Source organism: Pukyongiella litopenaei (assembly GCF_003008555.2).
In the GTDB taxonomy this organism is placed as follows: Bacteria; Pseudomonadota; Alphaproteobacteria; order Rhodobacterales; family Rhodobacteraceae; genus Pukyongiella; species Pukyongiella litopenaei.
The window spans coordinates 3192383-3248622 of record NZ_CP027665.1 but is presented as its reverse complement, the minus strand read 5'-3'; the positions used below and the strand labels follow the sequence as shown (position 1 = coordinate 3248622).

The window sequence follows — 56240 nt, the reverse complement described above, 5'->3', positions numbered from 1 at the left end:
ACAGACCAACAGGGAGTCCTACATGAAACCAATCAAGATTCTGGCGGGCGCCGCGATGGCGTTCGGGCTCGCAACCACGGCGATCGCCGAGGACAAGACCAAGGTCGGTTTTGTTTATGTCGGACCGGTCGGCGATGGCGGCTGGACCTACGAACACGACCAGGCCCGCAAGGCGGTCGAGGCCGAGTTCGGCGACAAGGTGGAAACCGTCTATGTCGAAAGCGTCGCCGAAGGGCCGGACGCGGAACGGGTGATCACCGACATGGCGCTGAAAGGGGCCGACCTGATCTTTACCACCTCGTTCGGCTACATGGATCAGACCATCAACGTGGCCAAGAAATTCCCCGACGTGAAATTCGAACACGCCACCGGCTACAAGACCGCTGAGAACGTGTCGGTCTATTCCGCCCGCTTCTACGAAGGCCGCGCGGTCCAGGGCACCATCGCCGGCCGCATGACCAAATCGAACATCGTCGGCTATATCGGGTCCTACCCGATCCCCGAGGTGATCCGGGGCATGAACAGCGCCTATATCCACGCCAGGAAGGTCAACCCGGATGTCCAGTTCAAGATCGTCTGGGCCTTTACCTGGTTCGACCCGGCCAAGGAGGCGGACGCCGCCAAGGTCCTGATCGAACAGGGCGCGGATGTCATCCTGCAGCACACCGATTCGACCGCGCCGCAGGCCGCCGCCCAGGCCGCCGGTGACGTGATCACCTTTGGCCAGGCATCGGACATGGCGGAATATGCCCCGAAACCGCGGGTCAGCTCGATCATCGACAACTGGGCGCCCTACTACATCGAACGCACCCGCGCGGTGATGGATGGCAGCTGGGCAAGCTCCAACCGCTGGGACGGCATCGGTGCCGGCATGGTCGGCATCGGCGAGATCTCCGACGCCGTTCCGGCCGAGATCAAGGACGAAGCGCTGGCGCTGAAAGCCGCGATCGCCGATGGCAGCTATCATCCGTTCACCGGTCCGCTGAAAAAGCAGGACGGGTCGGACTGGCTGGCCGAGGGCGAAACCGCCGATGACGGGACCCTGGCGGGGATGAACTTCTTTGTCGAAGGCATCGAAGGCGACATCCCGCAGTAACCTGCCGGGACTGCGAATCAGAAGGCCCCGCCATGTGGCGGGGCCTTTTTTTGTTTCTCGCCTTGGCCCGGGCAGCGCGTCCCGACCGCGTCCCCGCCTGTCGGCCTAGCGGCCCTCGAACCTGGCCGGACGCTTTTCGAGAAAGGCCAGCACGCCTTCCTGGAAATCGCGGCTGCTGCCCAGCCCGCCCTGCAGATGCGCCTCGACATCCAGCTGCTCGGGCAGCGTCTTGCCGAAACTGCCGCGGATCGCCTGTTTCACCGCCTGATAGGCCCGGGTCGGCCCGTTGGCCAGCTGGGCCGCGCGCTTGCGCCAATGATCGGCAAACGCGTCATCGGCCACCGCTTCCCAGATCAGCCCCCAGTCATCGGCCTGCCGGGCGGGGATCCTGTCGGCGAACAGGGCCATGCCCATCGCCTTGGCCTGCCCCATCTTGTGCGGCATGAACCAGGTGCCGCCCGCGTCCGGCATCAGGCCGATCCGGGTAAAGGCCTGCAGGAAATAGGCGCTTTCGGTCGCGATCACCACATCCGCCGCCAGCGCCAGGTTGGCCCCGGCCCCGGCCGCGGGTCCGTTCACCGCCGAGATCGTCGGCACGCTGCAATCGCAGATCGCCTGCAGCATCGGGTTATATTCGTCGCGCAGGCTGCGCTCCATGTCGATGCCGCCTTCGCCGCCGCCGGTATCGCTGAGGTCCTGCCCGGTGCAGAAGGCCCCGCCCGCCCCGGTCAGCACGATCACCCGCGCCTGTTTTTCCGCGACGCCGAACGCGTGCGGTATCTCGGCGCGCATCTGGGTTGTGAGCGCGTTCATCTTTTCCGGCCGGTTCAGCGTCAGAACCGCAACGCCATCGGCAATCTCAAGTGTAATCGTCTGATAGTCCATGCGGCCTTCTCCCCGTGTGCGACATCCGGCACACTGCCGCAGGCGGCGCGGAGGGGAAAGCGGAACGATGCGTCAATCGTCGAGAATGTCGCGCAAACGGGCCTGTTCCTCGTCGCTCAGCGCGGTTTCGCTGCGCGGTGCGGCCTGCGCCCGATTGCGCAGATACCCCCACGCCGAGCCCACAGCCAGAATCAGCATCAACGGCCCCGCCGCCCAGAGCAGCCAGTTCGACCCCGTGGTGGTGGGGTTCAACAGCACATATTCGCCATAGCGATCGACCACATAATCGACGACCTGTTCGTTGCTGTCGCCGGCAACCAGCCGGTCCCGCACCAGCAACCGCAGGTCGCGGGCCAGGTCCGCATTGCTTTCGTCGATGCTCTCGTTGCGGCAGACGAGACAGCGCAGATCCTGGCTGATGTCGCGGGCCCGCGCCTCGAGCGCGGGATCGTCGAGTATCTCGTCGGGCTGCACCGCCATCACCGGCCCCGCCAACAGACACAGCACTAGCGCCAGCGACACCCGGCGCCGCAGCGGCAGGCACGTGGCCGTCATTCCGCGGGCACCCCGGCGGGGGTTACCTTGCGCGCACCCGCGGCGACCCGGAACCGGCGGTCGGTCAGGCTCAGCAATCCGCCCAGCGCCATCAGGATCGCGCCGCCCCAGATCCAGTTCGCGAACGGTTTGATATAGGTGCGCATCGTCCACGAGCCGTCATTCTGAATGTCACCCAGGACGACATAGACATCGCGCAGGAACCGGTAATCGATCGCCGCCTCGGTGGTCGGCATCCGCGCCACGGGATAGTCGCGTTTTTCCGGGTGCAGCATCGCGACCGGCCGCCCGTCCCGTTCCAGCCGCACCATGCCCATGGTCGAGACATAGTTCGGCCCCTGCACCTGCTTCACGCCGTCCAGCGTCAGCGTGTAGACGCCGACATCGTAGCTCTCTCCGATCCGCACCACGCGGATATCCTCGGTTTCCCAGGCCATCAGGCCGGCGATGGCAAAGATCGTCACCCCCAGCCCCATATGCGCAACCGCCTTGCCCCAATCGGCACGCGGCAGGCGGCGCAACCGGCCGATGCGATCGCCGACACGGCCCGTGCGCACCCACAGGTCCGTCAGCGCACCGAATACCACCCAGGCCCCGATCAGCAGGCCCACCGCCCCCAGGGCGCTGCGCCCGGTCTGCATCGCCCAGGCCAGCGCCGCCAGCGCCACCGCCAGCGCGGCGGCCGGACGCAGCTGCCGCGCCACCCGGCCCAGCTTGCCACGTTTCCACGGCAGCATCGCCCCCAGCGGCAGGATCAGCCCGATCAGCACCATGAACGGGGTAAAGGCGGTCTCGAAGAACGGCGGCCCCACGCTCAGCTTCCTGCCAAAGGCCATCTCGGCGATCACCGGCCAGAGCGTGCCGATGAAGACCACGAAACACCCCACCGCCAGCAGCACGTTGTTGGCCAGAATCGCGCTTTCCCGGCTGACCATCGCAAACACCCCGCGGGCCTCCAGCGCCGATGCCCGCATCGCGAACAGGGTGAGCGCGCCGCCCACGAAGACCGCCAGGATGATCAGGATGAACAACCCGCGCTCGGGATCGTTGGCAAAGGCATGCACCGAGGTCAGCAACCCGGACCGCACGATGAATGTGCCGATCAGCGAAAACCCGAACGCCAGGATCGCCAGCAACATGGTCCAGCTTTTCAGGCTCTCGCGCTTTTCCACCACGATGGCCGAATGCAGCAGCGCGGCGGCCAGCAGCCACGGCATGAACGACGCGTTCTCGACCGGGTCCCAGAACCAGAACCCGCCCCAGCCCAGTTCGTAATAAGCCCACCACGACCCCAGCGCGATGCCGACGGTCAGGAACATCCATGCCGCCAGCGTCCACGGCCGGACCCAACGTCCCCAGGCCGCGTCGACGCGGCCTTCGATCAGGGCGGCCACGGCAAAGGAAAACGCCATGCTCAGCCCGACATAGCCGAGGTAGAGAAACGGGGGATGGAACGCGAGTCCCGGATCCTGGAGCAGCGGGTTCAGGTCATTGCCGTCGAACGGGGGCACCGCCAGCCGCAGGAACGGGTTCGAGGTGAACAGTATGAAGGCAAAGAACGCCACCGCGATCGCCGCCTGCACCGCCAGCACGCGGGCCTTCAGCGTCGGTGGCAGGCCGCCCCCGAACCACGCCGCCAGCGCCCCGAACAGGGCCACGATCAGCACCCACAGCAACATGGAGCCTTCGTGATTCCCCCATGTGCCTGTGATCTTGTAGAGCATCGGCTTGGCCGAATGGCTGTTCATCGCCACCAGCTGCAGCGAGAAATCCGAGGTGACGAAGGCCCAGGTCAGCGCCCCGAAGGCAAAGGCGGTCAGCAGAAACTGCATGCCGGCTGCCGGTTCCGCCACGGCCATCCAGCCCGACCAGCGCCGGTGCGCACCGACGAGCGGCACCACCATCTGCACGATAGCAGTCAGAAAGGCGAGGATCAGGGCAAAGTGGCCAAGTTCGGTAATCATGCCGCCCTGTATAAAACCATGGCGGGCGGCGTCCAATCACAAACGTCGCCCCGCCCGGTTCACATTGTCGCGCCATCGTTCAGGCGCGGGTGCGCAGCGCCTTCCAGTCGTCGAGGGGGCGGTTGGCATCGGGATCGGTCGCCGCCCCCTCGCGTCCCTTGGCAATCACCGCGCCATTGCCGCCGGTTTCCGGCTCCGGTTCGGCGGCCACCGCATCGACAGGCTCAGGCTCCCCGTCGCGCTCGTCCCCCCCGGACCTGCGCAGCGTGCCAAGCTCCCGCATCCTGTCGGCAACCTCCGGAGCCCGTGCCGCGACCGCCGCCAGTTCGCGCCGGAACGCCTGCGACTTGATCTGGTGACGGGCACCGAAATAGAACGACACGATCACCCCCAGCAGCCACCACAGCGGTTCGGGCACCAGCGCGATCCCCTGCATGCGCGACGCGAACCAGACCGGATCGACCATCGCCGCCACGAACAGCGCCAGCGTGCCCAGCGCCAGCGCCGGGCGCGGCAGCCGGTTCAACCCATCCACGAAACGATCGAATGCCCCCGGCCCGGGGCGGTCGAACTCCGCCGCAAACTGCGACACGGCCTGCGCATGTGCCGCTACGGCGCGTTGTGCGCCGGCCTCGGCATTCTCGCGGAACACCTCCGCGGTTTCGCGCACGATGTTGCGACCGCCCCCGAACAGCATCCCGATCACGCCGCCTATCATCCCCATGTCACCACCCGTTGGCTGAACTCCGGTCCGGTCATGTGATAGCGCGGCGACAGGAATTCCTCGGCGCGGCGGATCCAGCCGCCCTTGCCGCCCGCACGCGTGCGGGCGTATTTCCGCGACGCCGGTCGCGCATCCGCCAGCTTGAAGTAATAGTTGCGCCGCGCCACCCCATAGGCATCCCGCAGCAACAGCGGATCGGGCCGGGCCGCATCCCCGGCCGCGGCGATGGTCTGCGGCCCGATCGCACCGTCCACCGCAACGGCATAGCCCATCGCGCCCAGCAGGCGCTGCAGGATCTTCACCGCGTTCGCCCCGGCATTGACATACATGTCGAACAGGCTGGGCTGCAGCGCATCCGGCATCTCCGAGATCCGCGGCCGCTCATAGTAATGCGCCAGGAAGATCTCGACCGCGCGGGCGCGATCCAGCGCCTTGACATCCGCGGCCCCCACCTTGCCATCGCCGTCCAGATCCAGGCCGAGCCGGCGCATCGTGTGGACCGTCACGCCATGTTTCGTCGCCCCGCCGGGATCGTCGGGATCGTTCACATAGCCGCCTTCCCGGTCGACGATCCCTTCGGCGATCTGGCGAATATCCTGCATCGAACCTGCCTCCTGCTATTCGCGCAGCAGGCTGCCGTTTCGATCCTAATCCCATGACAACGGGGCGTGCGCATGACGCGCAACGCCCCCACTTCATCTTGCCAGATAAACTCCCGCCGGAGGCAGCCCCGAAGGGGCTTCAGCCTTCGCCCGGCTCCTGGTAAACGCCCTGCTCCTTGAGCGCGTCCAGCACTTCGCGCGGCATATAGGTCTCGTCGTGTTTCGCCAGTATTTCAGAGGCTTCAAAGACACCGTTCACATAGGTTCCGGTGCCGATCATACCCTGGTTCTCGGCAAACAGGTCGGGCAGAACCCCGGTAAAGACAACCGGCACCGAGGCACCGCCATCGGTGACCCTGAACTTCACCGCTTCACCCTGCCCGCGTTGCAGTGTGCCTTCCTCGACCAGCCCGCCGATGCGGAACACCTCCGTGGCTCCGGGCGGTTCTGCTATCACCTCGCTGGGCGAACGGAAGAAATTGATGCCATCGCGCATCGCATAGCCGATCAGCCCCGTCGCCACCGCCAGCGCCAGCGCGGCGACCACGATGACCTGGATACGGCGGCGTTTCTTCAGGCTTTTCATGGCATCCTCGCGGCGGATCTGGTGTCAGGGAAACAGCGGGGCCAGCATCAGCCCGGCGGTTTCCTCTTCACCTAGCATCAGGTTCGCATTCTGCAAGGCCTGGCCGCTGCTACCTTTTGTCAGGTTGTCCAGCGCCGCCACCACGATCGCCCGCCCGGCGATCCGATCGCCGGTCACCCCGATATGGCAGAAATTGGACCCGCGCACATGATGCGTGCTGGGCGTCTGGCCAAAAGGCAGCACCTGCAGGAACGGCTCATCCGCATAGGCCGCCGCCAGCGTCTCATGGACGGCCCGCGCCTCGCCCGACAGGTAGACCGTGGCCAGAATGCCCCGGTTCGCCGGCAACAGGTGCGGCGTGAACTGCACCTTCACCGGGCGCCCCGCGATGGCGCTGAACTCCTGGTCGAACTCACCCAGATGCCGGTGGGTCCCCCCCACCGCATAGGCGTTGTAGCCCTCGGACAGTTCCGCATGCAGCAGGTTTTCCTTCAGCGACCGGCCGGCGCCCGAAACCGCGCATTTCATGTCGATCACGATATCGTCCAACCCGATCACGCCCGCCGCGATCAGCGGGCGCAGCGCGAACTGTCCGGTCGCCGCATTGCAGCCGGTGCCGGCCACCAGCCGCGCGGCGGCGATCTCGTCGCGGTAGAATTCGGTCAGCCCATAGACCGCCTCGCCCTGGATCCCGACCGCCGCATGAGGGTTGCCATACCATTTCTCGTAGTCATCGGGGTCACGCAGACGGAAATCCGCCGACAGGTCCACGATCTTCAGATCGCGGGGCAGCGCGCGAATGACCTCCTGGCTGGTCTTGTGCGGCAGCGCACAGAAACACAGGTCGACAGCGGAAAAGTCGATCTCGGAGATCCGGACCAGCCCGGGCAGGTCGAGATGGGCGAGATGCGGGAACACGTCCCGCATCTGCATCCCGGCCTTGCGCTCGGCCGCCAGCGCGGCGATTTCCATGTTGGGGTGGGTTGCGATCAGCCGGACGAGTTCGGCGCCGGTGTAGCCGGATGCGCCCAGAATGGCGATTTTACGAGTCATGTCACGACCCCTTCAGAAACTGGATTGATGCATTACGAAAGAACGGCCCGCGGCGCAATTCACGCCGCCTGGAACTCGAGCCGTCGTCGCAGGAACCGGGTCGCGTTGTCACTGACCCGGCCCGGATCGCCGGTGGTCAGGTATTGATTGGCCTTGCCCGACCCGGTCATGCCGGGATAACGGGCGAGATAATCGGCCAGGCTCTCGGCCACGATCCCGGCCTGCGAATACACCCGCACATCCGGCCCCAGCGCGGCCTGAAAGACATCCTGCATCAGCGGGTAATGCGTGCATCCCAGCACCGCCGCCTGCGGGTGCGGCATCTTGCGCCTCAACGCCTCGACATGCGACCGCACCAGCGCCTCGGCCAGGATCATGTCGCCCTCCTCGATCGCATCCACCAGGCCGCCGCAGGCCTGCGCCTCGACATCGACGCCGATGGCGCGGAACGCCAGTTCGCGCTGGAACGCGCGGCTGGCCACGGTGGCCGGCGTGGCAAACAGGGCCACATGCTGGACCGCCACTTCGCGCGGCGGGGAATTGTCACCCCATTGCCGCTCGGTCAGCGCCTCGATCAGCGGCACGAACACGCCCAGCACCCGCTTGCCGGTGGGCACACCGGCCTCCTGCATCCGTCGCAGGGCGGCGGCGCTGGCGGTGTTGCAGGCCAGGACGACGAGATCGCAGCCGCGCGACCACATGTCGTGCACGGCCGCCTCGGTCAGGTGAAAGATGTCGTTGGCATCCCGCACGCCGTAAGGCGCATGCGCGTGATCGGCGTAATAGAGAAACGCCTGATCCGGCAGCCGCCCGGCCACCCCGTCCAGCACCGTCAGCCCGCCAAGGCCCGAATCGAAAATGCCAATTGCCATTCAACTGCCCCGTAACGCGCCGTCAGGCGCGGTGTTGTTCCTCGAATTCGTAACCGTAGCCATAGGACTTCAACGGTTTCGGGGACAGCTCATAGGTGACTTTGCGCAGGAAATCCATCATCGCCCTGGACTCGCCGGCCAGCGGCTCCAGGCGGTCGCGCCCGATCGGCTCGCCGATCACGACACGGACAGGCGCATCGACGCGTTTCCTGAACTCCTTGATCAGCAATCCCATGCGCAGCGTATAATGCAGGTGGCTGGCGATCTGGAACAGGCGCGACGTGTGCCCGTCGAAAAAGACCGGCACCACCGTGGCGTCGGACCTGGCCACCATGCGCGCGGTAAAGCCGCGCCAGCCGGGATCCATCGGCTGCGAAAACGGCGTGGCGGCGGTGCTCACCGTGCCGCCGGGGAAGACCCCGATCGCGCCGCCCCGGTCCAGATAGCCCAGCGCTGTCTTGCGGGTGTCGATGTTCAGGCGCACCGCCTCTTTTGTCTGGTCAAAGGAAATCGGCAGGATGACCCGGTTCAGATCCTCGGCCTTGCGAAACACCTGATGGGCGAGAATACGGAAATCGCCACGCGTGCGTGACAGGATATGCCCCATCATCAACCCGTCGAGAATGCCATAGGGATGATTGGCGATCAGGACCAGCGGCCCGGTCGCGGGGATGCTGGACAGGCTGCCCCCTACCACGTCGAGGCTGAGCCCGTAACGGTCGACCAGCACCGACCAGAAATCGCGGCCGTTTGCAACCTCGCTCTCATACCCGTCGGCACGCCGGATCAGCCGCAACCGTCCGGTGGTGTTTTCCATCAGCCGGATCATCGCGCGCCCACCCCGGGTTTCGGCAGAATGGGCATAGCTGATGTCGCGGACGACATGGCGGCGGGAGATCAACGGGCGGTCCTTTCCTCGCGGTCGCGCAAGACGTTCCACGACCCTACCACGGCGTCACGACAGGATCATGACAGCCTATTCCGCCGCCTGTGCCGTGCCCGCGCCCCCCGAACGGATCACCGACAACAACTCCTCGCGCCGCTTGGCCGCCCGGGCCTCGCTTGCCTGCTTGACCGGACCAAAGCCGCGGATCTCCAGCGGCAGCGCCGCGAGCGCGATCACCGCGTCTCTCGTGTCGGGCGTGACCTGCGCCAGCACCGTGCTCATGTCGCGTTCATACTGCCTGATCAGCGCCCGTTCCATACGGCGCTCGGCGGAATAGCCGAAGATGTCCAGCGGGGTGCCGCGCAGCCCTTTCATATGCGCCAACAGGCGCAGCGGGCCAGTCATCCACTGGCCGAATTCGCGCTTTTTCGGGCGCCCGTCCGGATCCTTGCCGCCCAGGATCGGCGGCGCGAGATGGTAGGTCATGCGAAACGCGCCGTCGAACTCCGCCGCCGCCTTTTCGCGGCTCGACAGCAGCAGCCGGGCCACCTCGTATTCGTCCTTGTAGGCCAGCAGCTTGTGATATCCTTTCGCCACCGCTTCCTTCAGTCCCGCATCGTCGATCCCGTCAACGAGCTTGCGATAGCGTTTCGCCAGCCGCCTGCCCTGATAGGCCACCAGCTGTTCGGCGCGGAAGTCGATCTTCTGATCCAGGGATTTCGGTTTCTCGACCACGGTCGACGGCGCCGACAGTTTTCCGGCCTCTTCCGGATGCAGCACCGCCCAGCGGCCGATTTCGAAGGCGCGCAGGTTGCGTTCGACCGCCGCGCCGTTCAGTTCGATGGCCTTCGCGAGCGAGGCGTGGCTCAGCGGGATCAGGCCGCGCTGCCAGGCCGCGCCGAACACCATCATGTTCGAGAATATCGAATCCCCCATGGTGACGCGGGCCAGTTCGGTGGCGTCGAACAGGTCCAGCCGGTCCCGCAGGCGCGCCTGCAACGCCACCTCCAGCCGGTCGGTGGGCAGCGCAAACTCGGTATTGCGGGTGAAATCACCGGTGATGATCTCGTGGCTGTTGACCACCCCGCCGGTGCGCCCGGTGCTGGTCAGGCCCAGCGTCTTGGCCCCGGCGCTGACCACGAGGTCGCCGCCGATCAGCGCATGTGCCTCGCCGGTTGCCACGCGGATGGCGCTGATATCCCCGGGTTTCTCGGCCAGGCGACAATGGATATGCACCGCGCCGCCCTTCTGGGCCAGCCCCGCCATTTCCATCATTCCGGCGCCCTTGCCGTCGATCTGGGCCGCCTGCGCCAGCACCGCGCCGATGGTCACGACACCGGTACCGCCGACCCCGGTGATCACCACGTTGTGGGTGCCGTCGATGGCGGGCAGTTCGGGCATGGGCAGATGCGGCAGGTCGAGCTCGGCCGTCGCGTTCTTGCGGATCTTCGCGCCCTCAAGCGTCACGAAGGACGGGCAGAACCCTTTCAGGCACGAGAAATCCTTGTTGCAGGACGATTGGTCGATGGCGCGCTTGCGGCCAAGCTCGGTTTCGCTGGGCACGATCGACACGCAGTTCGACTGGACCCCGCAATCGCCGCAGCCCTCGCAGACATCGGTGTTGATGAACACCCGCTTGTCCGGGTCCGGAAACAGACCGCGCTTGCGGCGGCGGCGCTTCTCGGCGGCACAGGTCTGGATGTAGACGATGGCGGATACGCCCTGTTTCTGTGCGAAATCCTTCTGCACCTGCATCAGCTCGGCGCGTTCATGCATCCGTACGCCCGACGGAAAGGCGGATTTGTCGACATCCTCCTTGGCGTCATAGACCACGGCGATTTCTCTGACCCCCATCGCCTTGATCTCGGCCACGATGCGGGGCGCGCTCAGATCGCCTTCGTTCGGCTGGCCGCCGGTCATCGCCACGGCGTCATTGTAGAGGATCTTGTAGGTGATGTTGGTGCCAGCGGCCAGGGCGGCGCGGATCGCCTGCACGCCCGAATGGTTGTAGGTGCCGTCGCCCAGGTTCTGGAACACATGCGCCCGGTTGGAGAACGGAGCCTCGCCGATCCAGTTCGCGCCCTCGCCCCCCATATGGGTGAACCCGGTGGTGTCCCGGTCCATCCACTGCACCATGTAGTGACAGCCGATCCCGGCATAGGCGCGGCTGCCTTCGGGCAGGCGGGTCGACGAGTTATGCGGGCAACCGGAACAGAAATAGGGCAGCCGGGCGGCGATATCCTCGGCATTGTCGGCCCGCCGCGCCTCGTCGAGCGCGGCCAGACCGGCGCGGATCCCATCGGTCTCGCGGCCCTCCTCGATCAGGATTTCGCCCAGTTTCTGCGCGATCCAGATCGGGTCCAGCGCACCGCGCGTCGGGAACAGCTCATCGCGGTGCATACCGCCGGCGCCGCCCTTGTACCAGCCATAGACGCGCCGGCCGCGCCGGTCGTCAAAGATCGCCTCCTTGACCTGCACCTCGATCAGCTTGCGCTTTTCCTCGACGATCACGACCAGGTCCAGCCCCTCGGCCCAGGCATGGAACCCCTTCATGTCCAGGGGAAAGGTCTGCCCGACCTTGTAGGTGGTGATCCCCAACCGCTCGGCCTCGGCCGCGTCGATATTGAGCAGGCTCAGGGCGTGAACCAGGTCCAGCCAGTTCTTGCCCGCGGCGACGAACCCGATCTTTGCGCCCGGCTTGCCCCAGACCCGCTTGTCCATCCTGTTGACATGCGAAAACGCTTCCGCGGCGAAACGCTTGTAGTCGATCATCCGCGCTTCCTGCGCGGTCGGCGTATCCACCAGCCGGATATTCAGCCCGCCCTCGGGCATGTCGAAATCCGGCGCGGTGAGCTGCATGCGGTCGGGCCGGCCATCGACGACCGCGGTGGCCTCGATCGTGTCCTTCATCGTCTTCAGCCCGACCCAGAGCCCGGAAAACCGGCTCAGCGCCCAGCCGTAGATGCCGTAATCGAGGATCTCCTGCACGCCCGCCGGGCTGACCACCGGCATGTAGGCATCGACCAATGCCCATTCCGACTGGTGCAGCACGGTCGAGCTTTCGCCCGTGTGATCGTCGCCCATCGCCATCAGCACGCCGCCATGGGGTGCGGTGCCGGCCATGTTGGCATGGCGCATCGGGTCGCCGCTGCGATCGACCCCCGGACCCTTTCCGTACCACAGGCCGAACACGCCATCGAACTTGCCTTCGCCGCGCAGTTCGGCCTGCTGGCTGCCCCATAGCGCGGTGGCCGCGAGGTCTTCGTTCAGCCCGTTCTGGAAGGTGATGTCATTGCCGGTCAGCAATCCGGCCGCCCGCGTCATCTGCAGATCGACCGCGCCCAGCGGCGAACCGCGATACCCGGTGACCAGCCCCGCCGTGTTCAGCCCCGCCGCGCGGTCGCGCGCCTTCTGCATCAGCATCAGGCGCACCAGCGCCTGGGTGCCGTTGAGAAGCACCGGACTCCTGGTCAGGTCGAATTTGTCGCTCAGCGAAATATCCTGAATTGTCATCTGGCTCCTCCCCGGACGTGACAGAACGCAGCTGGATACCCGCATAATAGGTCATAAACGCTGACCTGCATAGGAAAATATCCGCGGCCTTGCGTGCTATTCGGCTATTGCATAGCTACTCTGCAGATCTTTCATATAGGATCGCTGCGACAAACCGAAAGTTATCTCCATGGATTGGGACAAGCTCAGAATCTTTCACGCGGTGGCCGATGCGGGCAGCCTGACCCATGCGGGCGACCGGCTGAATCTCTCGCAATCGGCGGTCAGCCGCCAGATCCGTGCGCTCGAGGAATCGCTGAACAGCACCCTGTTTCACCGCCATGCACGCGGGCTGATTCTCACCGAGCAGGGTGAATTGCTGTTCGACGCCACGAAATCGATGGCCAAGCGGCTCGAAGCCGCCGCCGCGCGCATCCGCGACAGCGAGGAAGAGGTGTTTGGCGAGCTGCGCGTGACCACGACCTTCGGCTTCGGCACGCTCTGGCTGGCGCCCCGTCTGGCCAAGCTTTTCGAGAAATACCCCAATCTCAAGATCGACCTGATGCTGGAGGAACGCGTGCTCGACCTGCCCATGCGCGAGGCCGACGTGGCCATCCGCATGAAGGAACCCAGCCAGGCCGACCTGATCCGCAAGAAACTGATGTCGGTGCAGATGCTGCTGTATGCGTCGCGCAGCTATCTCGACAGCACCGGAATGCCGCAGACGCTCGAGGATATCTCGCAACACCGGCTGATCTGCCAGAACACCCGGTCGGATCAGGTCAGCGCGGGCGCGGCGCTGGTCCAGAAACTGATGGGCCACAACCCGCATTCCATGCTCATGGTGAACAATTATTTCGGCGTCCTGCAGGGCGTTTCGAACGGGCTGGGAATCGGCGTTCTGCCCGACTACATCACCCAGGATTTCCCCCAGCTCGTACATATTCTGCCCGAAATCCAGTCCGCCGACGTGCCGGTGTTCCTCGCCTATCCCGAGGAATTGCGCCATTCGAAGCGGATCGCCGTTTTCCGTGACTTCGTCCAGGACGAGATCATCTCGCACCGGAAAAAGCAGCGATTACAGGGCACTGCACAAGCCATGCACTGAGCGCATAGCGGGTTTTCACGCGACCGGGCGACTCAAGTCTTGATCGGGACACGCGGCGAACCTAATTGCATTCATGAAGACGATGATTTCATCATCTTCATACCTCCCTGTTGGACTTCGGCCGAGCTTAGTGCTCGGCCTTTTTTTTGCGCTGTTCCGATCTCACCATCGACGCCCGCGGCCATTCCGGTCAGGCGATCCGCGACGCGACTGGTTTGATCGCAGCCTCACCGATGATGGCCGGCAATGCCAGCAACAGCCGTGTTCGTCCTGCCGCATATCCCGGTATTGCCGCGCAAATAGCCGTGCATTTCCCATCCGCGCCGCTATCCTGTGCAGAAAACAAAGAACAAACAACACGGGAGCATCGCCATGTTTCGCGCAATCCTTCTCTGGCTCGTTCTGGCCGCCGGCCTGACCCTGACCGGGGGTGTCGTCCACGCACAGGGCGAAACGGCGACCGCCACCACCGAACTGCCCGACCCGCTGACCAGGGAGGCCGTGCATGAACTGGTCGCGCGCATGTCCGACGACCAAGTGCGCCAGTTGCTTCTCGAACGTCTCGACGCGGTGGCCGAGGCCGAAGGGGCCGGGGCCGACCCGTCGCCACCCGCCACCCTGTTCTCGGTCGGCCGCGATACGGTCCTTGCGCTCGGCAGTTCCTGGCTGAGCGTGATCACCAACGTGCCGACGCTGCTGTCGTCCCAGGCCGAGGTGTTTCGTACCTTCGCGGCCCGGTTTGCGCCCGGTGGCCTGCTGACACTGGCGGGGTTCATCCTCGTTGCACTGGCGGCAGGCTATGCGGCCGAACGGGGCGCGCTGGCGCTGCTGCGCCGTTGGTGGAGCGGCCGGGCCACGACCCAGGGCGGCGACCTGTGGGGCACGGTGCGGTTCCTGTTCCGGCGCTTCCGCCACGAATTGCTGGGGCTTGCCGTCTTCTATGTGGTCACGCGCATGGTCGGTCGGGCGCTGATCGACACCGAGATGCTGCAATTCGCGGCACCCTTCATGTTCTACCTGGTCTGGATCCCCCGGCTGGGGGCGGCCGTATCCCGGTTCGTGCTGGCGCCGGACCAGCCGAAACTCCGGCTCGTGAACGCAAACGATCGCTGGGCACGCTACCTGCACCGCAACCTGATCGGGCTGTTCCTGCTGACCGGGTTCACCATCTTCATCGTGCGCTTCAACGTGCTGAACGGCATGGTGCCCGACGACACCCGGTTCGGGTTCTGGCTGAACACGGCCGTGCATATCTACATCATGCTGATCGCCTGGACCGCCCGCAGCGGGCTGGTCGACATCATGCGCGGACCCGAGCCCGACCTGACCCGGTTCGAGGAAAACGTGGCGCGCCGGTTTCCCCATTACGTCGTCGGCGTATCTGTGGTGATGTGGCTCGTGTTCGAGATCATCGTCGCGCGCGGCACGGCGCAGCAGATGGCCCTGCTGGGTCAGGGCGCGCATTACTCCACCATGTTCTGGCTCATCCTGGCGCCGCTGCTGGATACGCTCGTGCGCGGCGTGGTGCAGCATGTCCAGCCGCCGATTATCGGATCGGGCCCGACCGCGCAGGCGGCCTATCGCTCGGCTCGCCTCAGCTATGTCCGTGTCGGCCGCGTGATCGTCTGGGCCTTTGCCCTGCTGATGGTCGCCGCCGCCTGGAACATCAACCTGCGCGCGCTTGCGTCGCAGCACGTGGGCGAATCCCTTGGCGGCAACCTGATCGAGTTCGCGCTGATCGCGGCGGTCGGCTACATCGTCTTTGAACTGGTGTCTCTCTACATAAACCGCCGGCTGGCGCGCGAGCAGACCTCGTCGGTTTCCGAGGACGTGGCCGAAGCCGGCGGCGAAGGCGGCGGCGCGGGCGGGTCGCGGCTCGCCACGGTGCTGCCGCTGCTGCTGGTTTCCGCGCAGACGGCCATCGCGGTCATCTTCGGGCTGCTGGCAATCGGTGCGCTGGGGATCGACATCACGCCGCTGCTGGCCGGTGCCGGCATCCTGGGGCTCGCGATCGGGTTCGGCGCGCAGAAACTGGTCACCGATGTGGTGTCGGGCATCTTCTTCCTGATCGACGATGCCTTTCGCGTCGGGGAATACGTGGATGTGGACGGCAGCACCCGCGGCACGGTCGAGAAGATTTCGATCCGGTCGATGCAGCTGCGCCATCACCGCGGGCTGGTCCACACCATCCCCTATGGCGAGATACCGAAGCTCACCAATTACAGCCGCGACTGGGTGATCATGAAGCTGATGTTCACCGTCACCTTCGACACCGATCCCAACAAGGTAAAGAAGATCTTCAAGAAGATCGGCGCGGAGATGATGGAGGATCCGCTCTACAAGGACGATTTCCTCGAACCGTTCAAATCGCAGGGCGTGTTCCAGTTCGATGACGTGGGCATCGTCATGCGCGGCAAGTTCATGGCCAAGCCCGGCACCCAGTTCACGCTGCGCAAGGAGATCTACAACCGCGTGCGGCGCGAGTTCGCCGAAAACGGGATCGAGTTCGCCCGGCGCGAGGTTCGCGTCGCGATACCGGGGCTTGAAGATCACCACGAATTGTCCGACGAACAGAAGACCGCCGTCGGCGCGGCGGCCGCCGGGGCCGTTCAGTCGGCGGTGGAAGAAGCACAGGAACAGCAGGGCAAGACCTGACCCGCACCCGGATGACGAAAGCAAAACCCCGAGCGAGGACAGGCTGGCGCGCGGCGGCAGGACTGGCGCTGATGCTGCTGGCCCCCCTGCCCGTTTCGGCGGGGTCGGGGATCGTCGACGGGCAGGCCGCCACTATGGAACATGCGGCGGGCACGCCCGAATACGGGGTCCGCGACGGTTCGCTCGTGGTGGCCCCGATCCCCTTTTCCAACCCCACCATCGGGTCGGGCCTGGTGCTGGGCGCGGGGTATCTGTTCAATCTCGATCCCGCCTCCAAGCCCTCGATGGTGGGCATCGGCGGATTGTGGTCGGACAATGGCAGCCGCGGCTATGGCGTCAACATCAGCCTGGCGTTCGCGAACAATCGCTGGCAGGTCCATGGCTTTCACGGCAAGGCGGGGCTCAACTACGATCTCTACACGCCGCTGGGCATCCTGCCGATCCGGCAGGACGGGCGGCTGTCGAAACTGGGCCTGTCCTATGGGGTCAATCACGACCTTTCCTTCGGGCTGACCCTGCGCCATCTCGATACCAGCATCGAACAGAAGCTGATCCCTCTGCCCCCGCCTTTCGACCGGGACATCGATCTTGAACTGCTGAACATCGGTGCGGTGGTCGACTGGGACACCCGCGACGACACCATCTATCCCCGATCCGGCCACCGCCTCTATGCAGAGGCGTCGCATGGCGAACCGCTGCACCAGACGCGCGGTCGCGACTATCGCAAGGGCTATGTCAATTTCGACCTCTTCCGGCCGGTGGGGGATCATGGCGTTTTCGCGGCGCGGTTCTCGGCCTGCGCCGCCGATGACGAAGCCCCGTTCTTCGACAAATGCGCGCTGGGTCTCAACGACGGTTTCCGCGGCTTTTCGGTCACCCAGTTTCTCGACAACCGGTCGGCCTCGTTGCAGGTCGCATACCGCCACCGGTTCGGTGACAGACTCGGCGCGGTGGCCTTTGCCGGCACGGGCGATGTCGGCCCCCATTACGAAACCTTCGGCGAAGGCGGGTTGCACAGCGCCGGCGGTGTCGGCCTGCGCTACCGCGTGTCGCGGAAATTCCCGGTGGATTTCGCCGTGGATGGCAGCCGCAACAACCTGGGGGAAAACACGCTCTATATCTATGTGGGCCAGCGGTTCTGAATCGGGCCCGGGCCACCGCCCGGCAAGGCAATCGGTGGCTGCCGGTTTGTCCGCCATGGGCACCATTTCGGCAACCCGATCCGCGCTTTCCACCGCATTGCGCATTGCATTGATACGGAATTTCGGTCCAATTGTCGTCTGACACGCACAAAAGCCGGAACCGCGACATTGACGATCGACAAACCTTCCTTCCACGCCGAGGAAACCCCGGTGCTCCAGATCCGCGATCTGCACAAGGCCTATGGGGAACTCGAGGTGATCAAGGGGGTCGACATCGTCGCCCATCGCGGCGAGGTGGTGTCGCTGATCGGATCGTCGGGTTCGGGCAAGTCCACGATCCTGCGCTGCGCCAACCTGCTCGAAGACAGCCAGCAGGGCGACATCCTGTTCAAGGGCGAACCGGTGCGGTGGAAAGGCGGTGGTCATGGCCGCATGCCGGGCGACCCGAAACAGGTGCTGCGTATCCGCACGAACCTGTCGATGGTGTTCCAGCAGTTCAACCTGTGGGCGCATATGACCATCCTGCAGAACGTGATGGAGGCGCCGTTGACGGTGCTTGGCCGCGACCGGGCCGAGGTCGAGGCGAGCGCCCGCAAATATCTCGACAAGGTCGGGATCGGCGACAAATGCGATGCCTACCCGGCGCAACTCTCGGGTGGGCAGCAGCAGCGCGCCGCGATCGCCCGCGCCCTGTGCATGGAGCCCGAGGCGCTCTTGTTCGACGAACCCACATCGGCGCTCGACCCCGAGCTTGAACAGGAGGTTGTCCGGGTGATCAAGGATCTCGCCGCCGAGGGCCGCACCATGCTGATCGTCACGCATGACATGAAGATGGCCGCCGATGTATCGGACCATGTGGTGTTCCTGCACCAGGGTCTGATTGAAGAACAGGGGGCGCCGGACCGGCTGTTCGGCGCGCCCAATTCCGAACGCCTGCGCGGGTTCCTTTCCGCGACCCAGGCCGCCTAAACTGATGACCACCCAAAACCAACAGGGAGAAAACACATGAAAAACCTGATCATGGGCACCGCAGCTCTTGCACTCAGCGCGGGACTGGCCTGGGCCGACACCGTGCGCATGGGCACCGAGGGCGCCTACCCGCCCTACAACTTCATCAACGACGCCGGCGAGGTGGACGGGTTCGAGCGCGAACTGGGCGACGAGCTGTGCAAGCGTGCCGAACTGACCTGCGAATGGGTCAAGAACGACTGGGATTCGATCATCCCCAACCTGACCTCGGGCAATTACGACACCATCATCGCGGGCATGTCGATCACCGCCGAGCGTGACGAGGTGATCGATTTCACCCAGGACTATTACCCGCCCACCGTGTCGTCCTATGTCGCGGCTTCGGACGGCGTTGACGTGACCGGCGGCGTGGTCGCGGCGCAGGCCACCACCATCCAGGCCGCGCATGTGGCCGAATCGGGCGCCACGCTGGTCGAGTTCGCCACCCCCGAGGAGACCATTGCCGCGGTGCGCAACGGCGAAGCCGACGCGGTGCTGGCCGACAGGGACTACCTGGTGCCGATCGTCGAGGAATCGGGCGGTGACCTGGTCTTTGTCGGCGACGTGCCGCTGGGCAGCGGCATCGGCATCGGCCTGCGCGAAAGCGACACCCAACTGCGCGGGAAATTCGACGCGGCGATCACCTCGATGAAAGAGGACGGGTCGCTGAACGAACTGCTCAAGAAGTGGTTCGGCGAAGACACCACCACCTACTGATCGAAACCGGACGGGCCCGCCACGCGCGGGCCCGTGACGATCCGGGGGCCCGATGTTCTCGTTCTGCGCCGATCCCAGCACGCTCGACACGTTCCGATGGTTTTCCTGCTACCTGACCAACGGCGTGCACATGTCCTTCTATACTGCCTTCCTAAAGGTGCTGCTGCTGCTGGCGGTCACCGCGCCGGTGGCGTTGGGTTTCGGTTTTCTCGGCGCCATGGCCGCGCGGTCGCATTTCGCGCCGGTGTCGTGGCTGGGCAAGTTCTACATCGCCATCGTGCGCGGTGTCCCCGACATAGCGTTCTTCCTGTTCTTCGTGATCGCGCTCGACCAGCTGTTCGAATGGCTGCGGCACGAATGGAAATGCCCCGACTGGCAAGACCCGATCCGCCAGGGATCGGATTTCATCGTCTGTTCCGCGGCCAAGCTGCCGCTGTCCACGGCGCCGGAATGGATGCATGAAACCTATGGCTTCATCCTCGCGGTGATCACCTTCTCCATCGTGTTCGGCGCCTTCGCCGCCAACGTGCTCTATGGCGGGATGCGTGCCGTGCCCAGGGCGCAGCTCGAAACCGCCGCCGCCTATGGCATGAACCGGCGGCAGACATTCTGGCGCATCCTGGTGCCGCAGATGTGGGTCTATGCCCTGCCCGGCCTGTCGAACCTCTGGATGGTGCTGATCAAGGCGACCCCGCTGCTGTTCCTGCTGGGGATCGAGGATATCGTCTATTGGGCGCGCGAACTGGGCGGCACCAAGACATCGCGCTTTACCGCCTACCCACATGGCGACTGGCGGATGTGGTATTTCCTGTTTCTGCTGGTCTTCTATCTCGCCTTCACCCGGCTGTCGGAGATCGTGCTCGAACGGATCATGCAGCGGCTGACGCTGGGCCAGGCAACGGCCGGCGGCGAAGCGCAACGGAAGGCGGCGGCATGAGTTGCTGGCAGACAATCCAGGATTACGGCCTGCGGTCGATCGGCATCGGCGAACGGCTGTTGCCGCGCGAGGATTTCACGCTGTGCGAACATTTCACCCTGATCGGTTCGGGGATGATCTGGAACGTCTATTTCGGGGTGATGGCGCTGATCACCGGGTTCTTTCTGGCCACCGCCGTGGCTGTGGCCAAGAGCTCGAGCCGGCGCATTCTCCGCAAGCCGGCCGAGTGGTTCGTCCTGCTGTTTCGCGGATCGCCGCTCTTCATCCAGTTCTTCTTTGCCTATTTCCTGTTTCTCAGCCTCAAGAGCGTCAACCCGTTCTTCGACCCGTTCACCGCCGCCTGGCTGGGCGCGCTGATCGTGCTGTTCCTGAACACGGCCGCCTATTCGGCCGAGATCTTCCACGGCGCGCTGCGGTCGATCCCCAAGGGCGATATCGAGGCGGCCGATGCCTATGGCATGTCCGGCTGGCCGCGATTCCGACGTATCATGTGGCCGACCATGCTGCGGCTGGCCTGGCCTGCCTATACCAACGAGGCGATCTTTCTGTTCCACGCCACCACGCTGGTCTATTTTTCGGGCTTCCCGGCCTGGCAGCAACGCGGAGATGCGCTCTATTACGCGAGCTATTTCGCCGACAAGACCTTCAACCCGTTCGTCCCCTACCCGATCCTCGCGGGCTATTTCATCCTGCTGACACTGGTGATCGTCGGGGTGTTCGGGCTGATCAACACGCGGCTCAACCGCCACCTGCCGACGGAACGGCGGGCCCGGATGCGGGTGCGCCCCAACCTGATACGCTAGCCGGGCTGCCCCCGGGCGATGGGGCAAAAAGGCTGGCGATCAGCCGCCCTGGCCGTTGCCCGCGCAGAGCCGGTCCTTGACCATCGGGCCAACCTTGCCGAAATCCATCTGCCCGGAATAGCGGCCCTTCAGAGCCGCCATGACCCGCCCCATGTCGCGAATTGATCCGGCGCCGGTTTCCTCGACGACCTTGGCGATCGCCGCGGCCACCTCGTCGGAATCGAGCTGCCGGGGCAGGAACTCTTCGATGATCTCGATTTCCTGGCGTTCACGCTCGGCCAGATCCAGCCGCCCGCCCTCTTCGTAGGCGCGGGCGCTCTCATGTCGCTGCTTGGCCATCTTGCCCAGGATCGCCAAAACGTCCGGGTCCCCGATCGCCTCTTCCTTGCCGGCGCCCCGACCGGCGATCTCCTGATCCTTGATCGCGGCACAGACCAGCCGCAGGGTCGAAAGCCGCACGGTTTCCTTATCTTTCATCGCCTGTTTCAACGCAGCATTGATGCGCGCCCGGATCTCCATCTGACTTTTCTCGCCTCATCAGGTTTCGAAGGCTTCGACATTAATCAATCGCTCACGCTGTTTCAACCGGACCGAAAACAGCTAACCCATTGATTTATAATGAACTGCATAAAAACATCCTGTCTCTTGACCGTCGCGTCCCCGGGGCATAGACATCCACCGATTTGCCCTGCCGGAGAAACGCCATGGCCACGACCGCCCAAGCCAAACCCACCGCCGCGCTGGCGCTTGCAGATGGCACGGTGTTTTACGGACGCGGGTTCGGCGCGACCGGCCAGGTCGTCGCGGAATTGTGCTTCAACACCGCGATGACCGGCTACCAGGAGATCATGACCGATCCCTCCTATGCCGGGCAGGTGGTGACCTTCACCTTCCCCCATATCGGCAATGTCGGGGTAAATCCCGAAGACGACGAAACCTCGGACCCGGTGGCCGAGGGCATGGTGGTGAAATGGGACCCGACCGAACCGTCCAACTGGCGCAGCGCCGGTGGCCTGTCGGACTGGCTGGCCCGGCGCGGACGCATCGCCATCGGCGGTATCGACACGCGCCGTCTGACCCGCGCGATCCGCCAGCAGGGCGCGCCCCATGTGGCGCTGGCCCATGACCCGGAGGGCAATTTCGACACCGCAGCCCTGGTTGACGCGGCCCGCGGCTTTGCCGGTCTGGAAGGCATGGATCTCGCCCGCGAGGTCACCTGCGCACAGAGTTACCGCTGGGACGAGATGCGCTGGGCCTGGCCCCAGGGTTACCCCCGGCAGACCGCGCCCAGCCACAAGGTGGTGGCGCTGGACTATGGCGCGAAACGCAATATCCTGCGCTGCCTCGCGCAGGCGGGTTGTGACGTGACCGTCCTGCCGGCCACCGCCACCGCCGCCGAGGTGCTGGCGCATGAACCCGACGGGGTGTTTCTGTCCAACGGCCCCGGCGACCCGGCGGCGACCGGCGAATACGCGGTGCCGATGATCCGTGAGATCCTGGACGACACCGACCTGCCGATGTTCGGCATCTGCCTCGGGCACCAGATGCTGGCGCTGGCGCTGGGGGCGCAGACGGTCAAGATGAACCACGGCCATCACGGCGCCAACCACCCGGTCAAGGATATCGACACCGGCAAGGTCGAGATCACCTCGATGAACCACGGGTTTGCCGTCGACGCCCAGACCCTGCCCGACGGCGTCGTGGAAACGCATCGTTCGCTCTTTGACGGGTCCAACTGCGGTATCCGCGTGACCGACCGCCCGGTCTGGTCAGTTCAGCACCACCCCGAGGCCAGCCCCGGCCCGCAGGACAGCTATTACCTGTTCGAACGTTTCGCCGAGGCTATGGCCACGCGCAAGACCTCCAAGGCACCGGCCTGACCGCCCCACGGCGCGACACGGCAAAATCGATTCGGTTCCGCCAGAGTTAACCGCGGATTAACCTTGGCCCCCCAGTCTGGCGCGGTTTGAACCCGTGCGCCGGGGCTATCCGCATGAACCTCGCCGATCTCAGACTGTCTGACCCGCGTCCGGCGGCGCGCCCGGACCCCGCCCGGCGCAAGCCGCTGGGCCGGCATCTGGTCGATGCCGGCGCCATCCGGCCCTCGCAGCTGGTCCAGGCGCTGGATCTGCAGGCCCGCCTCGATGCCCCCCTGGGGGAAATCCTCGTTGCCGAAGGCTGGGTCGGGGCGGATGACGTGCAGCGCGCGCTGGCGGAACAGCACGGGATCGGCCATGCCGATTTCAGCGCCCGCCCGCCCGATCCGCGGCTATGCGCCCGCATGGACCGGCGTTTCTGGATCCGGCACCGGGCGATTCCGTGGTTCTCGATGGGCGGAACGGTTTTGATCGCCACCAGCCGGCCCGACCGGTTCACATCGCTGCAGGCCGACCTGACCGGTGCGTTTCCGACCGCGTTGCCCGTGCTGGCAACCGCCATCGACATCGACGCGGCCATAGCGCGACACTACGCCCGGGACCTGGCCCGCGATGCCGGCACGCGGGTCGAACCCCGGTTCAGCTGCCGAAACCGGGACCGGGGCAGCAGGCTGATCCTGCCCGCCAGCCTCGCCACGATCATCGCCGCCGCGATCCTTGCCCCGGTCGGAACGCTCACCGGGGCTACGGTGATCGCGACGATCACGCTGCTAATGTTCGCCGCGCTCAAGGCGTTGGGGTTTCTCTGCCACCTGACGGGACAGTCCCACCTGACCGCACCGCAAACGCCGCCCCGCACTTTGCCCCGCGCATTACCCGGCCGGATGCCAAAGATTTCGGTTCTCGTTCCGCTCTTCCGCGAACGCGAGATCGCCGGCGCGCTGGTGCGCCGGCTGGCCCGGCTGAGTTACCCCAAGGCGCTGCTCGATGTCATCCTCGTGCTCGAAGAGAAGGACACCGTGACGCGCGAAACGCTGGCCCAGACCGCCCTACCCCCGTGGATGCGGGTGATCGAGGTTCCGGCCCACGGCCCGCTGACGACGAAACCGCGGGCGATGAACTATGCGCTGGATTTCTGCCGTGGCGACATCATCGGTGTCTGGGATGCCGAGGATGCGCCCGTGCCCGACCAGCTCGAACGGATCGCGTCACGCTTTGCCGAGGTTCCCGAGGACGTGGTGTGCCTGCAGGGCATTCTCGACTATTACAACCCGCGCACGAACTGGCTGGCGCGGTGTTTCACCATCGAATACGCCAGCTGGTTCCGTGTGGTTCTGCCGGGCATCGCCCGGATGGGCCTGGTGGTGCCGCTGGGGGGGACGACGCTGTTCTTCCGGCGCGACAGGCTCGAGGAGCTTGGTGGCTGGGATGCCCATAACGTGACCGAGGATGCGGATCTGGGCCTGCGCCTGTGCCGGGCCGGGTATCGCACCGAAATGATCGACACCGTCACCTATGAAGAGGCCAATTGCAGGCCGTGGCGCTGGGTCCGGCAACGGTCGCGCTGGCTCAAGGGGTTCATGGTCACCTGGGCGGTTCACATGCGGCAACCGGGACGGCTGTGGCGCGACCTGGGCGCGTGGAAGTTCTGGGGCGTGCAGGCGTTTTTCCTCGGCACGTTGTGCCAGTTCCTGCTGGCGCCGGTGTTGTGGTCGTTCTGGCTGCTGTTCCTGGGGTTCGGGCATCCGGTGGCCGATCTGCTGCCACCCGCCCTGGTCACCGCTCTGATCGGGGTGATGCTGGCCGCCGAACTGCTGACCATCAGCATCGGCATGACCGCCTGTGCCTCTCCCGAACGGCGCTTCCTGATGGGCTGGGCACCGACGATGATGCTCTATTTCCCGCTGGGCACACTGGCCGCGATGAAAGCCCTGTGGGAGCTTCTGACCCGGCCATATTTCTGGGACAAGACCCAGCACGGGCAGGCCCGGGCCGATCTTCCGCTGGGTTGACCGGGCGGTGTCAGCCGTCGGACGCGTCCTGTTTCAGCCGCGTCATGAACGCCACCGAAATATGATCGCGCAGCGCGGTCTCGGCGCCGCTTTCGTCGCGTTCGGCGATTGCGGTCACGATCCGCTTGTGTTCGGCCTGCGCGATCTCTCCGCGCCCCTCGGCCGCCAGCGATGTGGTGGCCATCAGCGCCATCGAGCGATGCACCAGGTCCAGTTGCTGCACCAAGTAGCGGTTGTGCGAGGCAAGGTGGATCTGCTTGTGAAACCGCCTGTTGGCCCGCGCCAGCGCGGCCGGATCGCCGACCAGCGCATCGTCGGCACCGACCATGTCGCACAGCACGGTGATCTCCTCGGCATTGGCGTGCCGGGCCGCGAGCCGCGCCGCCAGCCCCTCGAGTTCGCGCCGCACCACATAGAGCTCGGCCATCTGGTTGTGATCGAGCGACGCGACGATCAGCGACCGCCCGTCGCGCGCCAGCAACGACTGCGTCTCCAGCTTTTGCAGCGCCTCGCGGATCGGGGTTCGCGACATGCCGAAACGATCCGCCAGGTCGCTTTCCACCAGCCGGTCGCCGGGTTTGAATACGCCCATGTCGATCGCATCGAGGATCAGCGAATAGGCGTCGGTCGGGCTGGGCTTGGCGCGGGTCATTCAGGGGCTTTCACTGGGCAGATCGCGGATTGCCCCACCCTAGGGCCCGCGGCACCGGGCGATCAACCCCGCACCCGTTGATCCCGCCGCCGGGGCGGCGTAAGACCGGCCCCATGCCACGCACCTCGTTTTCCCATGTCACCTGCTGGGTGTTCGACCTCGACAACACCCTCTATCCGCCGCAGGCCCGCCTGTTCGACCAGATCGAGAAACGCATGACCGCCTGGGTGATGCAGGCGCTGGACGTGGACCCGGCCGAGGCAGACCGGCTGCGCCGCCACTACTGGAAACGCTACGGCACCACGCTCGCCGGGCTGATGCAGGAACACGGCGTCGATCCCGGCCCCTACCTCACCGATGTGCATGACATCTCGCTCGATCATCTCGAACGGGATACCGAGCTGGCGGCGCGGATCGCCGCGCTGCCGGGCCGTCGGATCGTCTATACCAATGCCTGCGCGCCCTATGCCGAACGGGTGCTGGCCGCACGCGGGCTCGACGGGACCTTCGACGCCGTCTACGGGATCGAACACGCGGATTTCCGCCCCAAGCCCAGGCGCGACGCCTTCGAGGCCATCTTTGCCCGCGACGGCGTGGCGGCAGACCGCGGCGCCATGTTCGAGGACGACCCCCGCAACCTGGCCGCACCGCATGCGATGGGGATGCGGACGGTCCATGTGGCCCCGGCCCCCCATGACGCCGACCACATCCACCATCACACCGACAATCTGGCCGAGTTTCTCGGCCGGGTCGGTTGATCCGGCACAAGGACCGGGACAGGATGCCACCTGGCCCCGGGCCGCGGCGCGGTCCAGGATGCGGGCGAGGAGACCCGAGATGAACGACAGCTGCGACATTCTGGTTTCAGGCGGCGGCATTGCCGGGCTGACGGCGGCGGCGGCCTTCGGCGCGGCTGGGTTCTCGGTCATCTGCGTCGACCCGGCGCCGCCGGTGACCGAACGCGATGCCGAAGGCTCGGACCTGCGCACGACCGCCTTCCTGCAACCGGCCCGCGACCTGCTCGACCGCGCCGGGCTCTGGGACCGGCTGGCGGACCACGCCGCCCCGCTGCAGGTGATGCGGATCATCGACGCCGGCGGCGCCACCCCCGAACCGCGCGTGGTGCGCAATTTCGATGCCGCCGACATCTCGGACCGCCCGTTCGGATGGAACCTGCCCAACTGGCTGCTGCGCCGCGAAATGGTGGCGCGGCTCGGCGACCTGCAGACCGTGGATTTCCGCCCCGGCACCGCGACCGTGTCGCTGTTCACCCGCATGGGCGAGGCCCGGGTCGGCCTGAGCGACGGCACCCGCGTGACCGCCCGGCTGGTGCTGGCCGCGGACGGGCGCAGTTCGCCGATGCGCGATGCCGCCGGGATCGGTATCCGCACCACGCGCTACGGACAAAAGGCGCTGGCCTTTGCGGTGACGCATTCCGCGCCGCATGACAACGTCTCGACCGAGATCCACCGCTCGGGCGGGCCGTTCACGATGGTGCCGCTGCCGGACTGGCAGGGACAGCCCTCCTCGGCGATCGTGTGGATGGAACGCGGCGCGCGCGCGCTCGACCTGCTCCGGCTCGACGACACCGCGTTCGAGGCCGCGATGACGGAACGGTCTTGCGCGCTGTTCGGGCCGCTGCGGCTGGCCTCGCGCCGAACCCTCTGGCCGATCATAAGCCAGCATGCCGAACGGCTGACGGGCGAACGGCTGGCGCTGATGGCCGAGGCCGCGCATGTGGTGCCGCCGATCGGCGCACAGGGCCTGAACATGAGCCTGGGCGACCTGCGCTGCCTGCTCGACCTGGCCACGGCCCGCCCCGACGGGCTGGGCGATTCCGCCATGCTCGACAGCTATCACAAGGCGCGGATCGGCGATATCCGGATGCGCGTGCGCGGCATCGACCTTCTCAACCGCGCCTCGATGGTCAGCGCACGCCCCCTGCGGGACGCCCGCGCCATGGGTCTGGGTGCGCTCTATTCCCTCCCCCCCGTCCGGCGCAGCCTGATGAAGATGGGGCTCGGAATGCGCTGACCGCATCCGGCGGCCACGCCTGCGCCAGCGAGGTCGCCCGCCGGGCGGACGAGCGCGCTCAGAACAACGCGTCGACGGCCGTTTTCAGCCGCGCCAGCGTGGCGGGCACGTCATAGAGCTTGTCCAGACCGAACAGCCCCAGCCGGAAGGTGCGGAAATCCTCGCCCTCGTCGCATTGCAGCGGCACACCGGCGGCAATCTGCAATCCCAGCGCGGCAAACTTGCTGCCGTTCTGGATCTCGGGATCGTCCGTGTAGCTGACCACCACGCCCGGCGCGCCGAAACCCTCGGCGGCCACCGGCCGGATCCCCTTGTCGCGCAGCATCGCCCGCACCCCGTTGCCCAGCTCCCATTGCGCGTCGCGCAGCCTTTCGAAACCGTAGTCGCGGGTCTCCGCCATCGTGTCCCGGAAGGCGCGCAGCGCATCGGTCGGCAGGGTCGCATGATAGGCATGGCCGCCGCCCTCATAGGCCGCCATGATCTGCCGCCATTTCTTCAGATCGAGGGCAAAGCTGTCCGACCCGGTCTCCTCCAGCCGCGCAGCGGCGCGGTCCGACATCATCACCAGCCCGGCACTGGGCGACGCGCTCCACCCTTTCTGCGGGGCCGAGATCAGCACGTCGACCCCGGTCTTGCCCATGTCGACCCAGGCCGCGCCCGAGGCGATACAGTCCAGCACCATCAGCGCGCCGACCTCATGCGCCGCCCCGGCCATCGCGGTGATGTAATCGTCGGGCAGGATGACGCCCGCCGCCGTTTCCACATGCGGGGCAAACACGATCCCCGGCCGCTCGGCCCGGATCGCCGCCACCACCTCGTCGATGGGCGCGGGCGCAAAGGGCGCGGGATGCTCATTGCCCTGGCGCCGCGCCTTCAGCACGGTGGCCTGCGCGGTCAGCCCGCCGGTCTCGAAAATCTGGCTCCAGCGATAGGAAAACCAGCCATTGCGCACCACCAGCGCGTTCTCATCCCGCGCGAACTGGCGGGCGACCGCCTCCATCGCATAGGTGCCGCCACCGGGGATCAGCGCCACCGCATCGGCCTTGTAGACCTCGCGCAGCATCTCCGAGATATCGCGCATCACCTGCTGGAACGCGGCGGACATGTGATTGAGCGACCGGTCGGTGAACACGACCGAAAATTCCTGCAGGCCATCGGGATCGACGGTATCGAGAAGGGCGGGCATGGCGGGCTCCTGTCTGGTTTCCGGCAGGTAACCCGGTTTCACCCCGAAAGGCAAAGGGGATCGCGCGGGCGGGCCGATCAGCCCAGCGGGCCGGGGCGGCGCTCCTCGCTCAGCAGCACGTTGGCCTCGACCTCGCCCGCGCCCGGCAGGGTCATGATCCGCCGCCGCAGCACCCGTTCGAAATCGGCCAGATCGCGCGCCACCACCCGCAGCCGGTAATCGTAGAGCCCCAGCACATGTTCCACCGTCTGCACCTCGGGAATGGCGGCGACCGCGCGTTCGAAATCCTCCAGGCTCACCCGTCCCTTGCGCGCCAGTTTGACGCCCAGGAACACGGTCACGCCGAACCCCAGCGCCTCGGCGTTCAGCCGCAATCGCCGGCCGTTCAGGATGCCCGCATCCTGCAACCGCCGGACCCGCCGCCAGGTGGCAGGCTGCGACAACCCGATCCGGCGCCCCAGCGCCCCCGCCCCCAGGGTGGCATCGCGCGCCAACAGACGCAGGATCGAGCGGTCCGTGTCGTCGAGATCGGTCATACCGGCAGCGCCTCGTCCCGCTTGACCCGCGCGATATGCATCAGCGATTCGATATCGGCGATATGCGGCAGGGTCAGGATGCGGTCGCGATAGAGCCGCTGATAATCCGCCATGTCCCGCGCGATCACCGACAGGCGCACGTCCACGCGGCCGAGGAAGGATTGGATCTCCAGCACTTCGGGCACCGCGCGCGCCGCGGCGATGAAATCGTCGAAGGCGCGGGGCTGGGTCTTGTCCAGCGTGAACCGCAGCGACACCTCGACCGCATAGCCCAGCGCCGCCCAGTCGATCACCGCCTCCTGCGCGAGGATGATGCCGCTTTCCTGCATCCGCTCCAGCCGGCGCCAGCATGTGCCGGGCGCGATCCGGCAGCGATCGGCCAGTTCGGCGGTGGAGAGGCTCGGGTCAGCCTGAAAATGGCGCAGAATGCGGCGGTCGATATCGTTCAGCATGATCTGATCCATATCCAAACTTTTCACGAATGAAAATTCCGAAGATGATCGATATTCCGCTTCCCGGATACTCAAACATCGCTGCCATCCGCCGTAGAACCACCCCAGACCACATATCAAGAAAGGAACGCCGACATGCGCGTCTATTACGACCGTGATTGCGACATCAATCTGATCAAGGACAAGAAGGTGGCGATACTGGGCTATGGCTCCCAGGGCCATGCCCATGCGCTGAACCTGCGCGACAGCGGCGCCAAGAACATCGTCGTGGCGCTGCGCGACGGCTCGCCCAGCGCGGCCAAGGCCGAAGGCGAAGGCCTGCAGGTGATGGGCATCGCCGAAGCCGCCGCCTGGTGCGACCTGATCATGTTCACCATGCCCGATGAACTGCAGGCCGACACCTATCGCAAATATGTGCATGACAACCTGCGCGAAGGCGCGGCCATCGCCTTTGCCCATGGCCTGAACGTGCATTTCGGCCTGATCGAGCCCAAACCCGGCGTCGACGTGATCATGATGGCGCCCAAGGGCCCCGGCCACACCGTGCGCGGCGAATACGTCAAGGGCGGCGGCGTGCCCTGCCTAGTGGCCGTGCATAACGATGCCTCGGGCAAGGCGCTGGAACTGGGCCTGTCCTATTGCTCGGCCATCGGCGGCGGCCGTTCGGGCATCATCGAGACCGATTTCAAGGAAGAATGCGAAACCGACCTCTTCGGCGAGCAGGCCGTGCTTTGCGGCGGGCTGGTCGAGCTGATCCGCATGGGCTTCGAAACCCTGGTCGAGGCAGGCTATGCCCCCGAAATGGCCTATTTCGAATGCCTGCACGAGGTGAAGCTGATCGTGGACCTGATCTACGAAGGCGGCATCGCCAACATGAACTACTCGATCTCGAACACCGCCGAATACGGCGAATATGTGTCGGGTCCGCGCATCCTGCCCTATGACGAAACCAAGGCGCGGATGAAGGCGGTTCTGGACGATATCCAGCAGGGCCGTTTCGTGCGCGACTGGATGGCGGAATGCAGCGTCGGCCAGCCGAGCTTCAAGGCGATCCGGCGCAACAACGACGCCCACCAGATCGAAGCCGTGGGCGAGAAACTGCGCGGCATGATGCCGTGGATCACCGCCGGCAAGATGGTGGACAAGCAGAAGAACTGATCCCGCAAGACGGATCGGAGCCAACCGGCCCCGGCGCTGCGGCGCCGGGGCCTTTTCGTTGCCTGGGCCGGATGGTAGGTTTCGCGCCGGGACGAAACCCCGGCGGCGTCAGAGGATCTTGCCGGGGTTCAGGATGCCCTGCGGATCGAGCGCCGATTTGACCGCGGCCATGTAACGCGTCGCGGGCCCCAGTTCGCGCTGGAGATAGGCGCGTTTGCCTTGCCCGATCCCATGTTCGCCGGTGCAGGTCCCATCCATCGAGATCGCCATGTCGTTGAGCCAGCCGACAAAGCTCTCGGCCCGTGCCACCTCGTCGGCGTCGTTCATGTCGATCATCGGCGTGGTGTGGAAGTTTCCATCTCCGACATGCCCCACGGTGGGCGCGAGCAGCCCCAGTTCCGCCGCCCTGGCCTCGGCCCGCGTCACCGCGTCGGCCAGCCGTGAGATCGGCACGCAGACATCGGTGGCCAGACCCTTGGCGCCGGGGCGCATCTGCAGCATCGCCCAGTAGAAATCGTGCCGCGCCTGCCACAGCTTGGTGCGCTCTTCGGGGCTGGTGGTAAAGGCAAACTCCTCGCCGCCGACATCGCCTGCCAGATCGCCAAAGGCCTCGGCCTGTTCGCGCACCGCGGCATCCGAGCCGTGGAATTCCAGCAGCAGCAGCGGCGTTTCGGGCAGCGACAGGTTGGAATAGGCGTTCACCGCCCTGACGCTCTGGGCGTCGATCAGTTCCATCCGCGCCACCGGGATGCCGAACTGGATCGTCGCCATCGCTGCCTGGCAGGCCGCGTCCACGGTCGGAAAGGAACAGCGCGCCGCCGACATCGCCTCGGGGATGCCATGCAGGCGCAGGGTGATTTCGGTGATGATGCCAAGCGTGCCCTCGGACCCCACCAGCAGCCGGGTCAGGTCATAGCCGGCCGAGGTCTTTTTCGCCCGCTGCGCGGTTCGGATCACGGTGCCGTCGGCCATCACCGCCTCGAGCGCGATGACGTTGTCCTTCATGGTGCCGTAGCGCACCGCGTTGGTCCCGCTGGCGCGGGTCGCCGCCATGCCGCCAAGCGAGGCATTGGCGCCGGGATCGATGGGAAAGAACAGCCCCTGATCGCGCAGGTAGGTGTTCAGATCCTCGCGGGTCACGCCCGGCTGAACCACGCAATCGAGATCGCCCGCATGGACCGCCAGCACCTTGTTCATGCGGCTCATGTCGATGCAGATGCCGCCGGCCGGCGCGTTCACATGCCCCTCGAGCGAGGTGCCGGTGCCGAAGGCGATGACCGGCACACCATGTTCGGCGCAGGTCGCGACGATGCCCGCCACCTCGTCGGTATTCTCGGGAAACACCACCGCATCGGGCGGCTGGTTGGCGATCCAGGTGGTGGTGTGGCCATGCTGCTCGCGGATCGCGGCCCCGGTCTGGCAGCGGTCCGCGAACCGCTGCGCGAGGATGCCCGTCACCGTTTCGATCCCCGCTTCGTTGCGCTCCAGCGCCATCGCCTGACCCATCGTCTTCTCCTGTTGGCCTGCCCTATTCGCCCAACGCTATACCTTCGCGGCGCGGATCGGCGCCACCCTTCAACCCGTCACGCAGATCGATCCCGTGCAGGCCCGACGTCAGGTCACGCAGGTTGACCTCGTAGCCCAGCGCCTCCAGATCCTGCTGCAGGGCCTCGGCCCCTGTTCCGATCTCGAGATCATATGTGCCGAACCGGTTGACCGCGTGCGGCAGCGATATCGCCTGCTGGATGTCGAGACCCCAGTCTGCCCAGGCGATGATGGTCGCCGCGACATAGCCGATGATCCGGCTACCGCCGGGCGATCCGATGGCCAGAACCGGCCTGCCGTCCTGCATCACGATGCTGGGGGCCATCGACGATCTGGGCCGCTTGCCCGGTTCGACCCGGTTGGCGATCGGTACGCCGTCGCGGTGACTGCGAAACGAGAAATCGGTCAGTTCGTTGTTCAGCAGGAACCCGCCGGTCATCAGCCGCGACCCGAACCCGTTCTCGATGGTCGTGGTCATCGACAGCACGTTGCCCTGCCCGTCTACGATCGAGATATGCGAGGTCGACGGCAGTTCGATCGACTCATCATCCGCCCGGTTCAGCGCGTGATCGAAGGCCGGATTGCCCGGCGTCACCTCGGGCAGCGCATCGTCACCCGCCAGCAGCCCGGCGCGTTCCTTCAGATAGGCGGGTGCGATCAGCCCGCTGGCCGGAACCGGAACAAAATCGCTGTCGGCCATGTAGCGGCCCCGGTCGGCAAAGGCCAGCCGCGAGGCATCGCCGATCAGCCGCCACGCCCCGGCATCCCCGGCCCCGAGCGCGGACAGGTCGTAATGGTCGAGCAGGCCCAGTATCTGCCCCACGGTCAGCGCCCCCGACGACGGTGGCCCCATGCCGCACACATCGTAGCTGCGGAACCCCGCGCAGGTCGCCGGGCGTTCGCGCACCTGGTAGAGCGCCAGGTCGACAGCCGACAGGACGCCGGGATTGCCTGGCGCGCCCTGCACCGTCTGCACGATCCCGGTCGCCACCGGACCGGCATAGAACCCCGCCGCGCCCTTGTCCGCCAGCATCTGCAGCGTCTGCGCATAGGCCGGGTTCTGCAGCGTGTCGCCCGCCTGAACCGGGTCGCCGCCGGGCAGGAAATACGCGGCCGTCGCCGGGAACCGGCCCAGCCGTTCGGCGTCGCCCTCGACCAGCCCCGCCAGCCGGGGCGAAACGGTGAACCCGTCCCTTGCCAGCCCGATTGCCGCATCGAACAGCGACGGCCACGGGCTGCGGCCCCAGCGACGGTGCGCCTCTTCCAGCAGCGCGGGCGTTCCCGGCGTGCCGACCGAGCGGCCGCCGACCACCGCATCGAAGAACCCCAGCGGCTCGCCGCTTTCATCCTGGAACAGCCGGGGCGTGACCGCCAGCGGCGCGGCTTCCCGCCCGTCCAGCGTGGTCAGTTCGCCGCTCGCCGCGTCGTACCAGACTAGGAATGCCCCGCCGCCCAGCCCTGAACTCTGCGGCTCGACCAGCCCCAGAACGGTCTGCACGGCGATCATTGCGTCCGCGGCGCTGCCGCCGGCCCGCAGGACCTCCGCGCCGGCTTCGACCGCCAGTGGGTTGGCCGCGACGACCATCCAGTCCTCCGCCTCGACGGGCCGGTTCTCGGCCTTGGCCCGCATCGCCGCCTGGGCCGCGTCCGATGCCCCGGCAAACGCTCCGGCGGTTGCCGCCTCGGGTGCCACGCTGTCCGCGGTTTCCTGCGCGGAAACCGGCAAGGCCAGCAGAGCCGCCACGGCGGCCCATCCGATCGCTTTCGGTGTCATCTCCCCCTCCCCTGGGCTGCGAGTCGCCGTCGATCTTAACCCCGCAACCTGGGCTTGCAATCGCGATCACCCAAGGTTGTATCCGGCAAGCATGTCGTGAACCGCCCCGTCGGGCCGCAGGATCGACCGGTAGAGCCCGAACCCCGTCGCGCGAAAGCCGGGCAGCGGCGTGGCCCCATGTGCGGCGATGAACCCGCCCAGCCCCGCCGCGTCCCCGGCGCCGAACCGCGCCAGGGTGACATGCGGGTGGAACCGGCGCCGCGGCAGCTGCATCCCCGCGCGCCGCGCCGCCCCCATGACCGCGCGATGCAGGTCGGACAGTGCGGTATTCGGCGCGATATCGGCATAGAGCAGGCGGGGCCGGTCGCCGCCGAACACGCCCAGCCCGGCCAGCGTCAGGTCGAATGCCGCCGCGCCCAGATCCCCGAGTTCGCCATGCAATTCCTCGAGCGCCGGTTCGGGCTGGTCATCGAGAAAGGCCAGCGTCAGGTGCAGGTTCTCGCGCGGAACGCGGCGGCCGCCGGGCAGCCGCGCCTGCAACGCCGCCAGCGATGCGGCAACCGCATCGGGAACCGGAATGGCGACGAAGGCGCGCAAGGCGCTCAGAGCATCGCGGGCACGACCTGGTCGGGCGGGCGGTGGCCATCCTCGAAGGTCTTGATGTTGATGATGACCTTTTCGCCCATTTCGACCCGGCCTTCGAGCGTGGCGGACCCCATGTGAGGCAGCAGCACCACGTTTTCGAGCTCGCGCAGGCGCGGGTTGATGTCGGTGCCGTGTTCATAGACGTCCAGCCCGGCCCCCGCGATTTCGCCCGCGCGCAGCATCCGGGTCAGTGCATGTTCGTCGATCACCTCGCCGCGCGAGGTGTTCACGATCACCGCCGAGGGTTTCATCAGCTTGAGCCGGCGGGCGTTCATCAGGTGATAGGTCGACGGGGTCGAGGGGCAGTTGATCGAAATCACGTCCATCCGCGCCACCATCTGGTCGAGGCTTTCCCAATAGGTCGCCTGAAGCTCGTCCTCGGCCTCCGGGCGCAGCCGGCGGCGGTTGTGATAGTGGATCTGCATGCCGAACGCGGCCGCTCGCCGCGCCACCGCCTGTCCGATCCGCCCCATGCCGAGAATACCGAGCCGCCGCCCGCTGACCCGCCCGCCCAGCAACGCGGTCGGCGCCCAGCCCCGCCAGTCGCCTTTCTGCATGACCGCCAGCCCTTCGGGAATGCGGCGGGTCACGGCGAGAATCAGCGCCATCGTCATGTCGGCGGTGTCATCGGTCAGCACGCCCGGCGTATTCGACACCAGCACCCCGCGCTGCCGCGCGGTGGCCACGTCGATATTGTCCACGCCCGCCCCGTAGTTGGCGATCAGCTTCAGCCGGTCCCCGGCCTGTGCCAGCAGCCCCGCATCGATGGTGTCGGTGACCGTCGGGACCAGCACATCCGCGCCGCGCATCGCCTGCGCCAGTTGCTGGCGCGTCATCGGCTGATCGTCTTCGCGCAGAACTACATCGAACAGCTCGCTCAACCGGGTTTCCACCGCCTCGGGCAACCGTCGCGTCACGACCACACTCAGACGTTCTCTTGCCACTTCCGCTCTCCTGCCGCTTTTCAAATCAGTGCCGACGGTGGCATGGTGGCGCAGGAACCGGCGAGGCACAAGAACCCGCCGGGGGTCGCGGCAAAGAAACGCGGCGGAGGCAGACGGCAACGAACGGGCGGATACGCGTGCGGATACGATCAGGAATCAGGCGTGGCGGGCTGGTTGTCGCGCTGCTTGTTTCAGCCATCGCTGCGTCCGCGCAGGACGCCACCGTGAACCGCGTCGGCGCGGTCACCAACCTGCCCCTGCCCCGCTTCGTCTCGCTCAAGGCCGCCGAAGGCAACGTGCGCCGCGGCCCGTCGCTGACCCATCGCATCGACTGGGTGTTCAAGCGCCGCAACATGCCGTTGATGATCACCGCCGAACATGGCCACTGGCGCCGGGTGCAGGACCGTGACGGCGCGGGGGGCTGGGTGCATTATGCGCTGCTGTCGGGCGCGCGCACGGTGCTGGTCGAACAGGACATGCTGCGACTTCATGCCCGGCCCGATCCGGCCTCCCCGGTTGTTGCCGCGCTCGAACTGGGGGTCGTCGCGCGACTGGGCGAATGCGACCCGGCCTGGTGCCGCGTCAGCGCCGGCGGATACCGGGGCTGGACGCTCAAGGATCATCTCTGGGGCGTCAGGCCCGGCGAAATCAGGGACTGAGCCGCGCGGCTCACCGGTTCGGCGCCTTGCGGAATCCGGGTGTCCGCTGGCAATCGCCACCGCTCCGGCTAGGATGATCCCGGCACAACCCGCAGGAGCCCCCATGCAAGCCATCGCCTACCGCGCCTTCGGACCCGCCGCCGAGGTTCTGAAACTGGAAAGCTTCGACTGCCCGCCCCCCGGCCCCGGCGAGGTCACGGTCGATCTGGCCTGTTCGGGCGTAAACCCGAGCGACGTCAAGCGCCGCGCCGGGGCCCGCGCAGGTGAGACCGAGCTGCCCTGGCCCGCGATCATCCCGCACAGCGATGGCGCAGGCGTGATCTCGGCCATCGGCGACGGCGTCCCGGCCAGCCGCCTGGGTGAGCGTGTCTGGGTCTGGAACGGCCAGTGGCAGCGCCCCTTCGGCACCGCGGCCACCCGGATCACCCTGCCCGGAGATCAGGCGGTCGCGCTGCCCGACACCGTGTCGATGGAAACCGGGGCCAGTCTCGGCATTCCCGGTCTGACCGCCGCCTTCACCGTGTTCAACGGCGGCGAGGTCGAAGGCGGCACGGTCCTGGTTCAGGGCGGCGCCGGAACCGTCGGCCTGCTGGCGGTGCAACTGGCGAAATGGGGCGGCGCCAGGGTGATCGCCACCGCGCGCGGCGCCGGGATCGAACGCGCCCGCGCCGCCGGTGCCGATACGGTACTGGACTTTGGCGACCCGGATCTCGCCGCCCGGATCCTGTCTGCGAACGATGGCGCCCCGGTGGACCGGATCGTCGAGGTGGAGTTCGGGATCAACGCCGAAACGGATACCGAGGTGATCGCCGAGAACGGGCATATCTGCGCCTACGGCTCTGCCCGCGCGATGACCCCGGCGATGCCCTTCTATCCGCTGATGTTCAAGGCGGTGACGCTGGAACTGGTGCTGATCTACCTGCTGACGCCCCGGCAGCGACAGGCCACCACCGCCCGGCTGACCGCCGCGCTGGAGGCGGGCGCACTCGATATCCCCGTGGCCCATGTCTATGACATGGCCGAATGCGCCGCGGCCCATGAAGCGGTCGAAGCCGGCAGCCGCGACGGCGCCATCCTGCTGCGGCTGGGATAGAGTTCCGCCTTCCCCGCATTTCTGCGATTTCAGGTCTTGCACCTCCGCGCCACGCGGCTTAATTAGCGCGTCACCGTTGGGGTGTAGCCAAGTGGTAAGGCAGCGGTTTTTGGTACCGTGTACCGTAGGTTCGAATCCTACCACCCCAGCCAGACTTTCGTGTAAGATGTTGATTTATATAATGAATTTTTGAAGTTGCGTGTTTTAAGAAAGTAGATTCGAACCTTTCCCGCAACAAATCCCGCAACAATCTGAATCCACAGTAGGAACGACACGCTCGGTAAACGAGAGCGTGACATGGTGACCCCTGCCATGTCATACGAGGCAGAAAAGAGGTTTGAGCAGTGACAACGTTTCGGATCGGATTCGATGGGCCGTCTGTTGACAACGGCGAGATAGACGTTGCCGACTTGGCCCCTTCCCTGTTAGCGCTCGGCGAGTTTTTTGAGGCAGCAAACCGGGCACTCAATAATGACCGCGCGGACGTAAAGCTTAAGATCAGGGCAACCGAGAAAGGTAGCTTTGTCGCCCTTCTCTCCCTAGACGTAAGCTACATTTCCGACATTCTCGACTTCGTCGCGGCACACCCTGACCGGGTGACAGCGGCGAACCAACTTCTTGATTTGATCATCAAGGGCGGCACCGTCGTGGGCGGAACCGTTGGATTCTTCAAAGCGCTGAAGTGGCTGAACGGTAAGAAACCCGAGCAAGTGACAAGGAACGACGACGGCACCACTACGCTGACGAAGGACGGAACGACAATCGTTGTAGATCAGCGGACCATTGTTCTGTTGGAGGATTATCCTACGCGGGAGGCCACTGAGAAATTTGTGAAGACATCTTTCAAGCCACAGGGAATTCAGAAAGTCATTTTGGATGAGGCCAACGGCAGCAAGGATGAACCGGACCTTACACTCACCAAGGCAGACGTCAGCTCTGCAATAGTCCCCGAACCGACCAAAGACGAGATCACGGAAACCACGGTGGAGCGAGAAGCGCTGTTGAAAATCGTCAGTGCCCAGTTCGAAGAGGGTTATCTTTGGCGGTTCACTGACGGCACAAACACCTTCACAGCGTCAATGGAGGATGCAGACTTCGTCAAGCGCTTAGACAACTCTGAAGTCGTCCTTTCAAAGAACGACACGCTACGATGTGCAATTGTAGAAAAGCAGCAGCTTGCCGGATCACACCTTAAAACTGAAACGACTATTACTGAGGTCAAGGAGCACATTTCAGGTGCTCGTCAGCTGAGATTGTTCTGACTAAGCGAGGCGCCAAGCCCGCAACATCTCCATCGGCCCCTCAGATTAAGTCATTGATTCTAAAAGATAACATCTAAATCCAGAATCTTACCACCCCAGCCATGTTCCGTGACAGGTCACCGACAATCCCACGCGCCCTTCCGAAACAAATGTTCGGGTGAGTTCGGCGGATAGCCATTGCTTGTGCGGCAAAGAACTGCTTCCGCCTCCTGCAGGAATCCGAAGTGTTTCAATCGTCACCGCGAACGCGCGAAGTGATCCAGCCCCGCGCGGACGCGAGGCCCCGGAGCGGCGGATCAGCAGTGCCCGTTCAGTGCCCCGAAAAGACCAGCAGCTTGACCGGCAACAGCAGCAGCTTGGCGCGCAGCAGGATCGCGTGCACCAGCCCGACCGTATCCACCACATGCAGAAAGATGCGCTGACCGGTGCCCAGGCTGTCATCGTTTTCCAGCCGGTCATGGTTGTTGGTGTAGACATTGGCGAAACAGGTGCTGCCCGGCGGCAGCGGGTCGGCCTGCCCCTTGTAGAGCGGCTCGAGGAACACCGTCAGCATCCCGGGCCGGGTGATGTCGGCGGGGTCGATCAGCCGGTCGGTGGGGCGGAACTGTCCCGACGGGATCACATCCTGCACCTCGACCACGACCATCGGAACCACCTTGAACGGCCTGGCGAGGCAGCCCATTTCCGCGAACATGCCGGGCTTGATCACGCTGGCCGAGAGCTGCCCGAACCCGGCCACGAACCGGTCGCGTTCCTCGAACTCGGACGGGACCAGGATACCGGCGGGACGCAGGATCGGGTTGACATAATCGCCCACCTGCAGCGCGAACTGGTCCAGCCGGCCATCGACACCGGCCTTGATCACGGTCTTGTTCAGCTCGGCCTCGGCCTGGGCCAGCGCGGCTTCGGCGCTGGAGCGCCGCGCGGGGATCAGTGTGTTGATGTTCTCCTCGACCGCAACCTTGTTGGCCAGCGCCGCATCGACCTCGCCCGTGCGCTGGTTGACGAGGTTCTGGTAGCGCTCGACCTCGGATTCGCGCGCCGCCGCCGAGCCGGTGGTCAGCAGGGTCGACTGGCGTTCGAACTGGTCCCGGGCCTGGGCCAGCGCGGCGCGGGCCTGCGCCACCTGCCCTTCGGCCGCGTCCAGGTCGGCCCGCGCAACGGCCAGCGACGCCTCGACCTCGGCCACCTGCATCCGGGCGGTCTCCACCGCCGCGCGCTGCGACGCGTCGTCGATGCGAAACAGCACCTGCCCGGCCTCGACATGCTGGTTGTTCTCGACCAGCACCTCCGCGACCCGCCCGCCGGTTTCCGGCAGAAGCGTCAGGGTGCGAAAGAACGACCCGATATTGTTCGTCGCCGGGTGATAGAAGAAAATCAGCGCGATCAGGCTGATCGTCAGGATCGCGCAGGACGAGATCCCCCAGCGCAGTTCGTACCAGACCGAGAAGAACGTGATCTCGCGTCCGATCCGTTTGTCCTGCACATACCGCCGGAACAGGTAATCGGGCAGGATCGTGAGCATCGAACACAGCGTGAATTCGAACATGCTGTCAGCGCCCCTGTTCCTTGATCTCATCGAGCGAATCCGCGATCCGCTGCAGCGGGCTCAGGAAATCGGGCATCCGAAACGCCGCGATCAGCAGCGCCAGCACCCAGAAGACGTTGTTATGGGTGAACAGCGCCAGCACCGCCAGGATGCCGATCACCTGCAATTGCGCATGGTTGGTCCCATGGGCCATCTTCTCGGGCAGCGCGTGCAGGGTGAGATACAGGATCCCCACGCCCATCACCGCACCGATCATGCCGATCGCCACCCAGGTCATCATCGTGTCGCTGCCATCTGCACCGGGCAGGAACCCCGGTATGTGATGCGTCACGGCTTCATGTATCTGTGCTTCGTCCATGACCCCCTCCTTCCTCACGGTCCGCATTTCGTGCCGTCCTTTATGTTGCATGACCCGCGGTCAGGCAACGCCGGATGCAGGGTCAGGAATACCGGCATAGGACCGGATCGGACCTTGTTCTAGCCTAAAGGTGCCGCGCCAGATTTGTCGGCAGCGCATTGAGATGGCGAAACCGGATTGGGAGCACGACAGGACATGGCCAGAATAGTAGTCGATACGGGCGACATCGAACTGACCCCGGATGCCGAGGCGAACCTGCGCCGGGCCGTGCATCGGGCGGTTCTCGACCACGTTGCCGGCGCCGGGGCCGGCAGGCCGGTGGCGGTGGCGTTCCCGGATAGCTGGCACCGGTCGATCCTGCGGCCGCACGGGTCGCCGTGCCGCTCTCCGGGGGCACGGACGGGCGCGGCACCGGCCGGACGGGGGACCGGGTGATGTGCGAAACCGGGAAAACCTGCCCCAACGCGCGCTGCGAGGACGGAAACCTGCTGCTGGGCGTCAAGGGCCCCGACGGCCACCTGCAGCGCATGCGCACCGCGCTGCCCGTCGACGGGACTTTCGTTGAAACCGCCGCACGCCACGGCCCGCCCGAAGCGCGGATGCGCTTTGCCTCCGACTGCGCCGAACAGGGCTGCGACAACTGGACCGGCGACCGCTGCCGGGCCATCGACCGGGTTCTGAGCTTTCTCGCCATCGACGACCTGCCCCTGCACGACCGCAGGCCGCCCTGTCCGATCCGGGCCACCTGCCGCTGGTTCAGCCAGCGCGGCGACAGCGCCTGTCACGCCTGTTCGGTGGTGATCGCGGCCGAGTGACCTGCCGAGTGAGCTGCCGGGTCGCCCCGGCCCTTTTCTCGCCCTTCCCGTCATGGCAGTCTGCGGCCATGATCCGCAAATCCCTGCCCGCCACCGCCAGCTTCGCCCATCCGCAGGAGGGCGACCGGCTCTTCGCCCCCTCCGCGGCCAGCAACGCGCCGCCGATCTGCGATCTTCTGGACCGCTACGCGCCCGAGACGGGCGCGGCGCTGGAACTGGCCAGCGGCACCGGCCAGCATGTCGTGGCCTTTGCCGCCACCCGCCCCGGCCTGACCTGGCAACCGACCGAACCCGATGCCGTCCGCCGCGCCAGCATCGCGGCCCATGTCGCCGATGCGGGGCTCACCAACGTGGCGCCGCCGCTCGCGCTCGATGCGGCCCGGCCCGGCTGGAGCGCGTCGCAATCGGGCAAGGCGCTGGTGGTGCTGGTGAACCTGCTGCACCTGATCAGCGACACCGAGGCCGAAACGGTGATCGCGGAAACGGCCCGCGCGCTGGCGCTTGATGGCCGGTTCCTGCTCTATGGCCCGTTCATGCGCGCCGGCGCCCTGACAAGCGATGGCGACCGCTCCTTTCACGCCGCCCTGCAGGCCAGCGACCCCGAGATCGGCTACAAGGATGACCGGCAGGTTGCCGGCTGGGCACGATCGGCCGGGCTGACCCCGGTGGCCCGGGTCGAGATGCCCGCCAACAACCTGGCCCTGGTCTGGGAACGGCGACGAACATGACAAGTATCAAGGACCGGACCGCGACAATGCGCGATCAGGGGGGCCAGCAACTTCGTGACAAGGAAGGCGACCATGAGCTGGAAAGAAAAACTCTCTGACACCCGTGGCGGGCTGCGCAACCTGAACGGGGCGATCCCCGACGCCGCCCGCGCGTTTGGCGGGCTGGGCAAGGCGGTCAAGGAAGGCGGGGTCCTGGATTTCAAGACCAAGGAATTCATCGCCCTCGGCATCTCCGTCGCGGTGCGCTGCGAACCCTGCATTTCGCTGCATGTGGACTCGCTGGTCAAGGCCGGGGCGACGCGCGAAGAACTCGCCGACGTGCTGGCGATGACGATCCAGATGGGCGGCGGCCCGTCGATGATGTATGCCGCCAAGGCACTGGAATGCTACGATGAGCTGACGGGCTGACCCCGGATCACGGGGCGCCCGTCGCGCTGCAGCCAGCGAAGTGGCCCGCAAGGGCCGATGAGCGCCCCGGATCTGCCGGAAGTCCTACACCAGCCCCTCGGCCCGCGCCCAGTCCAGCGCATCGTCGAGCGTGAGCGCGAACCGGTCGAGCATGTCGTGCATCTGCGCCTCGCTCAGGATCAGGGGCGGGCAGAAGGCGACGGCATCCTTGATGTTGCGGATGATCAGCCCGTGGTCATGGGCCCGTTCGAACACATAGCCGCCCAGCTTGCCCTCGGGCGCCAGCGCCCGCCGCGTGGAGCGGTCGGCGCAGAGCTGCACCGCCGCGATCATGCCGGTGCCGCGCACCTCGCCCACCAGCGGGTGATCGCCGAACCGCCGGCGCAGTTCGGCCTGCAGCGCGGCTCCCACGGCGGCGCCGTTGGCCACCAGCCCCTGTTCCTCGATGATGGCGATGTTCTCCAGCGCCACCGCGGTCGCGACGGGGTGGCCCGAGGCGGTGAACCCGTGCCCGAACGTGCCGTGCCGTGCGCTGTTGTCGGCGATCCCCTGATAGATCTCGTCGGAGATCGCGATCGCGGCCAGCGGCATGTAGCTCGATGTCAGCTGCTTCGACATCACCAGCACGTCGGGCTTGATCCCGAACGTGTCGCAGCCCCACAGGTTGCCGGTGCGGCCGAACCCGGTGATCACCTCGTCGGCCACGATCAGGATCTCGTGGCGGCGGCAGATCTCCTGCACCTTGTCCCAGTATCCTTCCGGCGGCACGATCACGCCGCCGGCCCCCATCAGCGGCTCGCCGATGAAGGCGGCGATGGTCTCGGCCCCCTCCTCGGCGATGACCGCCTCCAGCTCATCCGCCAGCCGCTGGGCGAAATCGGCCTCGCTCTCGCCGTCGCGGGCGTTCTGCCAGGCATTGGGGCTTGTCACATGACGCACCGGGATCGCCGGCAGGTCGAAATCCGTATGGTTCCACGGCAACCCGGTCAGCGACCCGGACGCGATGGTGATCCCGTGATACCCCCCCAGCCGCGAGATGAATTTCTTCTTCTCCGGCCGGCCGCGGGCATTGTTGAAATACCACAGCATCTTGACCACGGTGTCGTTGGCCTCGGACCCGGACGACGTGAAGAAGACGCGGGTCAGCCCCTCAGGCGTCATCTCGACCAGCTTGTCGGCCAGCCGGGCCGCCGGCCCGTGGGTCTTCTGCGCGAAGGTGTGGTAATAGGGCAGCCTGGCCATCTGTTCGGCCGCCGCCTCGACCAGCCTCGGCTGGTTGAAGCCGACACCCACGCTCCACAGTCCCGACAGGCCCTCGAGATAGCTGTTGCCCTGCTCGTCGAACACGAAAACGCCGTCGCCCCGGTCGATCACGCGCGGGCCCTCGGCCTCCAGCTTGCGGGCATCGGTATAGGGGTGCAGATGTGCGGCCCGGTCCAGTTCGGCGGTGGAATTCGGCATGGTCATGCGATGGTCTCCCGATAGCTGTGTCGTCGATCCCCGAGGGGTCCGTCCGAATTGGTAGCGGGTTTCCAACGCGGGTTCGAGTCCGCAAATCGGTCCGGCGAAAATCGCCCCGGCGCGCGCGGCAGCGGGGTGGCAGCGGGGTGGCAGCGGGGTGGCAGCGGGGTGGCAGCGGGTCGGCAGCGGGTCGGCAGGCCGGCGCGTTCAGCGCAGCAGCGGCCCCAGTTCGCGCGCCACCCGCAGCGAAACCGGGTAGGGTTGCAGGACGGCTACGCCGATCCTCATCGGCAGGCCGCCCTGCCCGAGCGCAACCAGCCGCGCCTCGTAGGCCGCACCACCCAGATGCGCGATCACGACCCCCTTGAACACCAGGAACAGCACCAGAAACGCGGCCAGCGGCACCGCCGCCGCCGCCCGCAGCGGCGGGGCCGGCCGCCGGTTGCCGGGGCGCAGCGGGCCGCCCGCCACGGGGCGGCGGATCTCCAGACGGCGCAAACGATCGTCAAAATCGGACTCGATACCAGACATGAACCGTCTCCGGGAAAAACAGGCCCCACACACCAACGGCGACAGGGACTACGGTTCGATTGTGGCGAAATTGCGGCAGTTGGCTAAAACACGCGTCAACTCTTGCCGGTTTCGTTAACGCCGCCCGCGCTCAGTTCCGCGTCAGCAGCAGCGTGGTCCATTCGCCGATCCGGTCGCGGCCGGCCTCGGCCAGCCCCGCCCCGGCATAGACCGCCGCCACCTCGTCGGCCTGTTCGTTCAGGATACCCGACAGGATCGCATGACCGCCGGGGCGCAGATGCGCGGCGAGATCCGGCGCCAACGCGATCAGCGGCCCCTTCAGGATATTGGCAAAGATCAGATCATAGGGCGCGGCCCGTGCCAGCGCCTCGTGTCCGAACCCGGCGGCCTCGACACAGCGCACCGCGCCGCCCATGCCATTGGCCTGCAGGTTGGCCTCGGCCACCTCGACCGCCACCGGGTCGATATCCGAGGCGATCACCTCGCCGCCCCAGACCCGCGCCGCGGCCATTGCCAGAACCGCGGTGCCGCAGCCGATATCGGCCACCCGCGTCGCCGCGAACCCGTCCGCGATCAGCCGGTCCAGCGCCTGCAGGCAGCCCAGCGTGGTGCCGTGATGACCGGTTCCAAAGGCCATCGCCGCCTCGATCAGCAGCGGGATCCTGTCGGCAGGCACCTTTTCGGCGTCATGGCTGCCATAGACAAAGAACCGGCCCGCCTCGACCGGGGCCAGTCCCCGGCGCACATGGGCCACCCAGTCGGTTTCGGGCAGTTCCGATATCGCAAAGGGTTTCGCGCCGAACGCCGCCGCCAGCAGCGCCAGCGCGGCGTCGTCCGGGGCGTCGGTGAAATAGCCGCCGACCTCCCACAGGCCCGATCCGTCCTCGACCTCGAACACGCCGATGCCGGTCGGTTCCGGGTCGAGCCGTTCCATCGCCGCGCCCAGCGCCTCGGCCTGGGATCTGCCGGTCAGGGTGGTCAGTGCGGTATAGGTGGGCATCAGCGTCTCCGGAAACGGTCGGCATTGGCGTAGGGGCGCGGCGGTTCGAGGTCAAGCGGCGGCACCATCCGCCGGTCCAGCCCGCGCACGAAATACCAGCCCCAGGCCCCGGCCAGCAGCCCCGCCGCGATGCCGGTGGCCGCCTGTGCATAGACCACGCCGGTGGCCCCGAACCAGCCCGACAGCAGCAGGGCAAACGGCAGCGTCAGCGCGCCTTCGCGCAGCCAGTTCATCATCGTGGCGCGCACCGGTTTGCCCATGGCGTTGAAGGCCGAATTGGCGACATAGAGCCCGGCGGTGAACAGGAACCCGCCGGCGGCGACATGGGTAAAGGCCAGCACCACCCCCGCCCCCTCGGGCGACAACGCAAAGGCGTCGACCACGGCGCGCCCGGCCAGCGCCAGCACCGCCCATGTGACCAGCACATAGGCGAGCCCGAAGATCAGCGCATCGCGGTAGGTCTGCCGCACCCGCCCGTAGTCGCAGGCGCCGAAATTCTGCCCGAAGATGCCGCCGATCGCGCCGGCCAGCGAAAAGATGCCGCCAAAGGCCACCACCAGCAGCCGCCCGACCACCGCCCAGCCGGCCATCGCATCGTCGCCATATTGCGCCATCACGCCGGTCAGCATGTAGCCCCCCGCCGGGGTGGCGAGCTGGGTCAGGATCGCCGGCAGCGCGATGGTGAGAAAGGGGCGCAGGCTGTCCGCGATACCGGCCAGGCGCGGCATCGCGATCAGGTCGTGGGTAGAGATAGCGAAGCGCAGCGCGATCGCCGTCATCACGAAGCGGAACATCACCAGCCCCCAGGCGGCGCCGTCCAGCCCCCAGCCCAGCCCGTAGATCATCACCGGGTCGACCACCATCGCCACGGCACCGGAGAGCAGCGTGACCAGCATCGACCGGCGTCCGTCGCCCTCGGCCCGCAACGCGCCGTTGGCGATCATGCCGACGGCCATCACCCCCAGCGACGGCAGCGAGATCGCCAGGTATCGCGCCGCCATCGCCGCGGTTTCCCCCTGCGCACCGGCCAGCGCCAGCAACTCGTGCCGGAACACGACCAGCAACGTGGCCACCGTGAGCTGGGCACATCCCGCAATGACGATGGCGCTGCCGGCATGGCGGCGGGCCTGCGCGCGGTTGCCCGCTCCGATCGACCGCGAAATCAGCGCGGTCGAGGCAATCATCAGCCCGATGCCCGACGACACCGAAAAGAACTGCACCGCGAAGGCAAAGCCGACCGCCGCCACCAGCCGCGCATCCCCCAGCAGCGAGATCCAGAACAGGTTGGCGGCATCGACGACGAACACAAAGGTGATGCCCATGGCGCCGGTCAGCGTCATCCGCACCACATGGCCCATCGTCGATCCGGTCAGGAACCGGCCGCGTCCCGACATCGGCTATTCCGCCGGTTTCGCCAAGGGCACCGGGCGCGAGAACACGGTTTCATTGCCGGGCTCGGGGTGGCGCGGGATCAGCAGCGACAATGCCAGCGAAACCAGTGCCATCAGCGCGGCCAGCCCGAACACGGCCGAGGGCGAGATCACCCATAACAGCCCCAGCAGGACCGGCAGGAACACCGCCGCGATATGATTGATGGTGAACGCCACAGCCGCCGTGGGCGCGATGTCGCCGGGGTCGGCGATCTTCTGGAAATAGGTCTTCAGCGCCAGCGCCAGCCCGAACAGGATGTGGTCGATCACGTAGAGCGTCGCGGCCAGCAGCACGCCCCAGCCGAACCAGTAGATGCCGCCATAGGCCAGGAACACGCAGGCCAGCCCCACATATTCGCAGATCAGCGTCCGCCGTTCGCCATACCGCGCCACCAGCCGGCCCAGCAGCGGTGCCACGGCCATGTTGATAACCAGGTTGATCAGGTAGAGACTGGTCAGTTGATGCACTTCGAAGCCGAATTTCTCGACCATCATGAACCCGGCAAAGACCATGAAGATCTGCCGCCGCGCCCCGGCCATGAACTGCAACGCGTAGTAGAGCCAGTAGCGCCGCCGCAGCACCATCTTCTTGACCTGCGGATGCGGCGCCTCGAATTGCGGATAGGCCAGCAATGCAAAGATCGCCACCAGCGCGGTGAACCCGCCCGAAACCATGAACACCAGGTTGTAGGACAGGTCCAGCGTTTCCCACATCAGGACGATCAGCACGAACACCACCAGCGTGGTCGCCGATCCCGCCGCCATCAGCCAGCCCAGGATCTGGGGCGCGCGGGTCTTGGGCAGCCATTGCAGTTGCAGCGACTGGTTCACCGTCTCGTAATAGTGAAAGCCGATGGAACTGAGCAGGGTCAGCGCCAGCAGCCCGCCCAGCGACGGGAACCACGCGGTAAAGGCCGTGGCCACGCCCAGCATCGCCAGCGAAACCAGCCCCAGCACCTGTTCGCGAACGAAGATGATGATCGCGATCACCCCCACGGCCAGAAAGCCGGGGATCTCGCGCACCGTGTGCAGCAGGCCGATATCGGCGCCGTCGAACCCGGCGGCCTCGATCACGAAATTGTTGAGCAGCGCATACCACGAATAGAACGCCACCGGCATCGCCATAGCGGTCAGGAAGAGCAGCGAAACCGGCCTGCGCCAGAGCGGCAGGCTCCGCGCATCGGCAAGATGCATGATCCGGGCCATGCAAGGCTCATACGCCTGTTAATTTTCCAATGCGAGAAGAAACAGCGGCTGCGGATTTACTGTGCATTCCCGCACAGCACGTGCAGGCCGGGATGGACCGGTGCCGCCGCCTGTGCGACGCTGGCGCAGGTTCCACCCGAACGAGGCCCGCCCATGTCCGCACCGCTCACGCTCTACAGCAACCCGATGTCCCGCGCCCGCATCGCCCACTGGATGCTCGAAGAGGTCGGCGCCGCCTACGAGGTCGAATGGATCGGCTATGGCGCCGGAATGGCGGCCCCCGATTTTCGCCGCCTGAACCCGATGGGCAAGGTTCCCGTGCTGGTGCACGGGGCCCGGTTGGTTTCGGAATGCGCCGCGATCTGCGCCTATCTGGCTGATGCCTTTCCCGAAGTCGGCCTGGCCCCAGCCCCGGCGGACCGGGCGGCCTATTATCGCTGGCTGTTCTTTGCCGCGGGCCCGCTCGAAGCGGCGGTGACCAACCGCGCGCTGGGGTTCGAGGTGGACAAGGACCGCGAACGGATGGCCGGATACGGCAGTTTCGACCGCACCATGGACACTCTGGAACGGGCGGTAACGGCGCAGGATCATGTGGCCGGCCCCGCGTTTTCCGCCGCCGATGTCTATGTCGGTTCGCATGTGATCTGGGGGCTCGATTTCAAGTCGATCGAGGACCGCCCGGCCTTTCGCGCCTATGCCGAACGGCTGCGCGACCGTCCGGCCAAGCAACGCGCCGACACGTTCTGCGAAACCCACGCCGCCGAGGCCGGGCTGCCCCCCGGTCAGTAGAAGCTCTGCGGGTCGATATCGACCGCCAGCCGCGCATCGCCCTTCAGCCGCACCGGTGCCAGCCAGCGGGTCAGCGCGTCCTGCAGGGCGACGCCCTTGGGCGCCTTGACCAGCAGCCGGACCCGGTGGCGGCCGCGGATGCGGGCAATCGGCGCCGGCGCGGGGCCGAACACCTGCGCATTGACGGCGCGCAGCGGCGCATCGTTGCGCGCCAGCGCGTTGCCCAGATCGAACACCGCGCCCGAATCGCTGCCCGACAGGATGATCCCCGCCATCCGCCCGTAGGGCGGCATTCCCGCCGCTTCGCGCTGCGCGGCCTCGGCGCTCCAGAACGCTTCCTCGTCACCGCCCAGAATGGCGCGGATCACCGGATGTTCCGGCTGGAACGTCTGCAGCAGTGCGGTGCCCGGCTTGTCGGCACGCCCGGCCCGCCCGGCCACCTGCCGCATCAGCTGGAACGTGCGCTCGGCGGCGCGCAGGTCCGAGCCCTGCAAGCCCAGATCGGCGTCGATCACGCCGACCAGCGTCAGCAAGGGGAAATTGTGCCCTTTTGCAACCAGTTGCGTGCCGATGATAATGTCGGCCCCGCCCCCGGCGATGGCCTCGATGCCTTCCTTCAGCGCCCGTGCGCTGGAAAACAGGTCGGAACTCAGCACCGCGATCCGGGCATCGGGAAAACAGGCCGCCGCCTCTTCGGCCATGCGTTCGACACCGGGGCCGACCGGGGCCATCCGCCCCTCGGCGCCGCAGGACGGGCAGGTCTCGGGCATCGGCTGCGTCTCGCCGCACTGGTGGCACATCAGCCGCTTGAGGAACCGGTGTTCGACCATCCGCGCGTCGCATTGCGAACACCCAACCTGCTGACCGCAGGCCCGGCACAGCGTCACCGGCGCATAGCCGCGCCGGTTGAGAAACAGCAACGCCTGTTCGCCACGCGCCAGCCGGAGCCGAACCGCGTCCCGCAGGGCCGGCGAGATCCAGCACCCCGCCTGCATCCGTTCGGCGCGCATGTCGATGGCGCGCATCTCGGGCAGCACCGCCGCGCCGAACCGCGCGGTCAGCTCCAGCCGGTCGTATTTACCGGCCTCGGCATTGGCCCAGCTTTCCAGGCAGGGCGTGGCGCTGGCCAGAACCACCCGCGCGCCCGCGATCGAGGCACGCAGCACCGCCATGTCGCGGGCGTTGTAGAGCACGCCGTCCTCCTGCTTGTAGGAAGTATCATGTTCCTCGTCGACGACGATCAGGCCCAGATCGCGGAACGGCAGGAACAGGGCCGACCGCGCCCCGACCACCAGCTGCGCCCCGCCCTGCCCGATCATCTTCCAGACCCGGCGCCGTTCGGTCAGGGTGACACCCGAATGCCATTCCGCCGGACGCGCGCCGAACCGCGCCTCGACCCGCGTGAGAAACTCGGCCGACAGGGCGATCTCGGGCAGCAGCACCAGCGCCTGCCGCCCGCCGCGCAGGCATTCGGCGACCGCTTCCAGATAGACCTCGGTCTTGCCCGACCCGGTCACCCCCTTGAGCAGGGTGGTCCCGTATCCCCCCGCGCGCAGCCCGCCGCGCAGCGCCTCGGCCGCCGTCGCCTGATCGCCGGTCAGCGCCTTGCCGGGCCGCGCGGGATCGAGCTGCGGAAACGGCAGGTCGCGCGGCGTGTCTTGCTCGGCCACCGCCCCCTGCGCCACCAGCCCTTTGATGACCGATGACGACACCCCGGCCTGTTCGGCCAGTTCGCCGAGCGTGAAGGCCAGGCCGCCGAAATCTTCCAACAGCGCCAGCACGCGGGTCCGGGCCTCGGTCATCCGGTCGGGCCTGCCGTCACCCAGCCGATAGACCTTGCGCATCGACGGCGGATCGCCCAGCCCAGGCGCACGCGTGGCCAGCCGCAAGACCGCCGGCAGCGGCGTCAGCGTATAGGCGGCCATGCGGGTCAGGAACTCCTGCATCTCGGCGCGCATCGGGGCCACGTCCAGCACCCGGATCACCGAGCGGACCCGGGAGATGTCGAAATCGCCCAACCCCGGCCCCCAGACCACGCCCGGCACCTTGCGCGGGCCCAGCGGCACCTCGACATAGGCGCCGGCGAAACAGCCGCCCTCGGGCGCGCGGTAATCCAGCGTCCGGTCCAGCGGCTGGGTGGTCAGCACCGCCACCAGTTCGCCTTCGTTGTAGAACCCCGGTTCCGCCACCCTGCCCTCGCCGCCGCCCCGCGCTGCCGCGGATTTCTCGGGGCTTTCCGCCCCGTCCCTCATGGGGTAAAGCCAAGCCCGACCAAGGCCAACCCATCAAAGGATGCTGTCCCCATGAAATTCTTCGTCGACACCGCCGAAATCGACGCCATTGCCGAGCTGAACGACCTGGGCATGGTCGACGGCGTGACCACCAACCCGTCGCTGATCCTGAAATCGGGACGCGACATTCTCGAGGTGACCCGCGAAATCTGCGATCTCGTCGATGGCCCGGTCTCGGCCGAGGTCGTCGCCACCGAAGCCGAGGCGATGATCGCCGAAGGCCGCAAACTGGCGCAGATCGCCGACAACATCGCGGTCAAGGTGCCGCTGACCTGGGACGGGCTGAAGGCCTGCAAGGTGCTGTCGGGCGAGGGCAACATGGTCAACGTGACCCTGTGTTTCTCGGCCAACCAAGCGATCCTGGCGGCCAAGGCGGGCGCCACGTTCATCTCGCCCTTCATCGGCCGGCTGGACGACATCAACACCGACGGGATGGACCTGATCGCCGATATCCGCACGATCTATGACAATTACGGCTTCGAGACCCAGATCCTCGCCGCGTCGATCCGCACCGTGAACCATATCACCGAAAGCGCCCGTATCGGCGCTGACGTGATCACCGCCCCGCCCGCCGTCATCAAGGCCATGGCCAGCCACCCGCTGACCGACAAGGGGTTGGCCACCTTCCTGGCGGACTGGGAAAAGACCGGCCAGAAGATCCTGTAATTCCTCGCGGATTTCACGACGGGGCGGCGGTCGATCCGGCGCCCTGTTTCCTTTTTGCCCTATCTCGCGCCGGTTTGCCAAAAAGTTGCGGATTTGGCGAATCACCCCTGTTAGATTCCCGTCAAAGCAACAAACAAATAGGGGCAGGCATGAGCAGCACTGCAAATCTCGACGACGACCTGCGGGCGGCGATTGTCGCGCGCGCGGACGCGATCCTGGACGACCGTGACGTGATGAACGCGCTGATCGCGGCCAATGACCAGGCCATGGGCGGCAATGTGGTCGATCTGCGCGGCATCGCGATGGACCGGCTGGAATCGCGGCTGGACCGGCTGCGCGACACCCATGAAACCGTGGTATCGGCCGCCTATGACAACCTCGCCGGCACCAACCAGGTGCATTCGGCGGTCCTGCGGTTGCTGGATGCCGACGATTTCGACACCGGGCTGCAACTGCTGCGCGGCGGGATCGCGGCGATCCTGCGGCTGGAATCGGTAGCGCTGGTGCTGGAAAGCGCGCCGACGGGAACCGCCGCCGCTCCCGCCCGTCTGGGCGGCGTGCTGACCCTGGCCGAACCGGGCTTCGTCGCCCGCTATATCGGCACCGACATGGCCCGCCAGGTCACGCTGCGGGTCAATTCCGCGCCCGCTCCGCAGGTTCATGGCAGGGCCGCCGACAAGGTCCGCTCCGAGGCCTGCCTGCAACTGCATCTGGGGGACGACCGGCTGCCCGGCCTGCTGGTTCTGGGGTCGGCCGACCCGCACCAGTTCGAGCCGAAACAGGGCACCGACCTGCTCGCCTTCTTTGCCGGGGCCGTCGAACGCTGCCTGATCCGCTGGCTGAAATGACCGGGATCTCGCCCGCCTGCCGCGATGCGCTCGGGCGGTGGCTCGACGCGCAGCGGGCGCTGGCGGGCGCCTCCGGCAACACGATCGAGGCCTATCGCGGCGACGTGGTCGGGTTCCTGGCCTTCATGACCGCCCATCGCGGCGGCCCGCAGGGGCTGGGCGCGCTCGAACGGATCACCACCGGCGACATGCGCGGCTGGATGGCGGCAACCCGCGCCGGCGGCGTCGGGTCGCGGTCGCTGGCGCGCAAGCTGTCGGCGGTCAAGAGCTTCTACCGCTGGCTGGCCGAGCGCGAGGGGTTCGAGCCCACGGCGGTGCTGTCGGCCCGCGCGCCGAAATTTCAGCGCAAGCTGCCCCGCCCGCTGGCCCGGGACGCGGCGCGCGCGGTGATCGACCGGGTCGAACTGCAATCGGTCACGCCCTGGGTCGCGGCCCGCGACGTGGCGGTGATCACCCTGCTTTGGGGCTGCGGGCTACGCATTTCCGAGGCGCTGGGGCTGACCGGCGCCGACGCGCCCCTGCCCGACAGCCTGCGGATCACCGGCAAGGGCGGCAAGCAGCGCATGGTGCCGGTGCTGCCCGCGGCGCGCGACGCGGTCGACCGCTACGTCGCGCTCTGCCCGCATCCGCTGACCCGCGAGGGCCCGCTGTTTCGCGGCGTGCGCGGCGGTGCGCTGAACCCGCGCCTGATCAGCGGCGTGATGGCGCAGGCGCGGATGCAGCTGGGCCTGCCCGCCACCGCCACCCCGCATGCGCTGCGCCACAGCTTTGCCACCCACCTGTTGGACGCGGGCGGCGACCTGCGCGCGATCCAGAGCCTGCTGGGCCATGCCTCGCTCTCGACCACGCAGGTCTATACCGCAGTCGACAATGCGCGGCTGATAGAGGTGTATAACCGCGCCCATCCCCGCGCCAATGGCGGCTGAGGGTTTGCATTTCCCGCGCCAATTCGCCAAGACGGCCCAATGACCCCCGAATTCCGCGCCCTGCTTGTCCATCTGTTTACCGCCACCGGCGCCGTTTTCGCCATGCTGGCCCTGCTGGCGGCGGCGGACGGCAAATGGAGCCTGATGTTCCTGTGGCTGGTCGTGGCCTTCGTGGTGGACGGGTTCGATGGCCCGATGGCCCGGCATTTCGACGTGAAACGCCATGCCCCGGAATTTGACGGGGTGCTGCTGGACATGATCATAGACTATCTCACCTATGTGTTCATTCCCGCCTTTGCCCTGTTCAAATCGGGGTTGATGACCGGCTGGACCGGCTGGGCGGCGATCATCGTGATAACATTCGCCTCGGCGATGTATTTTGCCGACACCCGCATGAAGACAAAGGACAATTCGTTTTCCGGCTTTCCCGGGTGCTGGAACATGGTGGTGCTGGTGATCTTTGCGCTGGAGCCGAGTTTCTGGGTCAGTCTCGCGCTGGTGGCACTGCTCGCCGTGGGGATGTTCCTGCCGCTGAAATTCATCCACCCCGTGCGCACCGAGCGCTGGCGCATGGTGTCTCTGCCGGTGGCGCTGGCCTGGACCTTTTTTGCCGCCTGGGCCGCCCTGGTCGATTTCCACCCCGAAAGCTGGGCCATCTGGGGGCTGGTGGCCACCAGCCTCTATCTGCTGTTCGCGGGGATCGCGCAGCAGATGGTCCCGGTGCGCGGCGGCCGCTGACGGTCCCCGGTATCTGCCGCCGGCGCCTGTGGCCATGGCCGGAGTGAGGGGCCAGCCCCTCACGCTCCCCGGAGTTTATCCGGCAAGATGAAGCAGGACTGGCGGCAGATAGGGGGCATGGCCGCCGCGCGGGTCAGAGCAGGAAGCCGCCCGCGCCCTCGTGACGCAGCAGCGCCACCTTGGTCTCGACGCCTCCCTTGCCCGAGAACCCGGTCAGTCCGTTTGCACCCATCACCCGGTGGCAGGGAATGATGACCGGGATCGGATTGCCGCCGCAGGCGCGGCCCACGGCCCGGGCGGGAACCTTCAGATCGCCGGCGATTTCGCCATAGGTGCGGGTTTCACCGAAGGGGATGGCGCGCATCGCCTCGCAGACCGCGCGCTGGAATGCGCCGCCACCGACGCGCAACGGCAGGTCGAAGACCCGCAGCCGCCCGGCGTCATAGGCCCGCATCTGCGCGGCCGCCTCGGTCAGCAGCGCGGTGGGCGCGCCATCGTCGCGCCCGTCCCATGTCACCGCGCAGATGGCACCGTCGGCTTCGGCGATGCCGAGCCGTCCGAACCGTGTATCGACCGCGATCATGCCCATGCCCGCAGTCTTGCCCGGCGGGCGGGCGCGGGCAACCCGGATATTGCGGGTCAGCCCAGCGCCTCGTTGCAGCGTCCGCAGATGCCCGGATGGGCATGGCGGCCGACATCGGGCAGGATCTTCCAGCAGCGCTGGCATTTCTCGCCGCGGGCCTTTTCGAACACCACGCCGACCCCTTCGATCTCGGGCAGGCGGAAGGCTTCGGCCGGCATCGGGTCGCGGGTCAGGAGCACGTCCGAGGTGATGCAGATATCGTCGAAGGGCACCGATTTCAGCGCCTCCAGCACCTCGGCGTCGCGCACATGCACGACCGGGGCCGCTTCGAGCGACGCGCCGATCACCTTGTCGCGGCGCTGCACCTCGAGCGCGGCGGTGACCACCCGGCGGACCCGGCGGATGGCGGCCCATTTCGCCGCCAGCGGTTCGTCCAGCCAGTCGCCCTGCACCGGCGGCATGTCCTGCAGGTGGATCGAACTGTCGTCGCCCGGGAACCGTTCGAGCCAGACCTCCTCGGTGGTGAACACCAGGATCGGCGCCAGCCATGCGGTCAGCCGGTGAAACAGCAGATCCATGACGGTGCGCGCGGCGCGCCGGCGCGGGCTGTCGCCGTCGCAATAGAGCGCGTCCTTGCGGATGTCGAAATAGAACGCGCTGAGTTCGACGGTGGCAAAGTTGAACACGGCCGAGAACACGCCCTGGAAATCGAACGCGCGATAGCCGGTGCGCACCTTGTGATCCAGTTCGGCCAGCCGGTGCAGCACCCAGCGTTCCAGTTCCGGCATGTCGGCCGGATCGACCCGGTCGGCCTCGGTGAAATCGTCCAGCGCCCCCAGCATGAACCGCATCGTGTTGCGCAGGCGGCGATAGCTGTCGGCCACGCCCTTGAGGATCTCGGCTCCGAGCCGCTGGTCGGCGGTGTAGTCGGTCTGCGCCACCCACAGGCGCAGGATGTCGGCGCCATATTGCTTGATGACCTGTTCGGGCAGGATGGTG

The 56240-nt window shown here is 66.5% G+C and carries 54 protein-coding genes and 1 tRNA gene (1 of these 55 cut by a window edge); 26 read left to right on the top strand and 29 right to left on the bottom strand.

Annotation, left to right across the window (positions count from 1 at the left end):
• The first annotated feature begins 22 nt into the window (after positions 1-22).
• Complete coding sequence (locus C6Y53_RS15975) at positions 23-1096, top strand: BMP family ABC transporter substrate-binding protein (RefSeq protein ID WP_106473347.1); 1074 nt, start codon at positions 23-25, stop codon at positions 1094-1096.
• A gap of 105 nt (positions 1097-1201) precedes the next feature.
• Here C6Y53_RS15975 and C6Y53_RS15970 read toward each other — a convergent pair whose 3' ends face one another.
• The 10 genes from C6Y53_RS15970 to C6Y53_RS15925 form a co-directional block, all read right to left on the bottom strand.
• Positions 1202-1981 carry an enoyl-CoA hydratase-related protein gene (locus C6Y53_RS15970; protein ID WP_106473346.1) on the bottom strand — a complete coding sequence of 260 codons (780 nt, stop codon included), beginning with the start codon at positions 1979-1981 and terminating at the stop codon, positions 1202-1204.
• 72 nt (positions 1982-2053) lie between these two features.
• Positions 2054-2536, bottom strand: a complete 483-nt coding sequence (locus tag C6Y53_RS15965; RefSeq protein WP_106473345.1) for a cytochrome c-type biogenesis protein — start codon at positions 2534-2536, stop codon at positions 2054-2056.
• Positions 2533-4500: a heme lyase CcmF/NrfE family subunit gene (locus C6Y53_RS15960; protein WP_106473344.1), complete on the bottom strand. Its 1968-nt coding sequence runs from the start codon at positions 4498-4500 to the stop codon at positions 2533-2535. Before C6Y53_RS15960 ends, C6Y53_RS15965 begins: the two co-directional genes overlap by 4 nt.
• 79 nt (positions 4501-4579) lie before the next feature.
• Positions 4580-5224, bottom strand: coding sequence for a holin family protein (locus C6Y53_RS15955; protein WP_106473343.1), 645 nt, complete (start codon positions 5222-5224; stop codon positions 4580-4582).
• Positions 5215-5826 (bottom strand): holin-associated N-acetylmuramidase, encoded by a 612-nt coding sequence (locus C6Y53_RS15950; protein WP_106473342.1) that lies wholly within the window; start codon positions 5824-5826, stop codon positions 5215-5217. Before C6Y53_RS15950 ends, C6Y53_RS15955 begins: the two co-directional genes overlap by 10 nt.
• Before the next feature lie 139 nt (positions 5827-5965).
• A complete protein-coding gene (gene ccmE, locus C6Y53_RS15945) occupies positions 5966-6412 on the bottom strand; it encodes a cytochrome c maturation protein CcmE (RefSeq protein ID WP_106473341.1) in 447 nt (148 codons plus the stop codon).
• A gap of 24 nt (positions 6413-6436) precedes the next feature.
• Positions 6437-7465, bottom strand: a complete 1029-nt coding sequence (gene argC, locus C6Y53_RS15940; protein ID WP_106473340.1) for an N-acetyl-gamma-glutamyl-phosphate reductase — start codon at positions 7463-7465, stop codon at positions 6437-6439.
• A gap of 59 nt (positions 7466-7524) precedes the next feature.
• On the bottom strand, positions 7525-8337 hold the full coding sequence (locus C6Y53_RS15935) for a glutamate racemase (RefSeq protein WP_106473339.1): 813 nt from the start codon (positions 8335-8337) through the stop codon (positions 7525-7527).
• 22 nt (positions 8338-8359) lie between these two features.
• Positions 8360-9238 carry a lysophospholipid acyltransferase family protein gene (locus C6Y53_RS15930; RefSeq protein WP_106473338.1) on the bottom strand — a complete coding sequence of 293 codons (879 nt, stop codon included), beginning with the start codon at positions 9236-9238 and terminating at the stop codon, positions 8360-8362.
• 75 nt (positions 9239-9313) lie between these two features.
• Positions 9314-12736, bottom strand: coding sequence for an indolepyruvate ferredoxin oxidoreductase family protein (locus tag C6Y53_RS15925; protein ID WP_106473337.1), 3423 nt, complete (start codon positions 12734-12736; stop codon positions 9314-9316).
• Between the two features lie 169 nt (positions 12737-12905).
• On the opposite strand from C6Y53_RS15925, the gene C6Y53_RS15920 reads away from it, so the two are divergent.
• From C6Y53_RS15920 to C6Y53_RS15890, 7 genes are all read left to right on the top strand, one after another.
• Positions 12906-13823: a LysR family transcriptional regulator gene (locus C6Y53_RS15920; RefSeq protein WP_106473336.1), complete on the top strand. Its 918-nt coding sequence runs from the start codon at positions 12906-12908 to the stop codon at positions 13821-13823.
• A gap of 372 nt (positions 13824-14195) precedes the next feature.
• On the top strand, positions 14196-16478 hold the full coding sequence (locus tag C6Y53_RS15915) for a mechanosensitive ion channel family protein (RefSeq protein ID WP_106474145.1): 2283 nt from the start codon (positions 14196-14198) through the stop codon (positions 16476-16478).
• A gap of 71 nt (positions 16479-16549) precedes the next feature.
• Positions 16550-17620 carry a BamA/TamA family outer membrane protein gene (locus C6Y53_RS15910; RefSeq protein ID WP_244614856.1) on the top strand — a complete coding sequence of 357 codons (1071 nt, stop codon included), beginning with the start codon at positions 16550-16552 and terminating at the stop codon, positions 17618-17620.
• 168 nt (positions 17621-17788) lie between these two features.
• Positions 17789-18589, top strand: a complete 801-nt coding sequence (locus C6Y53_RS15905; protein WP_280178362.1) for an ABC transporter ATP-binding protein — start codon at positions 17789-17791, stop codon at positions 18587-18589.
• Positions 18590-18625: 36 nt separating this feature from the next.
• Complete coding sequence (locus C6Y53_RS15900) at positions 18626-19345, top strand: transporter substrate-binding domain-containing protein (RefSeq protein WP_106473334.1); 720 nt, start codon at positions 18626-18628, stop codon at positions 19343-19345.
• A gap of 52 nt (positions 19346-19397) precedes the next feature.
• Positions 19398-20282, top strand: a complete 885-nt coding sequence (locus C6Y53_RS15895; RefSeq protein ID WP_106473333.1) for an ABC transporter permease — start codon at positions 19398-19400, stop codon at positions 20280-20282.
• Positions 20279-21085, top strand: a complete 807-nt coding sequence (locus C6Y53_RS15890; protein WP_106473332.1) for an ABC transporter permease — start codon at positions 20279-20281, stop codon at positions 21083-21085. The genes C6Y53_RS15895 and C6Y53_RS15890 overlap by 4 nt, the downstream gene beginning before the upstream one ends.
• Before the next feature lie 39 nt (positions 21086-21124).
• On the opposite strand, the gene C6Y53_RS15885 is transcribed toward C6Y53_RS15890, so the two are convergent.
• Positions 21125-21604 carry a GatB/YqeY domain-containing protein gene (locus C6Y53_RS15885; protein ID WP_106473331.1) on the bottom strand — a complete coding sequence of 160 codons (480 nt, stop codon included), beginning with the start codon at positions 21602-21604 and terminating at the stop codon, positions 21125-21127.
• Between the two features lie 185 nt (positions 21605-21789).
• Between C6Y53_RS15885 and carA the strand changes: the two genes are divergently transcribed.
• Together carA and C6Y53_RS15875 are read left to right on the top strand one after the other, a co-directional pair.
• The gene (carA, locus tag C6Y53_RS15880; RefSeq protein ID WP_106473330.1) at positions 21790-22965 is read left to right on the top strand and encodes a glutamine-hydrolyzing carbamoyl-phosphate synthase small subunit; all 1176 of its coding nucleotides are present in this window, start codon (positions 21790-21792) and stop codon (positions 22963-22965) included.
• Positions 22966-23078: 113 nt separating this feature from the next.
• Positions 23079-24974 carry a glycosyltransferase gene (locus C6Y53_RS15875; RefSeq protein WP_106473329.1) on the top strand — a complete coding sequence of 632 codons (1896 nt, stop codon included), beginning with the start codon at positions 23079-23081 and terminating at the stop codon, positions 24972-24974.
• Between the two features lie 10 nt (positions 24975-24984).
• Here the strand turns inward: C6Y53_RS15875 and C6Y53_RS15870 are convergent, their stop codons facing one another.
• The gene (locus C6Y53_RS15870) at positions 24985-25626 is read right to left on the bottom strand and encodes a GntR family transcriptional regulator (protein ID WP_106473328.1); all 642 of its coding nucleotides are present in this window, start codon (positions 25624-25626) and stop codon (positions 24985-24987) included.
• 113 nt (positions 25627-25739) lie between these two features.
• Between C6Y53_RS15870 and C6Y53_RS15865 the strand changes: the two genes are divergently transcribed.
• Entirely contained in the window at positions 25740-26384 is a 645-nt protein-coding gene (locus tag C6Y53_RS15865; protein WP_106473327.1) for a pyrimidine 5'-nucleotidase, read from the top strand.
• Positions 26385-26463: 79 nt separating this feature from the next.
• A complete protein-coding gene (locus C6Y53_RS15860; protein WP_106473326.1) occupies positions 26464-27660 on the top strand; it encodes a UbiH/UbiF family hydroxylase in 1197 nt (398 codons plus the stop codon).
• 58 nt (positions 27661-27718) lie between these two features.
• On the opposite strand, the gene C6Y53_RS15855 is transcribed toward C6Y53_RS15860, so the two are convergent.
• The 3 genes from C6Y53_RS15855 to C6Y53_RS15845 all read right to left on the bottom strand — a co-directional run bounded on the left by C6Y53_RS15855 (position 27719) and on the right by C6Y53_RS15845 (position 29834).
• Positions 27719-28846 (bottom strand): aminotransferase class V-fold PLP-dependent enzyme, encoded by a 1128-nt coding sequence (locus tag C6Y53_RS15855; RefSeq protein WP_106474143.1) that lies wholly within the window; start codon positions 28844-28846, stop codon positions 27719-27721.
• A 77-nt stretch (positions 28847-28923) separates the two neighbouring features.
• The gene (locus C6Y53_RS15850) at positions 28924-29382 is read right to left on the bottom strand and encodes an Lrp/AsnC family transcriptional regulator (RefSeq protein WP_106473325.1); all 459 of its coding nucleotides are present in this window, start codon (positions 29380-29382) and stop codon (positions 28924-28926) included.
• Complete coding sequence (locus C6Y53_RS15845; protein ID WP_106474142.1) at positions 29379-29834, bottom strand: Lrp/AsnC family transcriptional regulator; 456 nt, start codon at positions 29832-29834, stop codon at positions 29379-29381. Before C6Y53_RS15845 ends, C6Y53_RS15850 begins: the two co-directional genes overlap by 4 nt.
• A 135-nt stretch (positions 29835-29969) precedes the next feature.
• Between C6Y53_RS15845 and ilvC the strand changes: the two genes are divergently transcribed.
• Positions 29970-30992 (top strand): ketol-acid reductoisomerase, encoded by a 1023-nt coding sequence (ilvC, locus tag C6Y53_RS15840; protein WP_106473324.1) that lies wholly within the window; start codon positions 29970-29972, stop codon positions 30990-30992.
• Between the two features lie 108 nt (positions 30993-31100).
• Here the strand turns inward: ilvC and C6Y53_RS15835 are convergent, their stop codons facing one another.
• From C6Y53_RS15835 to C6Y53_RS15820, 4 genes are all read right to left on the bottom strand, one after another.
• The gene (locus C6Y53_RS15835; protein WP_106473323.1) at positions 31101-32498 is read right to left on the bottom strand and encodes an FAD-binding oxidoreductase; all 1398 of its coding nucleotides are present in this window, start codon (positions 32496-32498) and stop codon (positions 31101-31103) included.
• A 22-nt stretch (positions 32499-32520) separates the two neighbouring features.
• Positions 32521-34311, bottom strand: a complete 1791-nt coding sequence (gene ggt, locus C6Y53_RS15830; protein WP_106473322.1) for a gamma-glutamyltransferase — start codon at positions 34309-34311, stop codon at positions 32521-32523.
• A 66-nt stretch (positions 34312-34377) separates the two neighbouring features.
• Positions 34378-34908, bottom strand: coding sequence for an RNA 2',3'-cyclic phosphodiesterase (gene thpR, locus C6Y53_RS15825; protein WP_106473321.1), 531 nt, complete (start codon positions 34906-34908; stop codon positions 34378-34380).
• A 5-nt stretch (positions 34909-34913) separates the two neighbouring features.
• Complete coding sequence (locus tag C6Y53_RS15820) at positions 34914-35900, bottom strand: 2-hydroxyacid dehydrogenase (protein WP_106473320.1); 987 nt, start codon at positions 35898-35900, stop codon at positions 34914-34916.
• 182 nt (positions 35901-36082) lie between these two features.
• Here C6Y53_RS15820 and C6Y53_RS15815 point away from each other — a divergent pair, with 182 nt between their 5' ends.
• From C6Y53_RS15815 to C6Y53_RS15800, 4 genes are all read left to right on the top strand, one after another.
• The gene (locus C6Y53_RS15815; RefSeq protein WP_244615016.1) at positions 36083-36559 is read left to right on the top strand and encodes an SH3 domain-containing protein; all 477 of its coding nucleotides are present in this window, start codon (positions 36083-36085) and stop codon (positions 36557-36559) included.
• 103 nt (positions 36560-36662) lie between these two features.
• The gene (locus C6Y53_RS15810) at positions 36663-37652 is read left to right on the top strand and encodes an NADPH:quinone reductase (RefSeq protein WP_106473319.1); all 990 of its coding nucleotides are present in this window, start codon (positions 36663-36665) and stop codon (positions 37650-37652) included.
• A gap of 77 nt (positions 37653-37729) precedes the next feature.
• Positions 37730-37804 (top strand) — tRNA-Gln (locus C6Y53_RS15805).
• 192 nt (positions 37805-37996) lie between these two features.
• On the top strand, positions 37997-38914 hold the full coding sequence (locus C6Y53_RS15800) for an LAPAL motif-containing putative phage structural protein (RefSeq protein WP_106473318.1): 918 nt from the start codon (positions 37997-37999) through the stop codon (positions 38912-38914).
• Between the two features lie 310 nt (positions 38915-39224).
• Here C6Y53_RS15800 and C6Y53_RS15795 read toward each other — a convergent pair whose 3' ends face one another.
• Both C6Y53_RS15795 and C6Y53_RS15790 read right to left on the bottom strand, forming a co-directional pair.
• Positions 39225-40463, bottom strand: coding sequence for an HlyD family secretion protein (locus C6Y53_RS15795; RefSeq protein ID WP_106473317.1), 1239 nt, complete (start codon positions 40461-40463; stop codon positions 39225-39227).
• 4 nt (positions 40464-40467) lie between these two features.
• A complete protein-coding gene (locus C6Y53_RS15790; protein WP_106473316.1) occupies positions 40468-40821 on the bottom strand; it encodes a hypothetical protein in 354 nt (117 codons plus the stop codon).
• Positions 40822-41016: 195 nt separating this feature from the next.
• On the opposite strand from C6Y53_RS15790, the gene C6Y53_RS15785 reads away from it, so the two are divergent.
• From C6Y53_RS15785 to C6Y53_RS15770, 4 genes are all read left to right on the top strand, one after another.
• A complete protein-coding gene (locus C6Y53_RS15785; protein WP_149615543.1) occupies positions 41017-41256 on the top strand; it encodes a hypothetical protein in 240 nt (79 codons plus the stop codon).
• Complete coding sequence (locus C6Y53_RS15780; RefSeq protein ID WP_149615542.1) at positions 41256-41636, top strand: hypothetical protein; 381 nt, start codon at positions 41256-41258, stop codon at positions 41634-41636. Before C6Y53_RS15785 ends, C6Y53_RS15780 begins: the two co-directional genes overlap by 1 nt.
• Before the next feature lie 68 nt (positions 41637-41704).
• Entirely contained in the window at positions 41705-42364 is a 660-nt protein-coding gene (locus C6Y53_RS15775; RefSeq protein WP_106473314.1) for a DUF938 domain-containing protein, read from the top strand.
• A gap of 72 nt (positions 42365-42436) precedes the next feature.
• Entirely contained in the window at positions 42437-42772 is a 336-nt protein-coding gene (locus tag C6Y53_RS15770; protein WP_106473313.1) for a carboxymuconolactone decarboxylase family protein, read from the top strand.
• A gap of 84 nt (positions 42773-42856) precedes the next feature.
• Here the strand turns inward: C6Y53_RS15770 and C6Y53_RS15765 are convergent, their stop codons facing one another.
• The 5 genes from C6Y53_RS15765 to C6Y53_RS15745 form a co-directional block, all read right to left on the bottom strand.
• Positions 42857-44239, bottom strand: coding sequence for an aspartate aminotransferase family protein (locus tag C6Y53_RS15765; RefSeq protein WP_106473312.1), 1383 nt, complete (start codon positions 44237-44239; stop codon positions 42857-42859).
• Between the two features lie 201 nt (positions 44240-44440).
• Entirely contained in the window at positions 44441-44764 is a 324-nt protein-coding gene (locus tag C6Y53_RS15760) for a hypothetical protein (RefSeq protein WP_106473311.1), read from the bottom strand.
• Positions 44765-44894: 130 nt separating this feature from the next.
• Entirely contained in the window at positions 44895-45764 is an 870-nt protein-coding gene (locus C6Y53_RS15755; RefSeq protein ID WP_106473310.1) for a 50S ribosomal protein L11 methyltransferase, read from the bottom strand.
• The gene (locus C6Y53_RS15750) at positions 45764-47158 is read right to left on the bottom strand and encodes an MATE family efflux transporter (RefSeq protein WP_244614855.1); all 1395 of its coding nucleotides are present in this window, start codon (positions 47156-47158) and stop codon (positions 45764-45766) included. Before C6Y53_RS15750 ends, C6Y53_RS15755 begins: the two co-directional genes overlap by 1 nt.
• A gap of 3 nt (positions 47159-47161) precedes the next feature.
• Positions 47162-48400 (bottom strand): MFS transporter, encoded by a 1239-nt coding sequence (locus C6Y53_RS15745; RefSeq protein WP_106473309.1) that lies wholly within the window; start codon positions 48398-48400, stop codon positions 47162-47164.
• A gap of 153 nt (positions 48401-48553) precedes the next feature.
• Between C6Y53_RS15745 and C6Y53_RS15740 the strand changes: the two genes are divergently transcribed.
• A complete protein-coding gene (locus C6Y53_RS15740; RefSeq protein ID WP_106473308.1) occupies positions 48554-49189 on the top strand; it encodes a glutathione S-transferase family protein in 636 nt (211 codons plus the stop codon).
• Here the strand turns inward: C6Y53_RS15740 and C6Y53_RS15735 are convergent.
• On the bottom strand, positions 49183-51441 hold the full coding sequence (locus C6Y53_RS15735) for a primosomal protein N' (RefSeq protein WP_106473307.1): 2259 nt from the start codon (positions 51439-51441) through the stop codon (positions 49183-49185). The genes C6Y53_RS15740 and C6Y53_RS15735 overlap by 7 nt on opposite strands.
• 51 nt (positions 51442-51492) lie before the next feature.
• On the opposite strand from C6Y53_RS15735, the gene fsa reads away from it, so the two are divergent.
• The 4 genes from fsa to C6Y53_RS15715 all read left to right on the top strand — a co-directional run bounded on the left by fsa (position 51493) and on the right by C6Y53_RS15715 (position 54658).
• Entirely contained in the window at positions 51493-52146 is a 654-nt protein-coding gene (fsa, locus tag C6Y53_RS15730) for a fructose-6-phosphate aldolase (protein ID WP_106473306.1), read from the top strand.
• Between the two features lie 149 nt (positions 52147-52295).
• A complete protein-coding gene (locus C6Y53_RS15725; protein ID WP_106473305.1) occupies positions 52296-52994 on the top strand; it encodes a DUF484 family protein in 699 nt (232 codons plus the stop codon).
• Positions 52991-53920 carry a tyrosine recombinase XerC gene (locus C6Y53_RS15720; RefSeq protein ID WP_106473304.1) on the top strand — a complete coding sequence of 310 codons (930 nt, stop codon included), beginning with the start codon at positions 52991-52993 and terminating at the stop codon, positions 53918-53920. Before C6Y53_RS15725 ends, C6Y53_RS15720 begins: the two co-directional genes overlap by 4 nt.
• A 39-nt stretch (positions 53921-53959) precedes the next feature.
• The gene (locus tag C6Y53_RS15715; protein WP_106473303.1) at positions 53960-54658 is read left to right on the top strand and encodes a CDP-alcohol phosphatidyltransferase family protein; all 699 of its coding nucleotides are present in this window, start codon (positions 53960-53962) and stop codon (positions 54656-54658) included.
• 133 nt (positions 54659-54791) lie between these two features.
• Here C6Y53_RS15715 and C6Y53_RS15710 read toward each other — a convergent pair whose 3' ends face one another.
• Positions 54792-55247 (bottom strand): methylated-DNA--[protein]-cysteine S-methyltransferase, encoded by a 456-nt coding sequence (locus C6Y53_RS15710; RefSeq protein ID WP_106473302.1) that lies wholly within the window; start codon positions 55245-55247, stop codon positions 54792-54794.
• Between the two features lie 50 nt (positions 55248-55297).
• Positions 55298-56240, bottom strand: partial view of an isoleucine--tRNA ligase gene (ileS, locus tag C6Y53_RS15705; protein ID WP_106473301.1) — the final stretch only. The gene runs 2006 nt beyond the window's last position; the window shows 943 of its 2949 coding nt (coding positions 2007-2949); its start codon lies off the right edge, out of view; the stop codon is at positions 55298-55300.

Coding starts and splice junctions, on each gene's coding strand:
- C6Y53_RS15855 (WP_106474143.1), bottom strand. CDS start 28,846: ATGCCCGCCCTTCTCGATACCGTCGATCCCGATGGCCTGCAGGAATTT.
- C6Y53_RS15975 (WP_106473347.1), top strand. CDS start 23: ATGAAACCAATCAAGATTCTGGCGGGCGCCGCGATGGCGTTCGGGCTC.
- C6Y53_RS15860 (WP_106473326.1), top strand. CDS start 26,464: ATGAACGACAGCTGCGACATTCTGGTTTCAGGCGGCGGCATTGCCGGG.
- argC (WP_106473340.1), bottom strand. CDS start 7,465: ATGACTCGTAAAATCGCCATTCTGGGCGCATCCGGCTACACCGGCGCC.
- C6Y53_RS15915 (WP_106474145.1), top strand. CDS start 14,196: ATGTTTCGCGCAATCCTTCTCTGGCTCGTTCTGGCCGCCGGCCTGACC.
- C6Y53_RS15790 (WP_106473316.1), bottom strand. CDS start 40,821: ATGGACGAAGCACAGATACATGAAGCCGTGACGCATCACATACCGGGG.
- C6Y53_RS15845 (WP_106474142.1), bottom strand. CDS start 29,834: ATGCTGAACGATATCGACCGCCGCATTCTGCGCCATTTTCAGGCTGAC.
- C6Y53_RS15965 (WP_106473345.1), bottom strand. CDS start 2,536: ATGACGGCCACGTGCCTGCCGCTGCGGCGCCGGGTGTCGCTGGCGCTA.
- C6Y53_RS15910 (WP_244614856.1), top strand. CDS start 16,550: ATGCTGCTGGCCCCCCTGCCCGTTTCGGCGGGGTCGGGGATCGTCGAC.
- fsa (WP_106473306.1), top strand. CDS start 51,493: ATGAAATTCTTCGTCGACACCGCCGAAATCGACGCCATTGCCGAGCTG.
- C6Y53_RS15765 (WP_106473312.1), bottom strand. CDS start 44,239: ATGACCATGCCGAATTCCACCGCCGAACTGGACCGGGCCGCACATCTG.
- C6Y53_RS15725 (WP_106473305.1), top strand. CDS start 52,296: ATGAGCAGCACTGCAAATCTCGACGACGACCTGCGGGCGGCGATTGTC.
- ccmE (WP_106473341.1), bottom strand. CDS start 6,412: ATGAAAAGCCTGAAGAAACGCCGCCGTATCCAGGTCATCGTGGTCGCC.
- C6Y53_RS15795 (WP_106473317.1), bottom strand. CDS start 40,463: ATGTTCGAATTCACGCTGTGTTCGATGCTCACGATCCTGCCCGATTAC.
- C6Y53_RS15740 (WP_106473308.1), top strand. CDS start 48,554: ATGTCCGCACCGCTCACGCTCTACAGCAACCCGATGTCCCGCGCCCGC.
- C6Y53_RS15925 (WP_106473337.1), bottom strand. CDS start 12,736: ATGACAATTCAGGATATTTCGCTGAGCGACAAATTCGACCTGACCAGG.
- C6Y53_RS15715 (WP_106473303.1), top strand. CDS start 53,960: ATGACCCCCGAATTCCGCGCCCTGCTTGTCCATCTGTTTACCGCCACC.
- C6Y53_RS15785 (WP_149615543.1), top strand. CDS start 41,017: ATGGCCAGAATAGTAGTCGATACGGGCGACATCGAACTGACCCCGGAT.
- C6Y53_RS15885 (WP_106473331.1), bottom strand. CDS start 21,604: ATGGAGATCCGGGCGCGCATCAATGCTGCGTTGAAACAGGCGATGAAA.
- C6Y53_RS15870 (WP_106473328.1), bottom strand. CDS start 25,626: ATGACCCGCGCCAAGCCCAGCCCGACCGACGCCTATTCGCTGATCCTC.
- C6Y53_RS15750 (WP_244614855.1), bottom strand. CDS start 47,158: ATGTCGGGACGCGGCCGGTTCCTGACCGGATCGACGATGGGCCATGTG.
- C6Y53_RS15745 (WP_106473309.1), bottom strand. CDS start 48,400: ATGGCCCGGATCATGCATCTTGCCGATGCGCGGAGCCTGCCGCTCTGG.
- ilvC (WP_106473324.1), top strand. CDS start 29,970: ATGCGCGTCTATTACGACCGTGATTGCGACATCAATCTGATCAAGGAC.
- C6Y53_RS15775 (WP_106473314.1), top strand. CDS start 41,705: ATGATCCGCAAATCCCTGCCCGCCACCGCCAGCTTCGCCCATCCGCAG.
- C6Y53_RS15920 (WP_106473336.1), top strand. CDS start 12,906: ATGGATTGGGACAAGCTCAGAATCTTTCACGCGGTGGCCGATGCGGGC.
- carA (WP_106473330.1), top strand. CDS start 21,790: ATGGCCACGACCGCCCAAGCCAAACCCACCGCCGCGCTGGCGCTTGCA.
- C6Y53_RS15710 (WP_106473302.1), bottom strand. CDS start 55,247: ATGGGCATGATCGCGGTCGATACACGGTTCGGACGGCTCGGCATCGCC.
- C6Y53_RS15835 (WP_106473323.1), bottom strand. CDS start 32,498: ATGGGTCAGGCGATGGCGCTGGAGCGCAACGAAGCGGGGATCGAAACG.
- C6Y53_RS15935 (WP_106473339.1), bottom strand. CDS start 8,337: ATGGCAATTGGCATTTTCGATTCGGGCCTTGGCGGGCTGACGGTGCTG.
- C6Y53_RS15770 (WP_106473313.1), top strand. CDS start 42,437: ATGAGCTGGAAAGAAAAACTCTCTGACACCCGTGGCGGGCTGCGCAAC.
- C6Y53_RS15780 (WP_149615542.1), top strand. CDS start 41,256: ATGTGCGAAACCGGGAAAACCTGCCCCAACGCGCGCTGCGAGGACGGA.
- C6Y53_RS15865 (WP_106473327.1), top strand. CDS start 25,740: ATGCCACGCACCTCGTTTTCCCATGTCACCTGCTGGGTGTTCGACCTC.
- C6Y53_RS15895 (WP_106473333.1), top strand. CDS start 19,398: ATGTTCTCGTTCTGCGCCGATCCCAGCACGCTCGACACGTTCCGATGG.
- C6Y53_RS15950 (WP_106473342.1), bottom strand. CDS start 5,826: ATGCAGGATATTCGCCAGATCGCCGAAGGGATCGTCGACCGGGAAGGC.
- C6Y53_RS15890 (WP_106473332.1), top strand. CDS start 20,279: ATGAGTTGCTGGCAGACAATCCAGGATTACGGCCTGCGGTCGATCGGC.
- C6Y53_RS15810 (WP_106473319.1), top strand. CDS start 36,663: ATGCAAGCCATCGCCTACCGCGCCTTCGGACCCGCCGCCGAGGTTCTG.
- C6Y53_RS15755 (WP_106473310.1), bottom strand. CDS start 45,764: ATGCCCACCTATACCGCACTGACCACCCTGACCGGCAGATCCCAGGCC.
- C6Y53_RS15850 (WP_106473325.1), bottom strand. CDS start 29,382: ATGACCGATCTCGACGACACGGACCGCTCGATCCTGCGTCTGTTGGCG.
- C6Y53_RS15760 (WP_106473311.1), bottom strand. CDS start 44,764: ATGTCTGGTATCGAGTCCGATTTTGACGATCGTTTGCGCCGTCTGGAG.
- C6Y53_RS15720 (WP_106473304.1), top strand. CDS start 52,991: ATGACCGGGATCTCGCCCGCCTGCCGCGATGCGCTCGGGCGGTGGCTC.
- C6Y53_RS15735 (WP_106473307.1), bottom strand. CDS start 51,441: ATGAGGGACGGGGCGGAAAGCCCCGAGAAATCCGCGGCAGCGCGGGGC.
- C6Y53_RS15900 (WP_106473334.1), top strand. CDS start 18,626: ATGAAAAACCTGATCATGGGCACCGCAGCTCTTGCACTCAGCGCGGGA.
- C6Y53_RS15955 (WP_106473343.1), bottom strand. CDS start 5,224: ATGGGGATGATAGGCGGCGTGATCGGGATGCTGTTCGGGGGCGGTCGC.
- C6Y53_RS15875 (WP_106473329.1), top strand. CDS start 23,079: ATGAACCTCGCCGATCTCAGACTGTCTGACCCGCGTCCGGCGGCGCGC.
- C6Y53_RS15960 (WP_106473344.1), bottom strand. CDS start 4,500: ATGATTACCGAACTTGGCCACTTTGCCCTGATCCTCGCCTTTCTGACT.
- ggt (WP_106473322.1), bottom strand. CDS start 34,311: ATGACACCGAAAGCGATCGGATGGGCCGCCGTGGCGGCTCTGCTGGCC.
- C6Y53_RS15970 (WP_106473346.1), bottom strand. CDS start 1,981: ATGGACTATCAGACGATTACACTTGAGATTGCCGATGGCGTTGCGGTT.